This is a genomic window from Bradyrhizobium sp. ISRA442 (assembly GCF_038085055.1).
Lineage (GTDB): Bacteria > Pseudomonadota > Alphaproteobacteria > Rhizobiales > Xanthobacteraceae > Bradyrhizobium.
In genome coordinates, this window is sequence record NZ_JALGCN010000006.1 from 346030 (window position 1) to 403700 (window position 57671).

Below are 57671 nucleotides of genomic sequence, written 5' to 3' on the forward strand. Positions count from 1 at the left end.
TCCTGAAGGACGCCGGCGCCGACGCCAGACAGGCCGGTCCCCCGATCCAGTCGCGGAGGCTTTCGGAGATCGACCAGCACGTGCTGCGGGTCTCCTGCAGTCGATGCGGCCGCATCGTCGAAATCCAGAAAGCCGATGCCTGCCGGCTATACGGTCCGGATGCGGGCTGGAAGGACGTCGGGCAACGGCTGCTCGACGCCACCTGCCGCCAGCGGACCGGACGCTACGAAGAGGATGGCTGCTGGCCGCAGTTCGTGTAGGTCGCCGGCGAGTGGCGCCAAAGCACCATCCCACGCCCCTCAGTGGCGGCGACCGCAAGGCCCTCACGAAAGAGCTCGGCAAGGCGCGCGCGATGACAACGATTCTAGCCGCGCAATCCGTCGAGGCCCGCGTCAAGGGCGAAGCTCTTCTCCGGACGGCGGACAAGCTGTCGTGCGAATCCTGGAACGAACGAATGTGGGCCGACGGCGAGCCGATAGATCCGTCCCCTACCATCGACTAGGCCGTGAACGGCGGTTACCGCAAGCAGGCGCAGATCACGGAGTTGAACGCGCTGAACGCCGTCATGGCCGTCGTCCGGTTCAAGCAGCATTTCAAGCTGCTCGACCGTCTCGATGAGAAGACGTCCTATATCTTCGATACCGCGACGATGGAGATCGACTAGGATTATGGTGAGGTTCTCATATCGGGCCGTCGAACGCCTGCCCAAGCAGCTCGAACAGGGCGTCCTCTACCACTCCCCGGAATTCGAGGTTGCGGCGCTTTCCTGCGTCTGCGGCTGCGGACATCGCGTGATGCTCCTGGTGCCCGACAGTCACCAGGTGTCGCAGCAGAACGGGTTCGCGACCGTGCGGCCGTCGATCTCGGTCTGCGATGCGGTTTGCAAGTCTCACTACATCAGTACGTCCGGCCAGGTGCAGTGGCTCGCCGCGTTCTCGGACGCCGTGGCCTCGTCGACGATGCGCAGGCAGATCGCCCGGCACGTCGACCGCGAAGCCGAGCTGCAGACGTGGACAGGTCCGGCAGATCGGCGGCGAGCACGGTTTGCAGCTCGCTCGCGCTGCTGCATTCGCTGGTAACGAAGCGTGGTGCGCTGCTCACCTGCGATCAGCGAGCTTCCGAGGGTACCACAACCTTCAACATGTCATACCTGCCTTATCTGATAGTCCGCGATCGCAAGGCAGTGACATCCGTCAGGCCCCCCTCTAGGAACAATGTGAAGCTCGCCACCGATCTGGTTGCAGTTGAAGGCCCGGCCATTTGCTCGCGCATAACCGAGGCGTCTGACCGCCTGCAGGTCGACCCGAGAGAGCGGTTTGCCCTTCTTACCTTCCTGAGCGTTCTTCTCGATGTCAGCCAGCTCGAAGATACCCCCGCCGCGCATGGGCAATGCAAAATGCCGGCGTAATCGGCCGCAACTTCGTCTGCGGGTCGAACAGCGGTTCGCATCGGCTGTAGCAATCGACGTACAGGACGCCGGCGAAGGCGGCAAGAAGCTTCTGGAGATGATCGCCTCGTCGGTCGCTCGAGGCGTACTAGACTGCCCCCGGCGCCGCAGGCCCGGTGGCCGGCCATGCCGCACACAAGTGCAGAACCGGCCGGTTGTACACTTGCCTTTCGCCAGGATACGGATGGTGTGGTGAATAGGCCAGCCGGATTTCACCTCCAGCCTCTCGCAGAACGGGCGTATTGGACGGAATGCGCGACGTCTCTAATCCGCGAACAGAGGTTGCTGAGCACGGTTCTGACCGAGCTTTTGTAAATGGCGCCCCCTTGCACTGCTGGGCTGGTTACCGACAATGAGATCTCATCCCGCTCTACTGAGCGCTTGTTAGGTTCGAGACCAATGTCGGCAAGTTGACGATACGCAAGGTCAGACAAAGCGCAAAAGCAGCACTTTCAGTTTGGCATGCCGATTGCCTTGTTACGGCATTATCACCGATCGCTTCCAAAGCGACGGATAGGTAGCAACATATAGCAGAGGCCCGGCTATGTCGCAGGCTGAGGTAGAACGGTTTGTCAAGAATCTAGCGAAAGAAGGTAGTCTGCTGGAAAGCCTTAAGCAGAGTGCTACAGGTCTTGCACTGATTGTAGCGGTCGGAAAGAGCCACGGCTACGATTTCACGCTTGACGAGGTTAGGAGCAGCATCCGAGTGCCAGGCCGACACGAGTTGATGCAGCTCGACGCGATTGTCGGCGGCAAGCAGGACTTGAGCGGTGCGGGCTTAAGCAGGATTGTGCATACCACTGCGTTGGCTAGTTCCACGTCGGAGGCACCTACGAGCGCCGTGCAAGCCGCGGAAGCCGGCCGTGACCTCGTCGCTATCGTTTTACTTATTGTGGTTGTTGTCGCTGTCGCGGCCTAAAATATTTTAACTCTGATCGCATTGGCTCGTCCTCAAGAAAACGATCCGGTGCGAAGAGAACTGAAAGCACGCCTCGTCAGGAGTGAGATCATTGCTTTCAGGCTTAGAGATGCGGCTTCAGGGCTCACCCGTAACGTATGACGCACACTGCCACCGAACACTGCCGACAGATTTTTGACCGGCGTACCCCCGAGCAACTGCGCACGTTGTCGCACGTCAAGCGCTTCATGGAGCGGCTGGCTGGTGACTTGCAGTTCCGCAGGGCGCTTTCGGAGAACGTTGATTCTCCTCGAGCGGTAACAGAGCGCTACGGCATCGAAGTCGACCCAATGAAGATGCTGCCGCTCTGGCGCGACCGCTACCTGAAACACCGCTTCAAGCCGGAGTCTACGCCCTGGCCCCTGGCTATGATGTGGGACGAGTTTATCTGCGAGATGTTGCGCCATCGCGACCTCCTGCGCGAAGAGGGCGAAATGTCGACGATCAACCCTCGCTTTCATGCTTGGCGCGAGCGCCAAATCCGGCGCTGCAACGACGAATTGGGCAGAACGGCGGCGTCGGTCACGTACCCCATCATCGCTTTCGAGCTGAGCGACGGCTGCTCCGTCGGTTGCTGGTTCTGCGGCCTCTCGGCCGACCGCTTCAAAGGCTATTACGAATATAGTGAAGAGCATGCAGCGCTTTGGCGCGGCGTGGTTGGTATCGCGAGCGAGATGTTTGGATCGGCAGCCCGTACTGGTTTCTGCTACTGGGCCACAGAGCCTATGGACAACCCACACTACGACCGCTTTCTATTCGACTACTATCAGATCACGGGCGCATTGCCACAAACAACGACGGCGGCCCCGCTCAAGGATCGCGCACTCACCACGCGCGTGCTCGAACTGTTCAAGCGCTATCGCGCCGTGACGAATCGTTTCTCCGTGCTAAGCACAACACATCTCAACCAGATTCACATGGCGTTTTCGCCTGAGGAGCTGATCGGTGTCGAACTCGTCCTGCAGGGCAAGGAGGCGCTGACTGCAAAGGCTTTTGCCGGGCGCGCGCGCGAGCGGAGCGAGAAACTTAGGGCCGCTAACAAAGATGATGCAATCGCCTTGCTGGAGGGCGATCACACGACGATCGCCTGTGTTTCCGGCTTTCTCGTAAATATGCTGCAGGGACGTTTACAGTTGGTGACGCCGGTGCGGGGTAGCAAACGCTGGCCTCTCGGCTACCGCGTCTTGAGTGAACGCTTCTTCAGGACGCCTGACGAGTTCCGGGAGGGGCTGCAGAACATGATTGACCAGCATATGCTCGAGAGTCCGGCTCCCGAACTGCCGATCCGCTTCCGCAGGGACCTGCAATACAAGGCCAGCAACCGATCCTTTCATCTCCGCTCACGCAACATGGAACACCGCGTACTCGACGACATCGCTCCCATTTCCGTTGGCCATCTAATCGCGTACGGCAACTGCACAGCGTCGGAGCTGGTTAGGCAGGTCACGACTGACGGAACGAGCGTGCTCGCAGTAGCCGACCTGCTCGATCAGTTATACGCGGCCGGGGTGATTGAAGAGGACTTAGACGACAGCTTCGCCTGGCAGAGCAGCTGACCTGTCACAGCGCTTTCATGCGGTTAGAGTCTCGGATTTTCTACGCCAGTGGGTCCGCCCGAAGAATTTCATTGTCGAGTTGCCCAGGCGAACGGTGCGTGATGCCCCTGCAGTTCCACCGCGCTGTCGAAGACATGGAAATTTGGAGTGCACGCAGCGGCGGCTACTCGTTCGTTATAAGCTTGCAGAGCCCGACGGGTCCTGGCTTTCGCGGAAGGTTCGGCTACGTCGCTTCGTGGCGTCCGCTTGACCAGAGCCGTGGCTCGATCAGGGTGCTCGGCTCCCCGCTGCAGAGCTTCGCTGAGGCCAAGGACGCCTGCAACAGTGTGCTCAATTACCTGAGAGACTGAACTGATTCCTGGTCGCTGGAAATGGGAGCATCTTAAAGATGCTGCAGTCGCGCCGGGTGCTACCCAGGATGTTCACCGGGTCGGGACGTACTTTGTAGCGATTGAGATTATCGCGGTCGATTTGAGCGGGCGCTACACGTTCTATCCGTCGGACCGGCTTGCTTCCAAATCGACCTCATGTGGATGATCTTGAAGCTCATCTGCCGTCCCTCACGCCCGTCGGGGCAAACATGTTCGTCGAAGGCTCGACAGATTTGTTCGCGTTTCCCAATCCGGTAACTAAGCCGTACCTCAGGATCGTGATCCACAAGACGGCCCTAGCGAACGGCTAGGCCACCTACCGGACTATCCACGAAATGATCAGCACTATCCGTACACGGTTGCGAGCCAGAACAGCTTGATGACAAGGGCGGGACAGGTCGTGACACTGTAGTCTCAATAACTTCATGCCGCTGATCTTTGCCGTCCTGCCAGACCTGTTCCGATGGCGATTGCAGGCACTGTACCCATGAGTCCGCTAGTCTTTGCGGGCGTCGCGGTACTCTTCTTCCGGGTAGGCGTGGCGACGCTCTGCAAAGAGTGCGTTCCAGCCAAAGACAAAAGCGACTGATCTGCCCGGGACCGGAAAAAAGCGATGACGCCACAGCAACTCCTAGCCGAGCTGCAGAAAACGACCGAGTTGCTGGACTGGATACTGAAGCTCGTGCCGCCCGGCGGCGGTGGGTCGAACCTATTGTGGGCGCCTCCGGATCTGGAAGCACAATTCAAGGTCCTTGGCATTGCGGGTGGGACGTTTATCGATCGCTACCCCTCGTTTCTGAAGCGGACAGACTGGGTGCACAACGCCTTCGAGAATTGATTTCGAAGTCTCCGGCTCTCCGCCAAACCTGCCGAGCGGGCGCGGGGATCGCGTCCGGACCGTCAACGATGCGGAGTTCAACGGACACGTCTACTCCTCCAGGTCATCACAAGGACTCGGCTACGTGATCGCGTTGCCGATGGGGGCCATGCCGTTAATCTCGAGCGATGCCGAAATGCTCATGCTGCCCGCCGACACAAGTCTATGCGACACGCTCGGAAACGCATTGACCAAAAAGGGGGTTGGAAAGGATTCAGAGCCGTGGCTGCTGCGGCTAAGGCGTCGGCTGGTCCGCTTCTCCAGCCGGCCCGATCTCGCCAGGAGGTTCTCTAAACAGATCGGCTGGCAGTTCGGAATGATGATCCACCGGTACGTTCACCTCGGGACAGCTGACACGCCGGATGTGATCAGGGAACTTGGCGCAATTCCACTCGTCACCGACGTTCGGCGTTGGGGGCACCCACTTGAGGCTGGGAGCAACGTAGATTCTTCGCGATCCAGTTCCTTCTCCTGCATGAGTGCGGGCATGTGGCGGCTGGAGCCCTGTCGATCGAGAAGACAACAGATGCAAGTCACTTCGAGATGGAATTTGCTGCTGATGGTTTCGCGTTTCGGGAACTGATCGGCTCTGCCGATGGAGATGATGTGGCTATATCGGGCACTCTGGGGGCGTGGCTGATCCTGACCAAGAGACCGCGCCTCGGTCACATCCACCGGCAAGGGAACGCCCCGAACGTCTCCGCGCCTACTTGCGGTCTCGAGAGCAGGAACAGCCGTCAATGACGCGCGCCCTGGAAGTTTTCGACGCCATGGCGAGTATGCAGAAACGGCTTTTTGAGGAAGCGAAGTCGGCTGGCGTCCTCACCATGGAGTCTCCGCTGTCGCGGTTTCTAAGCATGTGCGCAGAGACCGGCCGGCATGAGATGTTCTACGACCAGCTGCCGCGATGGCTACTATTTGGCGCGCCTTCGCGCCTCTGCCGGGAATTGGCTCGCCTGCCCGTCTGCATGGAGCGAAGGATTAAGAACGATCAGCAGGATGGCCGCGCAAAAAGAGCAGTTGGGGCTAATAAACTGGATGTTCGATGCGGCTCTGGCCGCGCCGAGCAACTCCTTGTCCAGAAAACTTCAGGCCTTTTATGCGAGAGCGCGAGCGGCGACCAATAGTTGACTGTCTGCTTTTCGGCGCTCGTCGACGGATGCTCGACACTTAATACCGGAGGACGCCCTGCGTTCAACGCTCGGCTGGCGCTCTACTTCCAGCCTTCTCGATCACGTCGCAGTGGCGGTGCTGTTTGGATGATACCGCCTCCTGACTTCGCAATCGCGGTTGAGGTCGACGACGTCAAAAGCAATGCGGTCAGTGCGGGCCGCGGAAACAGCCGCGAACGACCCCACGTCTTAAAGAACTCACGCTCTGTCCAGCCTTTGACGGTGCAGCACCGAAGCAGTCGGGCAACAGTCTCACAGCACTTTGCACCAGCGCACGATTGTTAATTTGCGTCGCCTGCACGATTCAGGCCTGCTCTCTCTCCAAGCCAAACAGAATATAGAGGGAGGGCGAGGATGATCGTACGGGCCGGTCACTGTTGCGTTGCTGCTGATTGCCCTAGTTTAGGATCCGAAGCCTTCGCTTCTGGGCCGTGTTCGAGCACAAGGCATGGGGTTGCTCGGCGACCGAGGTGGAATGGCGCCACCATGGATTCGCGGGAGCCCAATACCTGTTGAACGGTGCCGGCTTCTTTCACCATGCGCACAGGCCGTCGACGACTGTCACGCCCTCATCGAGATCCTGACTACCATCCGCAGGCGCGCCGGCGCTGCTAGAGCAAGCCCGAAAGAGAACGGTAAGGATGTCGGCCGAGCAGTCGCCGTTCGATCTGAAGGATGTCCTGAAACGTCGCGGCTACAGATGGAGCGACGGCAGGCCCAGATCCTGGTACATCGACGTCACCGCGTCTCGAATGGCGATCAGGTCAGCCGGATTGCTGGGCTGGCGTTGAAGCGCGGCAAGTCAGTGGACTTCACCGGCTATTGGCAGCGGGATATTCCATAGAATTCCCTTTTCAAGGGTCTGGCATGCTGGCAATATGTTTGTACAATTTCAGGTAGTTAGAACATTGGCATGCGACGATTCCAAAGCACGCTGCTTTTTGTAATTTTCCCTCTAGTCGGGAACGTGATTCTCGCAGTTGCGGCTTTCATATTCAATCCCACTGATTTCCGCGCCAACTTGCAGATGTGTTATTTGACGATTGCCGCCGTGCTGATGGCAACGGTGGTCTCGTTCATCGGCTTTAGAATTCATGATCTAGGACCAAAGCGAACAGTGCTCGCTCTGCTAATCCAGAGTGGCACTCTGATTTTTGTTTTTGCAGGGATCTACCGAGGCTTCGGACTGCTTTACGGAGGCACCCCCATTTCCCTCATCGATGACGGGCAGAGCGCACTTTATTTTTCAGTCATCACTTGGACGACATTGGGCTATGGGGATTTCACGCCGCCACCTGAATTGCGATTGATCGCCGCAATTCAGGCACTGCTTGGGTATGCGTTTTTTGGAATCTCTGTTGGACTTGGAACCGCTATACTTTGCGAGAAGCGATCGTCTATTTCAAAATCACAATCGCCATCACCAGCGGCACCAAGGACAGCACAATAGCCGCAATGCGCGCCACCGTCTTAGACGGGTGATCCCTATCGACAATCCAATGTGTTCGTTCATACCGCCATGCGGTCATTGGTGCTCTCCGACCTGAAATTAAGCCGCACTGGAAGTTGCAATACAGATACCCTCGCCCAACCGAACGGCGAAAGCAATCAGTTTGTTCCGCGTGGAGATTGGCGGGTTCATCCTAAAGTGAGGTAAATTGAGCGATTTTCAACGAAGTAACCAAGAATTAACCATTGGAAAGCGCCTATCAAAAGCGCCTATCAGATGACCTGTCAGCGGCCAAATGTGGGCTCGTTTAGAGGATGATCGACCAGTCTCCAGCGATATGGCCTAGCCTCGCCAACCCGCTCTACGCCCTTACCGTCATGGTTGGACAGGCTGTGCTGGATACCTAGCGTCATGGGCTCCGTGGCCGTCCTGAGCAACGTCCAGCGCCCTCCTATAGCGCCCTCCTATAAAGAGTGCCCCGCTTGACCCAGCGGTTTGGTTTGCGCCGCTTCACGTTGATGCCAGCCAGGTTGTAGGCCGGGTCGAGCATCTTGATGACGGCCTTCACGTGCCGCATCTGCTCACTTAGTTCTTCGTGCTTCTGCCGGTTCTCAAGGATGGCCCCGCCTAGCTCGGCGTGAAGCCGTTCAAGCGTAAAGATGGCCGGGCGGGTGTACGGGTTAGTCGTGAGTCTGTGTCGCGCCATAGTGATCTCCTTGCCGGGGAGATGTGCGCGACATTCAAATTGCTTGTGGCGTTTGCGCCATAATACCGCGCTTTTCAGCGCGGGCATAGAAACGACCGCCACGGTGCTCACCCGGGCTGCGGCACGGTCGTCGTGCGGCGAGACCCGCAACCAGGAGCGGCGAAGTCGTTCAGATCACTACGGTCAGGCTGGTCGCCGCGGCGCGGGGCGAGACGAGCGCCGACCGCACCAATATGAGGTTTAGCTCATTATACCCAGAGTATTAGGTAAAACCAATATCGGCCGATATTGCGTAAAAATCATATCCGTCCTATATATCTTAAATCTCATACGGGATGGACCGGCATGATTTTGAAGACAATCAGCGACTTAGGACTTGCCGTCCGGGAAGCCCGCCATCGGCGGAAGCTGACCCAGAAGCAACTCGCCCAGACGCTGGGGACCACCCAGGAGTGGATCTCGCAGTTCGAGACCGGCCGCCTGGAGAATCCGAGCCTCGGAACGGTGCTAAAGGCCTTCGCCACGCTGGGGATCAACCTGAACATCGACAGTGTGCCGGGATCTCTACGGAACGACGACTTGGATACCGGTGATCTGGCGCTCGACGAGCCGAGCTTCCTCAAGGGACGGCGGCGATGAGCAAATTCATGAACGTCCTGATGGGCGGGGTCCCGATCGGCCGTCTCGAGCAGATGGATACCGGCGTCCTCGCCATCGAGTACGCCGATCGTTGGCGCGCGGCCGACAGGGTTCAAATTCCGCTTTCGATGTCCCTGCCTTTTGCCGCCAAGAAGCACACCGGCGCGAAGGTAGCCAACTATCTCTGGAATCTGCTTCCGGACAGCGACCAGACCCTGCAGAAATGGGGACAGATCTACGGCGTGCCGCCGAACAGCGCGTTCGCTCTCAGGACGGCGCGTCGCCCGCGAACTGAAGGCGATCGTCGAACGACGTGGCAAGCCAGGAATGATCGTGTCCGACCATGGCACCGAGTTCATCTGCAACGCCATGCTGGCCTGGAGCAAGGACGCGGCCATCGACTGGCACTTCAGTGCGCCGGGAAAGCCGATGCAGAATGGCTTCATCGAGAGTTTCAACGGCCGGATGCGCGATGAGCTGCTCAACGAGACCCTGTTCTTCGATCTGGATGACGCCCGTGCCAAGCTTGCCACCTGGGTTGCCGATTACAATATTCGGCGGCCTCACTCGTCGCTGAAATACCTCACCCTGCGGCCTACGCCGCCCACCTCACCGCAACGGACGACCGGCTACGCAACCCCGACCAGCTCCGCCGATCGTCCGTTGCTCCACCCACGCCAATTGGCGTACAAAACCCCGAGACTCTAACCGCGGCCGGATGAAAGCTCGGCGGCAGGTCAGCACCTCCCGATGAAATTCCCTGGCCGCTCTAACTGGTAGGGTTTCATTGTGTTGTTTCGGATCGCTGTTTTCGCGGCGTGCCTTTGCACGCCCATAGCTCGGGCCGTTGCAGGTGAACAGCAAGCTGTTGCGTGTACGATCAACGGAAAGTCTGTAAGCGCGGCGGACTGCTTGGCAGCGCTCACTAAGCAGGTGGGTAGCGCCCCTCCTCCGACAACTGCTGGAGCAAAGCCGACCACAGTATGGGCGCATGCCGCTCCGCTGAAAAGCAGCCCATCTTCCCCTCTCCCCAGCCTAAAAACTAGGCCCCCCGAGAAGGCCTACAATACGTGGCGCTGGGACAATACCCTGCTGGTCCGCAATTCCATGGACAACCTGGGTTCGTTCAAGGGCCCGTCCTCCTTGAAGAAGGCGACGGGCGCAGAGTTCTCTTGGGCTCGCGATGGAATAGCGCATAACGATGTTTGGACCGCGCGTGGGTTGGTGCCAGAGCGCCTGTTCAGTTGGGAAGAGCCCAGCCTCCTGCCCTATATCACTCATGCCCTCATTGTCCGCTACGCAGTGTTCGACCGACTCGCGAACACCAACCCCGCGAAAGCGACAAATAGCGTCGACGATTTGACGGGCGGCCTCTCCGCAGAGCTCGCTTTGGCGAACTTTCTCCAGGCAATGCACTATTTCCGCTTTCTCGCCGAAGAAGACGGCGACTTTGCAGGTCGTGCTAAGAATTGGAAGGTCGGTCTCGAATACCAGCCCTTCGGCAATCCCACTCCAGAGCAGGAAACAGCATCTTCGCATATCTCGGCACGCCGCGGCCGCTCGGCCCATACTGGTTTTTGACCATCTCTCCAAAGTTACGCGTTGAGTATCGGGAGAGCCAGGACGGCGCTGTCGATCCGATCTTTTTCCTGCACAATCAGGTGCTGACTCACGTATGATCTCGATCCTCACGGGTATCTGGGGCTCACTCTCAGCTATCGTAAAGGAAAGCTCGAAACCACCGGCGCGAATGTAGATCCGGTCAAGGTTTCTCTTTCTGCGAAGTTCGGTGAATAGAAGTTGCCGACGACGAGCGCAACATCAGATGCGGAGTTGCAGAATGTCCGCAGAGCCAGACGGCTACACCAAGTGGGTCTTTCCTAAAGAAGGGCCGGGTCATGAGGTCTACACTACCGGGCAAGGCCCCAATGTAGTCGTGCTGCACGAACTGTTCGGGCTCACCGACCCATGCTTGAAGCTCGGGCTTCATCTTGCGCGAAACATTCCTGCAAAGGTGCACCTTCCGTTGCTATTTGGCCCGGTGAAGCCAAATTCGATCGAACGGCTAAAGAATGGTGCCAGGGCCTGTATCAGCAAAGAAATCCATATGCTTGCCCGCAACGAGACGAGTCCAATCGTTGGCTGGTGCCGCGCTCTGTGCGACCAGCTAAAGGCAGACGATCCATCTTACCCGGGCGTAGCGGTCGTTGGCATGTGCCTAACGGGAGGGTTCGCCCTGGCGCTCATCGCGAACGCGTCCGTTCGGGGGGGCGTAGTCGCTCAGCCGAGCCTTCCCTTGTTTATTCACCGGGCTTCCCTTGGCCTCACAGATGACGACGTTTCTGACTTGGTCAAAGGAGCGGACCAGCACGAGGGCCAATGCGTGCTCGGCTTACGTCATGAACGCGATTTCATTTGCCCGTCTCAACGGATGGCTACGATCAGAACGCTACTCGGTCCGAGATTTAAAGAATGGACGGTCCCCGGGTGCGGCCACTCAACGCTGACGGCCGGCAAGTCTGAGGGGGCCCTCCAAGAGACCATCGCCTTCCTGTCAGAGCGACTTGGAGTAGCGGGTAAAGTATAGTTGGGGTTTTGGAGGGGTGGCGATCATTGCTTCGTTCCAAGCCCGTTACCTTCACAAAATCTCTGTCTTTTAGGTCGTGAGCTTGACGAGGCGTCAAATGGCAGCACACTCAACGGAACCTGCACACAAAAAAGAGAGCAAGGCGGACTACGTCTATTCTCTTCATGGGATCAGGACCAACGCGTTCTGGCAAACTCAACTCGAGCAGCAGATTGAGAAGAGTACGGGTTTCGAGGCCGGCGCTCGCAATTACATGCGGTTCAGCACGGTCATGTTCGTGCTCAAGAATATTTTCGCAGCCAAGCCGCTCCGACTGGTGGAGGGAGATCTTCTCGATCTTCAGGAGCGCTACCGCGTGAACGTCATCGCGCATAGCTTTGGTACGTGGCTGCTTTTTAACGCGCTGCGCGAGAACAATAAGTTGCGGGTGCACAATATCATAATGTGCGGCTCGATCTTCCCAAGGGCATCCTCAGCATGGCGGCAGCTCAAGTACGGTACCGGACAAATATCCGGCAATATCGTAAACTTCTGCGGCGCGCGTGATCCATTTCCGGCGCTCGCGGAACTTTTATCACGCGACTACGGCGCTTCAGGTGTCGTGGGCGCCGGCGATCCCACGGTCGAAGACTCATTTCACGACGTAGGGCACAGCGGATTTCTAACGCCAGAGTTCTGCTCAGAGTACTGGATCAACATTCTCGCGTCTAAGAAATATACATTGCAGCCAGCTCCGGTTAGACGGCAATGGTACATCCCGGCAATACTCTGGAGCGCCACTCACCGCGGAGCGTTGCTGGTCGCACTTAGTGCAATCGCTGTTCTGGGATATTGGCTAAATCAATCGGAGTATGCGTGCTGGTGGCGCGATTGCTACGTCGATGTTGTGCGAATTCATAACTTTGGGAGTTCGACGCGACAACCCGGGTCTCCGCGCCGCTACGTTGATCAGGTGTCGTTCGAATACTCGTACAACTTCAATCGATCTGAACTGGTGTTCCGTGCTCCACGCGACCGCAATCCTGTCGTGACCAGCCTGATCGGCGACAACTTGGAACGTATCAAGCCGCAGGAAAGTGTCGAGAGGCTCTTCACGGGTGATGATACCGCTTCCAGGGAATATCTAAAATTCAGATTGCCCGTTCGTGATCGTCGGGCAAATTTCTCGGTTGAGTTTGCCAACGACTCCAGCGAAGCACCGGACGGGATAGAGGTCTTTGCGGATAGGACCATACGCAATCTCAAGCTCCAGATCTTTCTCCCGGATCAGGTATCACTCAGTCCTCCAAAAGGCTCCTTTAGAAAAGGCGTCCTCATTAAACGTCAATCGCGTGAAGACGTCGGCGCGAGGAACTGTCAGTTCGACGTGGATGGTCGATCGGTTAGCTGCACGGATCTGAACATCCCAAGCACGTCCGGCTTCTACTATTGCTTCGACGTGAAGGGCTGGAGCGGTCCGCAAGACGTGCAGGAGGTCAAATTAAGCGAGTGCAGACCAAGCGGAGCGGCGAAAAAATAAGCCGGCGCGGTGAATGCTCGCGCCGGCTTGAAACTCGTGCATGCGCCCTGGGGCATCTATGCTTAGCCGCAGGGATCGACCTGGATCATGGTAGCCTCCTCTCGACTATCGATAAATATAAGTTCGCGCCCCTGAATGTTCAATGAATGGATAAAACTGCAATAACAATAATAACTTACGGAGCGACGGCCACATCTAAATACCAGGGTGGGGTTGATAGCGCGCAGCCCATTTGAAAGCGGAAGCGGCTACACCGCCTGGATCAATACAGGTCCTTTGGGGATGAAGTTTTTTAGGTACAGATGGGGCTTCTCGAACCCACGAAGTAAGCTGATCTTCACACCGCGGGTCATCCTTTCGAGTTTCGTGACTTCCCAAAACACGACCCAATGCCCTTGGTTATCCATCGGATACTTCAGTGTGCTCCTGGGTCGGTATTTCATTCCATCGCGGTGCGCACCATTCACCGCTCGGTTGAAACCTATAAACCGGCCGGACCAAGTCGGAGGGCTGATCGGGCTTGTTGCATCGGACGCATAGAAGAGCACGTCGCATTCAGCGCCTTTCAGTAGCTCCTCAAGCTTATAGAACAGCTCCCAATTCTTGCTTCCAAACGCAACCTTACGAGCTTCTTCCACCGTAGCCTGTCCCGATCTCGGCGACGGGGGCCAATAGTGCAACACTCATGTTCATCCCTGCATATGATGGTTCTTTTTGCCGCCTTACTAACAGTAGCAGCTACGACGGAAGCCCGAAGCAATTAAAATTGGCGAGCGGATCGGAGGCCGTTCAGTCACACCGAGTAGCGCGCCAGATGCCGAATCTCACCGTCGAATTTTTCGACATCCGACCAATTGATGCGGGGTGCTTGTTTCTCAACTTCTCGACCGCTGTCGCATAGTGCTCAAGCGCGTCCGCCGGCATTCACCCGTGCCCGAAATCCAATTCGGGTCCGTTTCCCACTTAGGCTCGAACTCACGCAAGGTAATGACATTACCCTTTGGTGGACAAATGGCTCGGACCAGTTCGTCAATAAGCTGTTCTGCGGTCATCATTCGCATGACACGCTCTGCTTCTGGTATGAAACTCCTCCGAATTGATGGACACCTGTAATAAGCTCGAGGAGCCAGGAGGTGTCGAATGGAAGGACGTCAACGTCGGTCGTTTACGGACGACTACAAGCGGCAGGCGGTTGATCTCGTAGCGTCGAGCGGGCGCTCGATCGGATCTGTGGCCAAGGAGCTTGGCCTGCGCGATTCCGTGCTGCGGCGGTGGGTGTAGCAGCGCGGGGCCCGGCTGGAGCCGACGGGCGACGCGGCGCCCCACAACGCAGGCGACGCTGCCGTCGGCGGACCACGCGGCAGAGATCGCGCGTTTGCAGCGAGAGAACGAGCGGCTGCGCATGGAGCGCGACATTTTAAAAAACGGTCCAGCACCGTGGCGCGCCTGTGCGGCGTAGAAACAGCCTTGTGTTATCCTCGATGGCTGGGAGGGTAGCGGCCGGTCGATTATTGGAGGCACAATTCCCGTTAAAAAACGTGGTCCATGGGTGCATGCGAACTTGAGAGTGGTGACGTCGCCCTGGCGACGATCCCGATTAGGAAGATGACGATTGGCATTGCCCAGACCCTCCTGCTCATCATTGAAGGGAGGATTGCCGTGCTCAAGAAGAGGACGGCCGGCGACTGCCCGGAACTTAGGCCGGTCAACGTCGGGGCCGCCGCTATCGACATCGGATCAAAGATGCACATGGCTGCGGTGAACCCCTCGGCGTCGATCTGACCGAGATCCATGGGTTGGGTCCATCACTGGCATTGAAGCTTGTCGGTGAATGTGGCACCGATCTGAGGGCATGGCCGAGCGCCAAGCACTTCACCTCCTGGCTGTGCCTTGCACCGGGCAGCAAAATCTCTGGCGGCAAGGTGTTGTCCTCGCGCACACGGAGATCGTCCAGTCGGGCGGCCGCACTGTTGCGGTTGGCAGCAACAACCGTCGGACGAAGCGATACGGCGCTCGGTGCATTCTATCGCCGACTGTCCGCACGTGCGGGTAAGTCAAGGCGGTGACAGCGACCGCCCGCAAGATCGCAGTCTTATTCTACAACACCCTCCGGCACGGCATGCACTACAGAGACCCCGGCGCGGATCATTATGAGCAGCAATATCGCGACCGTGTCCTCGCCAACCTTCAGCGCCGAGCCAAATCTCTGGGCTTCGTGTTACACGCAACTCCAGGCGAGCCCGATCCGGCTGTTTCTTAGGAAGTCGATCGCGATCTTTGCTGGAACACGGACATGAGATTCCGCTTCATCGAAGATCGCCGCGCCGATTATCCGGTGACGCTCCTGTGCGACGTGCTGGGGTCTCGCCGGCCGGCTATTATGCCTGGCGCTCGCACCCGGAGAGCCGACGATCTGCCGCCAATCGTGACCTCGTCGACGACATCAGACGGGTCCACCGCGACACCCGCGGGCGTTATGGCAGCCCGCGCATCCATGTCGAGTTGAAGGCGCAGGGCCGCGGGGCGAGCCGTGGTCGCATCGAGCGGTTGATGCGGCGTCACGGTATCAGGGCGATCATGGCGCGGCCACGCCGCGTGCGGACCACCGACAGCCGCCACGACCTGCCGATCGCCCCGAATCTGCTCGACCGCAACTTCATCGCCACTGCTCGGAACCAGATCTGGCTGGCCGATATCACCTACATCGAGACCGAAATGCCCCGATGGAGAGCTTCTTCCACACCCTCAAGACCGAGCTCGTCCATCATCGCCCGTACCAACCCCGTGCCGAGGCTCAGCGCGATATCTTTGCCTTTCGAGGGCTTCTACAATCGAACCAGGCTCCATCCCGCCATCGAATATATCTCTCCGATCCAGATGGAGCTAAAAGCTGCTTAAACCCGTCCACTTTTTCGGGGGAAGATCAGACCTTGGCTGCGTCTAGCGACTCGCGTTTACTTGCGATCATGATCCTCAACCGCACGCTGACCCGCCCCATCCCAGTAACATCCCACACAGGAACCACAACAGCCGGCCCACTAGTCTAGCTGGCGCCCACACTTCACGAAGAAGATCGCGCTGGGCAACTCCACTTCAACCGCGATGCAGAAGAACAGCAGTCATGGCAGATCCTCAGCAGAAATCAGAGAGAAACTGATGTCATTCCCCGTTGTTCGCACCGCAGCGGCAGCAGAGTGTGTGTGCGTTAAGGTTTTGCTCCAGAATCGCCAAGCGCTGCCATCGTCCTCACTGTCCGCAGTGACGAGACACCGGCGCGTCCCATCAAAACCAGAAAACGAGATATTGCGAACGGGATAAGATATCCCCAGTCCCCGCCCCTTGAGGTAAGCTTCCTTCAGAGTCCATATCTCAAAAAACCGATGCCGCCGACACTCCTCCGTCAGCCTCATTAGCGCCGATAACTCCTCGGTAGCGAGAACACTCGGGACCAAACGACGATAATCGACCCGATCGATCCGTTCGACATCCACGCCACAATCGGCCCGGCTAGTGACGATGCACGCGACCAGTCCCTTGGTATGCGACAAGTTAAAACGGATCGGTGTCGATGACGGCCAAGCCAGCTCAGGTCGTCCTCCCTTAGCAAGGGCAAAGCAGAGCTCTCGGGGATCCACTCCTAGGTAACGAGCAAGCACGAGCCTCAGTAGGCCGTGACTGAAGATGTACAAGTCGCGATCGCGATCGAAGACGAAGCGCAGAGCGCGCTGGCGCTCCTCTTCATCAAGGACCTCACCTACCGCGTTCCGCAGCCTTGTGCTCGCCTGCTCGGGTCGGCTCAGAAGGATGTCGATGTGTTGCTCCCGAATCCCTCGCCCCGTACCCTGCTCCGCCACCCAGCGCATGGCTAATGCTCCACAACTGACCAATCAACCAGGTCGGCGATCGTTGAAGCTTCCGAACGCGTCCCAATCGCGACCGCATAGATCGCAGACTCCATCACCGGATCGATATCGAGCGCGTCCTCAATGACGGCGTCATCCAATGCGCAGGTGGGCGCGGCGGCAAGGTCGTTTGCGGTAGCCGCCAGGAGCATGTTTTGCGCGATGTGTCCGGCCTCGATCAGCACCACGCGAAATCCCGTCGGGTGCCGGTATTTCCATGCTGTTCTCGCAAAATTTGCAACCAGTAGGATCAGCGCTGCCGCGCCGGAAAACCACACTTGCCCGCCAAGAACCGCCTCGACCAAAGGAAGCTTGTCGAGCGGCGTCGGCGCCAGCGAATTCTCGAGCGCTGAATAGTGATAAACGCCGCGCGGAAGATTTCGGACATTGTATGCGAAGACGTAGGCCTCGTAGGGATTTCTGGCGCCGCCCGACGGCGTCATTTTAAGCGGAAGCTCTCCGATATCCGTCATCGCCAATCCCACGATGCCGAGGCCCGAAAATAGGCAGTCGCGCAACTGCTCCTTTGTGATCGCCGCTTCGGGGCGCCCGTCAAAGCCACGATAGCTGCGGCGACGTTTCATTACTGCAAAACATCCATCGTCCCGCGGTGGCGGCAGAGAGACGACCCGAGCGTCACCTGCGTTAGTCTTGAAGAGAGATATCTGCGGCAATGTTCGAACCCGCTCGGCCATCACTGCGATGCTGCTGCTTGCATCAAGGTATTGGGTGTACTTGATCGAGAAGTGGTAGAGGCCAGCTATTGGTCCCCACGCCCACTCCCGATCGTACTTCTCGTTCCGGTCTCCGAGTGAAGTGCCAGCGACAATCAGGAAGCCGTAGTCCAGCAGCCGTATTACCTCCCTCGCGACAACCGAATAACTTCCCACCTTGTGACTCAATTCGCTGACGCAGCTTGATAGCGGTCTCCAGTCGGAGAATGCGCTCAGTATAGCGATGCTGGTAGGATGCAAATGTCCGCTCATGCGTGACAGGAAGTCGTATCCGGCAATGCCGTCCGCCTCGAAATTAAGTAGCAAAGCCCTCGATCGTCGCACAGGGACCTCTCGAAACATGCGGTTCTCCCAACGCCTTCCTTTGCAGCCTGAAACGGCGGACTGTGTCCCCTGTCGGTCCCATGAGGTTAAGGATCCGGATATGCCCGAATGACATTCAGCATCCGCTCGACAACCGACGTTTGATCAAACGTGAGAAAAAGATTGGTGCGATTACGCGCGAGATCACCGCGATGCCAGCGTTCGTAGAGGTCCTGCCGCGCCGCTGATCCGTCGCCGACGAGGTCCCAGGCAAGGCGAAACAGCCGGGACTTCTCGGTGACATTGATCGATTTGCCGCGCATGTAACGCTCCAGAAACGGTCGCAGCGCGGGTTGCCTCAAGTCGGCTTCGCTAGGCTGCATGACCAAGCCTGACGCTCCGATGCCGCGGACGATCTCCTGCAACCGAGGCGCGATCTGCGCAGCAAAGCAGCTGAGGGGCAGATCACTTCCCGGCGCCCACAAGCCGCCTTCGGTGCGCCGCGCATCCGCTTCCATGCCGCGCAGGCCGAGACGGACCATTTCCGTATACATGACGAGTTCCCCCAGACTCTCGCGAATGCCGCGAAACTCGTCCACGCCGATCGACCTTGCCATCAGTGTCGCCGCGGCAACAAAGGTCACAAGCTTCTGATGGAAGCGCACCTGGCTCGCATAGAGCGACCAGGCATTGATGCTTGCCAGTCCACGGGTCGCGACGTCGCTGTCGTAGAGCAGAAAGACTCTGTTCCAGGGCACCAGCACGTTATCGAAGATGACCAGCGCGTCCTGCTCGTCGAATCGACGCGCGAACGGGTGGCCGTGCCCGCTCTGATGCAGGGAAAACGGCTCGCGACAGAGCACCCTGAGTCCTGGCGTGGGTAGCGGAACCGCAAACCACGAGACGAACTCGCGCTGCCCGCGCTGGGCGTATGAAGCCGATAGATAGACGAGGAGTTCGTGCGCAAATGGGGCGAGGGTCGCCAGTTGCTTGGCACCGCGAACCACGATGCCGGTGCTCGTTTCCTTGACCACGCGCAGCGCAAGATCGGGATCGATGGTGGGGTGGCTTGATCGATCTATCTGTGGGTCCACGATGCTGTGCGTGATGGCGAGATCGGCATCGCGACAATATTCGTAGTACTCCACCGCGTTTTGGCCAAATTGGGGATTGACCGACGCGAGGCTGTCGCGGAAATCGTACAGTCCCACGACAACGCTCGCCATGAAGTCCGGTATGCGGGCCATTTGTCCCCAGGTCTCCCTGGACCAGTGCTCCGTATTGCGGCGCCGCTTCAGGAGGTCGTTCGGTGTTCGCGGTAAGAGGTAGGAGTAGCTAACGCGCCTTCCGCTTTCGGGCGACACGAAGGTCATGATCTCCTGGGTCCCGCTCTGATGCTGCTGATCATAGAGGCGGGCCAGTTCGTCGCGCATGCCGCCGAACGCGGCATGGCTGGTGACATCCACCCGCTCTCCGTCGAGCCAGACCTCTCGCTCATCTTTGAGACTGGCAATGTAGCGCGCACCGGAGAGGACACCCTTCAATTCCATGCTTCCGTACATCTGAGGCCCGCTTCCTCAATTCATGACTAATGTCTTAGCGCTACACCTGTCGCAGACGTGCTTCCTGCCGATCGGCCGCGCCGGTGCTGCAGACCGCTTCATGCAAGAGCCGCAGCGCCCTGCTCTTGTCGGCATGTTGAAACACGTTCCGCCCGACACACATGCCCGCAGCCCCCAGCGCGACCGCGTGCGATGCGACGGCCAGCAATTGATCGAGATCGCCTAGCGGACCGCCCGAGAAGAATACGGCGATATCGTCGACAAGCCCGTCAAGCAGCAACGGCATATCCCGAATCGAGGTCGGCGCCTCGATCTTGACCGCGTCCACGCCGAGCTCGCAGGCGATGCGAATGAGATGGCGCATCCGGGGCGACCGCTGCTCAGGAGCGGTCTGGTCCTTGTCGTAGATCATGGCCAGAACTGGCAGCCCCCAGGCCGAGGCCTCATCGACGATCCGGCCGAGGAGCTTGAGGTTGTGCGCGGCGTTGTCGCGTCGGAAGTTGAGCTGCAGGGACACACCGTCGCAGCCCAAACGCAATGCGGCTTCAATGGTCGTCAGGATTTCCTTGGTGTCGGGCTGCTCGGCGAAATCCGGCATGCCATTCACGTGCAGCATCAGCCCGGCCGCACCAAGCGCGCGCGCTTCGACAAGCCTCGCCAGCGTCCCCTTATGCGCAATGATTCCGTTTATCGAGGGGTGGCTGATCCACGTGCCGAGCGCATGGATGCTTTCGAGTCCCGCAAGGGGCCCCCGGGTCAAACCGTGGTCGATGGGTAAGAGCAACGATCGACCCGAAGCACGATCGGTGAATCGAGACCAGCGAGTCTGCTTTCCAATGCTCTGGCTGCACAGGGTTGCTGTCTGCATTTTTCCCTCACTGAACCGCATCGATCTGTCTACGCCTTCCCAAGCTCCCAGCGCTGTTGTCGACCCGTCTGGGAAGCGTTGTACGGCGCGAGGATCAGCGCTCTAAGATCGTTTCGTCGACGCGTATCCCGACATGCCGCCCGGGCCTTCCCAAATGGCCGAGTACCCTGTCGCCGGGCTTCATATCCGACAGGCAGATCGGTTGGCCACGATCGGAGTAGATCCTCACGTGCCAGTCGTCTTGCAGAAACAAATTCAATATGGCGTCTTCGGCGAACCCGACCTCGATCAGCCGCAACGGGCGAACCTCGGTCTTGACCCGGCCAACCCGAGAATTTCGGGTGCTGCCGTCAAGGCCGACTACCATTGCCGGGCTTCCGGCGCGCAGCTCGCTGAGATAGTTGGTCCGGCCGCCCGGACCGTAGACGTAACTATGAATGGCTCCCGCATTAACGCGGAACGGACGCAAATCCATGTAGGGCATGGGGAAGACCTCCGGGCAACACAGAAGGCCGCCATGAGAGGTCGACCCCACCAGCATCCCCTCGGTCTTTGTGAACATGGTGACGAGATCGACGCAGCTCCGATGGCCCATCCCGGCCGGAGAGGTACGCAACACTGTGCCGGTGCTCAGGATGAGCTTGCCCGACCGGCAGCTCTTAAGACGTTCAAGAAAGTCGTCGAGTGCGCCGGCCGTGCGCGGTGAGAACATAACGCAATCCGGCCCGGATTCCATGACGCCTAGACTGAGGATGGCACCGTCCACATCCTGCGGATCGCTAACGATCCTGACCAGGCTGGTCGAACCGCCCTGCAGCGTTGCGATCGCAAGTTCGAGGGGAATATTGGTGACGTCCTTCAGCTGCAACAGCAACCACCGATACCGGCGTCCCAACTCGATTGCGTCGCGGAGTTCGCCGGCGCTTGCGACCTCGGCACGCAGGCAGCGCTCGAACTGATGCGCAGGCGCCTCCTCGAGAACCTCGACGGATCGACTGGCCACAATCCAGGATGGCTCGTCGGGCGCCCGCAGCCAGCCCGCCTCCACAGCGCTTCTCAATTCCGCTACGCTGTCGATCTGCAGGACGCGACGCAACCGCCCTGGAGCGGCCTGGTGAATCTTGTGCGCCTTCTCGGGATAGAGAAGGATCGCGCTAAACGGCGGATCCGCGATCCGCTCAAGAAGCGGACTCAATGTCTCAGCGTCATACCCGGCGGTATCAAACCACACACCAGGCTCGCGTGTTGCGGACAATCCTGCGCAGACAGCCTGTATTGTCACGGCGCACTCATCCTCCGCTCATTGCCTTGCCGACTGCGGCGGGAGCCAGCTCTGGGATGTCCTGCTGCGGCAGGTGCCGCCAGGTCGGATAGTGATTGCCCATCTCGAGGACGAACAGCCGGCACTCGTCCCAGTACTCCTTCTGGGTTCGCCGCGCCATTCGATACATCTGGCCGCACTCGTGATCGATCGCGATCACGGTGCGCTCCATGACCGGAGCCGTCCGCTTTCCTTCCCGCAGCAACGCGGCTTCGCGAGGAATGTCATACGGACACTCGATCACCCATCCCCGCTGCCGTTTCTCCAGCACCTTCAGCCGACGCAGGTGGCCCGTCGAACTCAGGAGCGTGTTACGATAGACGTAGGGACGCGCCAGCATGTCAAACTCGACCGCCGCCGCGATGGTCTCTGCAAACGGCCCACCGAAGAGATCCGGATTCCCGGCAACAAATTTGAGCAGGAACTCGTCGAACTCCGTCCGGAAATGCAAAACCTGTTCGATCAGGTGGCCGGGCCAGGACAGCGTCGAATAGATCTCGTCGATCTTCTGGCGGCCGAGATGCCACAGACGCGACAGCTCGGTGCCCGACGACTGGTCCATCCATGCCTGGAAGCGCGCAAAGATATCCCCGCGCGTCGCGACGCCCAATCCTTCTGCCAGCGTGCAGGTGTGGTAGAGCGCACGGCAGCCGTGCAGAATGTGCACCGCATTCGTGTACAACAGCCCTTCGACCCAATCGGAGAAGGAAACATCCCGCGTCTGAATGACCGTTCTGGCGCTGCTGTTTTGATCGCCACTCGCGATCGTGACGATTCCGTACTCGTCTTCCTTGCCGTTGTAGCCAACATTGTTGAGCCAGACGAGTGGATATACCGATAAGGCCCGCGCATCCATGCGGGAGAGATCCTGAAGTCCTTTCTTGAAGGTGGCCAGCGTTTCTCCCGGCAGTGGCCAGATCAGCTCAATGAACGAGGCGATACCCAACTCGTTGGTCCGCGCCTGCAGCCGGTAATAGCTTTCATGGCGAATGGCATCCCTGCCCGCAAGCTTCAAGGCATGCTCGTTCAGGCTCTGCAGCGAGAGCGGCTGCACGGATAGCACCCCGCCATGAGCCAGCGTCTTGGCGACCTCGAGGGCACGCTCCGGATTGTTCTTGGCGGAGCTGTAGCGCACGTAGCGCGGATATCCCATCTCCTCCTTGGTCTTGACGAATTTGCGCGCCAACTCCACATCCTCCTCGAAGATCCCGAAATTGGCGTCGCAGATGTAGACGGAGCGCGCCTTGTGCTGCCCCAGTAATTCGATTTCGGCGTGCAGGCGATCGTAGCTCGCGCGTGTGATCTTCTGGCCCGTCGCTCCACCCCAGAAACAGAACTCGCATTGATAGGGACATCCGCGGTTCGTCTCCAGCAGCGCCACCGAGTAGTCCCGCCTGTCAAAGTATCCTTTCAGGAAGGGAGAGGGAATCTCGTCGAGCGACCTGATGCGCGCATATGGCTTTGTCGTCTTCAGTTCGCCACGCTGGAAATAGGAGACACCTCCGATCTGGTCGAATGCCGGCGGGTCGCTGAGCAGGACGCGCAGCAGGTCGCGAAATGTCTTCTCGCCCTCCCCGTTGCAGACCAGCACATTCTCCCAGCCGGGATCGATGAAGTCGGCGGCCCGGTTCAGGACCTCTGTGCCGCCCAGAACAAAGGATGCGCGCGGCATCAGGTGGCGAAGTGCCGGGAGGACGCGTCGGACCAGGCCCGCATTCCAGACATAGATACTGAAGCCGACGAGGTCCGGCTGCGCTTCGTAGATGTCGGTAATCAGCTCGGAGGCGGATATCGCATCGGCATACATGGTATACAGCTGGATGTCCCAGCGTGCCTCCAGATCCGGTTCGGCCATCGCGTAGGCCTTCAAGTATCCTCCCGCCAACGGAATGACGCGCTCCATGCCGTTGAGATGCACAAGCATCGCACGCCGTTTGTCTCCAAAAGCCAAGGCGTCCATGCCGTCCTCCCTGCGCTGCAAAATCTCCAATTCAAACAGTCTCGACTACCGCGCTGCCTTCTACCCTGAAGCTGACGCTCCCCATGGCCTTGGTCGCAACGCAGCCGGCCTTCGCCAGATCGAAGCAGCGATGGACGGCCGCGAGCCGCGTCGCCTGCGAGTTCGGAACAATGACGGACGGCCTGTGGATGATGGCATGCAGCTCAGGCGGCATAGAGCCGCGAAAGATCGCTTCGGTCTCGAGCTTGATGCTTGCTACACCGATGCGGTGTGCGCGCAGCGTCGCCGCGAGGGTCACTAGGAAACATCCGCTTGCGGCTCCGACCAGCATCATCGAGGGCGACACGCCATCGCCGCTTCCCCCGGCCGCTGCGGGCGCACCGATCGGGCAGGACATGTTGCCCATGTCAATGACGCCCGAACCCGAATAATCACCCCGCCACTCGCCGCGAACGGCGGCGGAATACTGCTCCGCGCCCGCCCCTGTCGCTTGCGCCGGCGCATCTGTTGCGCCCGCGTTGGAGGTCGCGCTTGCAGTCTGAGTGCCCTTGAGCTCGGAATGCAGCAGCTGCCTCAACTGCCCCTTGAGGACCTTGCCGGTGACGCCGACCGGCATCTCCTGCTGAGTGACGATGCGCAACCTGTCCAAGGATCTCAGCCCCCTTGCAGCGAGCGCGCCGTCAATATCCGACCGCAGGGCCTCGGCGCGGCTACCCTTCGCCAACACGGCGAGACAAATGACTGCGACCTCACCCGGCTCGGTCTCGATTGCGACCACGCTGCAGTCCACGACTGCATCGACCGCATCCATGATCGTCTCTTCATAGAGCAGCGTGTAGATCGGCCCGTCCTTGGCCATGACGGCATCCGGCACGCGATCGAGATGATGGAAGCGGCCGAGCTCGTCCCGGTACGCGATGTCGCCCGTCAGAAAATAGCCATCGCGATGCGATCTGCCAGTCAATAGCGTGTTGTTCCAGTACCCCGCAAAGAGCCCGGGCGACTTCACGGCTAACATCCCCGGCTCGCCATCTGCGAGTGCCTTGCCGTGGGCATCGAGGATCACCGCATCGACCCAGGGACGCGGCTCTCCGACGCAGCGGGCGACGCTCTCGTCCGAAGAATGGATCATGCTGAAAAGCATCGATCCCATCTCCGAAGACCCGAGACCATCGATAAAGCGCGAGCCTTTCGTCCAGGCCTCGCCTGTCCAGCGCGTGCCGAACGATGTCAAGCGACGAATATGCCTGCCGTGCGCCGCGTCACCGAGATTGATCCACATGGCCATCGAGCTCAGATCATATCGCTCTGGCTCGCTGGCGAGCAGATCGACATAGGTTTGCGGGAAGGCAACAATGGCAGTCTGGCGATGCCGCTCAATGGTCTCAAGCACCGAGCGGCCGTCGAGATCCGACATCAACATCAATTCCTCGCCGTTCATCATTGCGATGGCAACGGCGGAGATCGCCGAATTGTGGGACGCAGGAAGCGCGCAGATCGCACGCTGGGTCGCCGGATCGCGCTGCGTCTCCAGTGATCGCGCGATCGGATAGAAGAAGTCGCTGTGACGGAGCTGGACGGCCTTCGGAATTCCGGTCGTTCCCGACGAATGAGTGATCAGGCACGTATCCGTCGCATGATGCAGGTAAGGCCTGGCATCGCCCAGTGTTGCGTCGCGCAGATCGCTCTCCACGACGATCAAGCCGAGCTGGACATCCTTTTCGGCCTGCAGTGCGGCTCGCCTGGCCTCGTCGGTAAATACGCCGGCCACGCCGACGAAATGCATGTAGCGGGCGGCCGCGCTCTGATCCATGCGCCCGTTGACAAGCGCGGGAATGGCGCCGAGCCGCGTGAGTGCCAGGAAGTGCAGCAGACATTTCGGACCCTGGTCGCAGTAAACGGCGATCGGATCTTGCGGCTTGACTCCGATGCTTGCGTAGCGGCGGGCGTAGCTATCCGCCAGGCGTCCCCAGTCACCCAGGGTCAGGTCCCGGCACACCTCTCCCCAAGCCGTCTCGAAGGGGCGGGCGCAGATGATGGATCGCATATTGTCCGGATAGACCTCGAGAGCCTTCCAAAGGAAGTTGCCGATGCCGAGATCGCTCTCGCCTCGCAGCCGCGCCCTTGCCGAGCGAATATCCCTGCTCATCAGGTTCACGGCTGGCCTCCGGCTTTCTTTCGAGACCGCACATATTTCTGGTTGCCGGCAGTGGTCTTGACGGCATTCCATGCCGCGGCCGCTTCCTTCATCGATTTGCCCTTGTTTTTCGGATCAGCGAAGAACGCGCGTATGAAGCGATTGTACTTTCCGTGAGCGGCGATCGGCGGCACATAATCCGGATTCCGCCGCTTATCGCGCTCAGCGATCCACTGATCGACCAGATCGCCGTAGGTCAGGTTCTTGTGGGCAAATCGATACTGGTTCAACTGGTAGGTGAAATGAAACTCCGGGCCGATCTGCGATTCGAAGAAGGCGCGGGTTTTCTCGTCGCTCTTGTAGTTTACAACAGGCGTATCGCGCGTCAGCTTCCTGTCCGAATCACGTTCCTTGGTCGAGGACTGCTTCGGCTCCGCCACCGCACGCTTTCCGAGCAATCGGCGCTCAATTCGTGACGCCAATTCCGGCTTGTATCCACCGGTCGACACACCAAGCTCGCGCGCGAACTTCTGCAGATCGGCTTTCATCCAGTAATACTGTCTGAAATCCTCGATCGACATTTCCGGGTGAAGCCTCGGTTTCCTTGCCATTTGACGGATACTCAGTGCTCTACACTCTTGAGAAAGTTGGTAAGTTCCGAGTTGAACTCGCTGGCATGGGTGAGGAAAGGATAGTGGCCGGCATTAGCTATCCTTAGAACTCTGGCGTTTGGCATCTTGCCCGCGATGCTGACGGATACTGCCGGAGCAACCACCGTGTCGCAGGTTCCTGTAATGAACAGCGTCGGAGCGGCGATCTTCGGTGCCCATTCCGATGGGCGCAGCGACAGAATTTCGTTCAGGTAACGCATTCCAACGGCTGGACTTGCCCGCTGGCTATTCAGCAGTAGCCTCCGGGCACTCTCGATGACCTCGCGCCGCGGCGCGTTCTCGGGTACGCCTAGCAGGCGCTCGAAGTCAGCGGACAGCGAGTCCGCCGCCGCCTTGGTGAGCGCGGCCGCTTCTTTGACGGACAGTCCCTCGAGGGGAATTGCCGGCACGGCAAGATCCTCCGCCACGGCACCGCACAGGGTCAAGGAGGCAACGAGGTCGGCGTGGTGCGCTCCCAGATATTGGGCCGGCACGGTGCCGAAACAGGAGGCCACGATGTGGACCGGCCTGTTTAGTCCAAGCTGATGCAAGGTGTCCGCAATCGTATCCGCCAAGGCCGATATTGCCGTGCTCTTCGGCGCCTTGCTCCGGCCGTGACCGGGCGGATGGAGCGCAAACAGCGACCAATCGGACGAGAGGCGCTTGAACTGCTCGTGAAACACGGGCGCCGTCAGGCCGATACCCGGCAGGAACAGCACCGGCGGACCGCTGCCACGGCTTGCAACCTCGATCAGGGCGTCGGCATTTTTGCCGACGGTCCAGAAATGAAGCGCGCCAACACCGTTGCGCTTCGAGGTGTTGCGTGGCTCGGGCGGCGGCTCTTCCAGCCGCTGCGGATATTCCTTTAGCGCGACGTCGGCATCTTCGGCCACCGCCGCATCGACCAGGGTGATGCCCGGAGGAAGCGCGCCGTCACCCTCGATCGCCGATTCAAGTGTGGACTTGCCGTTGATCGGCACCGTCGTTGCGCGCTGACCCACCGCGGTACCGATATAGCTCGCGATCTCGCGCAATGTCGGCAACTCGATTAGGTCGTCGACGGGCAGCCGACCGAACGCCTCCTCGACCAGGGTGAAGAAATCAATGATCAGGATCGAATCGACGCCGTAATCGACGATGTCCCGCTCCGGATCGATCTCGTCGGCGGCGATCCTCAGCACCTGCCCCAGCAGATCCTTGAGCAACGCCTCGATCACGGCGGGCTCGCGCCCCAGGCCATCCAGCCGTGCCCCGACCGCTCCCGCCGGAGAGGCGGGTGCGGCCACAGTTTCAACCCTCGGCAGTTCGTCGATCTCGGGCGCGGATGCGCGCGGTTGCGCCTGCTGCGCCGGACTCGCCTCCGGCTCGATGACAAAGCCCATGCGCTGCAGCGCAGCTTGCCCGATATCGAACACGACGAGCTGGGGAAGTCCGCTCTCCAAGGCGTGCTCCAGCGCGCCGAGCGCCTCGTCCGCATTCAGCATGCGCACGCCCTTGACATGAAGCGTCGCGGGATTGCCGCGGGTCGAACCTTCCCAATAACCCCAATTGACGCTCAGGATTCGGCCATTTTGCGCCTGAGCGAGCCCGTCTTGAAACGCACAGGCGGCGCTGTAGGTTGCCCAACCAACGTTCCCGGCAAAGGCCTCGGCGGACGACATCAGCACGACCTGCTGCACCGGATATTCCTCGAGTACCTCGAGCAGATTGAGGCTGCCAATCATCTTGACACCGACGGAGGCCTCGAATGCCGCTTCCTCCATTGTGGACAGGCGCCCGATGCTGAAGTCGAGGCCGCAGTGAAACACCGCCTCGACCGGTCCGACCTGGGACCAGACCTTGACGAAGGCGTTGCGCAATCCGTCGGTATCGGTCGCATCGGCGCGAACATAGGTGAGCTTGCCGCCAAGATCCTCGATCTGGGCCATGGCCGCCGCGATGTCGGAATCGGAATCCCGGCGCCCGACCCAGGTAATGTGAGCGCCGTATTTTCGCGCCAGCGCCTCAGACAACCGGCGCCCGACCACGCCGCTGCCACCGATAACGAGGCAACGATGTTCCTTGTGGAACACTTGTGCCGCACCGGGCCGCCGCGGCGGCGTCGCGCGAAGCGCGCGGCGAAATACCTGCCCGCCCCTGATGACGGCGGTGGAACGGACGCCGCGGTCTTCCCGCAGAACCCGCAGCGCTTGCCGCACATCGGCATCCTGCATGGCTCCATCCGCCGATAGCGCGACGTCGACACATGTCGCCCTCGCACGTGGCAACTCTCTGCCGAGCGCCACGGTGAGCGCCGCTGCGGCCGTCGCTATCGGATTGACTTCCTCGTCCCCTATGCGATGGGCGTTGACCGTGATGACGCGCAACGCCGGGCACGGCTCCTTGCTGTTGACGGCCGCAAGAGCCTTCGCAAGCCAGCGCAGGGGCTGCAGCGCCGATCGGTCGGCTTCCGCGAGCCGGTCGGGCGTCAGGACCGGACGGCCTCCTCCAATGAGCAGGAGGATTTCCGAGACATGCGGCGTGTTAGCGATGGCACTCGCCATGTCCTCGGGCTGACCCAGTTCCTCGAGACTGACAAATTGCACCCTGTGCGCGACCAGCTGACGCATCAGCGCCAGGCGCGCCTCTTCCAGATGTCTTGCGCACAGGACGATGCTTGTCCCATCCGGGTCGGTGCCGGGCGTCGCATCCATGGATTCGGGCGCCTCAGGCGTCCTGACCCAGACCACCTCGCGCGGGAGCCAAGCGGATCGTATCGAGCGGTCACCGAATTGCAGCGCTGAGATACTCAGGCGCGGCGTGTCATCGTCGCCAAGAACCAGCAAGCGCTGTGCGCCCTTCCACGGTCCGACCACGATCCGTCCCTTGCGCGGCAGCTTTCCATGCAGGGTCAGCCGCTCGAATCGCGCGCCGGAGAAAGGCCCGGTTTCTTGCCTGGCCGATGCAGCAGCCCGCAAGCCCTGCTGCAGCAGGTCCATCAGCTGCAGGCCCTCGTTCTCCTCCGCCGAATTGCCGCCGGCCGGCTCAATAGGCGATATAGACGAATCTTGCCCGGTCGGCCGCCAGTCCGCTTCGGCCTCATCATTGGCTTGCGGCCGCATGACCGCGGTAAAGCAGGGCTCAGCCTGATTCCCGTCGAGGTGGGCCCTGATGTCATAGATTCCGGCCGCGCCCGGAATCAGTTCGACGAGCATGTCACGGACATCGGCACTCAGCGGAGGGGCGCCCGTCCAGCTCGCATCACTCAGACTATGGGTCTTGGAAATGCCGCTCAGCCGTGCCGCCGCCATCGCGGTTGCGAGCATGCAAGCAGGACTGAGCGACGGCTTCCCGTCCGCGATGCAGTCCTTTACGCCAGGCACGCTGCCGGAGAGCGATTTGCGGAAGGTGAGACCGCTATTGATGCTCTTCGCCGGGTCGATGGCGTCGATCAACGGGTCCAGGGCGCCGGCCTTGCCGCGAACCAGCGTGGTCGGCTCCGCAACGCGGCAGATGAGCTTGGCGAAGGGATAGCCAGGCAACGACAGGCGCCGACGCGTGCCCCGTTCGTAAAGCGCCGTCCAGTCGATGTCCGCTCCCTCGCACCATAGCCGCGCCAGCTTCTCCAGGCGGCGATTGCGGATCAGATTGTGCAGGAAGACCTGCTCGGTGCCGCCCTCCGTCCGCTCCCGCGCCCTGGCCACCGTTCCTTGCCATATCCGCGGGTCTTCGGCGCGCTCGAGAAGCGCCTTGCGGAGCAGCTCGACGAGCTCTTTCCGCGAGCGCGCGACGAAGGCAAGACGCGAGCGCATCGCGTCACGCCCCGTCTGCAGGGTGTAGGCTATATCGGCAATATCCGGAAGCTGCTCGCGCGCGGGGGACTTTGCGCGGTCGAGTTGCCGTGCAAGCTCTGCCGGATCGGCGCAGTCGGCCAGGCGAACCTCATCGAGCGCGACACCAAGCGCGTCGGCGATATTTGCTTCGAGGGTCGCGGCGGCGGGCTCCGACAGGCCGAATTCATCGAAGCGGTCATCGGCGTTCAGGAAGCGGCGATCGAGCGACAATGTCTTCGATATGACGTCGAGAATGACGGTTTCACGATTTGCGGCGGACACGGCCACCCGCGGAGAGGGATCCTCCTTTGCCGGGTCGAGCGGTGCCTGCTCCAGCGCCCCGAGCAGCATGCGAACACATTCCAGCAGCCGCTCCTCGCTGGCAGCCGACAGTGGCACAAGATGGGCTTCGTCGCCGGACGCATCGACGATCCCTCGCGTCCCTATCCACTCCTCAAGGATGACATGGGCGTTTGCGCCTCCCGCGCCGAAGCTGCTGACTCCGGCCCGGCGCGGCACCGCATGTCGTGCGGGCCAGGGCGCAAGCTCGCGCTGCACCCGAAACGGCGTGCTCTCGAAGGCGATGTTGGGGTTCGGAGGATTCGAGTGAATCGACGGCACCAGCGACTTGTGGTGCATCTGCAGCAGAACCTTGATGACGCCGGCGATCCCGGCCGCCGATTCCGCGTGACCGATGTTCGACTTCACCGAACCGATGGCGCATTGCCTGTCCGCTTCGTCCCATGGCTGCAGCGCCGCCGCAAGCGCCGACACCTCAATCGGATCGCCGAGCGAGGTCCCGGTGCCATGGGCCTCGACATAGCTGAGGCTGACCGGTTCTATTCCGGCCCTGCTCAATGCGGTGCGCACCACGCTTGTCTGCGCCTGCGGGTTCGGCACGGTGTAGCCGCTGGTGCGGCCGTCGTGATTGATCGCGGTGGCACGGATCAGCCCCAGGATACGATCGCCGTCGCGTTCGGCCGCCGACCGGAGCTTCAGCATGATTACGCCGACACCCTCGCCCGCGACATAGCCATCGCCGCCGGCACCGAACGCGTGACAGCGGCCGTCGGTCGCGGCAAAATGGCGCTTGCACAGGAACAAGTGCTTGCTCGGATGCGCATTGACGTTGACGCCGCCGGCGAGTGCCGCCGTGGACTCGCCGCTGCGCAGGCTTGCGCAAGCGAGGTGGATCGCCGTAAGCGACGACGAACACATGCTGTCGACCGCGAGGCTCGGGCCCTTGAGGTCAAAGGAATACGACACGCGATTGGCGATCGAGCCATAGGAGGAGGCGGCGTCCCCCTTCTCGAGTCCCCACATCTCGTATTGTCCCCACATCACGCCGGCGAAGACGCCGATCTCGGAGCCGGCGACCGAAGACGACGGATATCCCGCGTCCTCCAGACAGTGGTAGGCGCTCATGAGGAACAGACGTTCCTGCGGATCGATCATGTCGGCTTCGCGCTTGGACATCCGGAAGAACATCGGATCGAACGCGAAGGCATCCTGGATGAAGGCGCCCCATCGGAAGCCGGAAGCGGGGCCGACGCTGGCGTCGCCCGGCGACACGACAAGCCGGTGGTCCCATCGGTCAGCCGGCACTTCCGAAACGGAATCCCGTCCTTCCCGAAGATTTCGCCAGAACCCGTCCAAATCATCGGCGTCCGGAAAGCGTCCGCTCATGCCGATAATGGCAATATCGTCGTTATCGACCGGTGCTGGACGGGCGAGCTTCGCCTTCGCCTGATCCTCGGTCAGGCGGGCGGACTGCGAGGAATTTCGATGGCTTCGGGAAGACGCCCCGTCCGCTTCGTTACGCGGCGGAGCAAGCTTGTCCGGGTAATTCTCCGCCAAATGCTCGGACAGCGACTGCACGGTCTGGTGTTCGAAGAACAAGGTCTTTGGCAGAAGCCCGAAGGTGCGCTCCAGCCGTTCGGTGACGGCCATGATGATGACGGAGTCGATGCCGTATTGCTCAAAGCGGGTGTCGGCGTTGATCTCGTCGGGACGCAGTTTGGACTCAGCGGCAATCGCGTCGACGATTGCGGTCTTGGCGTTGCTATAAAGCTCTTCGTTGCGCATCGTTTCAGCCCCGCCTTTGGCAAGTTCTGCAGTGGACTCCGGCATCGCCGACCGGAAGCGCTGCGGAACCCACTTGCCGAGCGCTTCGGCATCACCGCCGACGACGAGCAAATTTTCTCTATCGGCCATGAGCGCCCATTCGAGAGCGGCGAGGCCTGTCGCGGTCTGGAGTTCACCGAGCCCCTCGCGCTCCCTGAGGCGATCAAGCATGCGCGGCGGGATTTTCATGCCTCCGTCACGCCACGGCCCCCAGCCGACGGCGAGGGTGCGTCCGCTGCGCTGGCCTTTGCGCACCATCGCCGCGCGGAGGCCCGCGAAGCCTTCGAGCCAAGCGTTGGCGAAGGCATAGCCACTTTGACCGGCGTTACCGATGCTCGCCGCCAGTGACGAAAACAACACAAAGAAGTCCAGCGCATCGTCCCGTGTTTCGAGGTCGAGATATCGGGCGCCGAGCAGCTTCGGGCGCACGACATTGGCAAGATCGTCCGCAGCCAGCCGCAAGACCAGTCCGTCCCGCAGAACGCCGGCGGCGTGGAAGACGCCGTCGATGCGGCCAAAGCGGGAACGCGTGCGATCGATCAGCGTCCGCACCTCGTCGCGAACCGTCACATCCGCCTGCAGGTATTCGATCTCTGCGCCGGGACGACGCAGCGACGCGAGCCGCGGCTCAGCCTGCTCGCGCGATGAGCGGCCGCATAGCATCAGCCGGGCGCCAAAGCGGCCGGCGAGGTCGCGCGCGATCAGGCGACCCAGGCCCCCGAGACCGCCGGTCACGACATAGACGGCGCCGGGGCGGAACGGAGACTGCGACAATGCCGCCGGCTCGATCCGCTCAACATAAGGGATGAGGAGCTGGCCGTCCCGGCAATCGACCACGACTTCCGGCGGTAGCGATGGGCTCGAAACGACACGCAGAACAGCGTTGGCAACATCCGGATCCGACCAATCGCCGCCCCGCGGGGTGCGAAGCCCCACGACGGAAACCATCAGCGTCGGCTCTTCTATCCGAAGGCAGCGAGCGAATGCCCCGATGGCGGCTTCGATCGACCTGTCCTGGTCGCCGTCGGACGCCACCAATCGTGCTGCGAGCAGCTGCACTGGGCTACGCTCTCGCCTTCGCGCGATCGCCCTGGCAAGCGCGGCGAGCCTCGCAAGGTCAATGTTCCAGCTGGCCAGACCGGTCTCGAGGATGATGGTCAGCGCCGCGTGATCGCGATCGCCCTCCAGGCCGCCCAGCAGGCGCGCCCAATCGCCTTCCTCTGTCGTGGCGTCGTCCAATGGTTGGTAGCGCGTCGCCACGCCACGCGCCTTCAGGCGGTCGGCCAATCCGCCGCAGCCACACACAAGCAAGGGCACGTCCGACCGGACTTCCCGTTCCAATGGGGAAAGCACCAGCGACACATTGCCGAGTGTTTTGGCAAACACGACGGGCTTCGGGGCCGCAGAGCGGAGCACCGCGGCAAAGCCTTCGACCCGGACACAACAGCGTCCATCCCTGTCAAGCAGCGTGAGATTGGTGATGCGGGGTGCAGCCTCGCCGCCGTCAGCAGCGGAAACGATCGCCGTCGCGCTCTGCGGAAGTGGCCCATGGATCGTGAGCGTGTCGATTGACAAGGGAATGGGCAGGGCCTCCGGCTGACCGGATTCGAGCTGCCAGTACAGCGCCGCCTGAAAGGCGCCATCCAGGATTGCTGGAGCGGCCGACGCCGCCGGGAGCGATAGAGTTGCCACGCAATGCTCCCGGTCGCATGACGCTTTCAGGACGGCGCGCAGCGTCGGGCCGAGCTCGACCTGATGGGCGCGCAGGCTCGCGTAGACGGTTTCGGCCCGGCAAAGGATCGGCGGCAGAGTCGGAAGCGCATATTCGACAGAGTTCGGTTTGGCCTCTGCGCCAACGGCTTGGCACAGCGGTGGGCCGTCGGCTTTGGCGCGCACCGCTAATGTGTAGCCGCTCTCGCTCTCTTCCCATCTCAGGTTCAAGGCTGCCGGAACGTCATCGGAGGCGATGTTGCCAAGGAACTTGATACGCTCGAGCCTGATCGCGTCCGCTCCGGTCAACCAGCGGGTCAGGTCCGCCAGCAAATGGATGAAAACGGCGCCGGGAATCAGGACGCGCCCTTCGATCCTGTGGTCGGCTATCAGCGCCGCGAACGGCGCCAGCGCGGCCTCGGATTGTCCCTTTCCCTTGGCTCGCTCTGGTGCGCGCGGCGCCCACGCCGGCCAGTGTACCGTGCGTAAGAACGGATAGGTCGGGATTGCCGTGCGACTGGCGCCACCCCACCCCATGCGGCTCTCCAGGACACGCAAATCCGCCGCCTTGCCTGCCACCCAGGCCCGCGCTGTCTCCGCCAGCCACTCCGCGCCCTCGGCGGCATTCCAGACACGCTCGAGATCTGCAGCGCCGATCATGCTGCGGAACGTCTCGCATGCCTGTTCGAGGGTATCGACGATGCATACCAGCCGATGCTTGAAAGTCGGACGGCCTTTCAGCGACGTGAAACCGATGTCGATCAGCCGACCGCTTCCTGTGCCCGTCTTGATCAGCTCTGCAAAATAACTCGCATGGATCTCGGCGTAGACACGAAGCGTTCCGGCATCTTGTGCGGAAACGAAGATTGCTTGTGGCGGAATCGCATCGACCGGCGCGGGAGACGAAGGCGGCGGACACTCCAGCACGACGTGCACATTGGTCCCGCCGAAGCCGAAAGAGCTGACGCCCGCTCGCCGGGGCGTGTCGGGATCGGCCGCCTTGACCGGCCAGGTGCCGCCGTCACCTGCGATATAGAACGGCGAGCCTGCAAGATCGATGTAGCCGTTCAACCGCTTGAAATGCGCAATAGGCGGCACCACGGAGAAACGCGCGGCAAGAACAGCCTTCACAAGACCGACCAATCCGGCAGCGGCTTCGAGATGGCCGACATTCGCCTTGACGGCGCTCAGCGCGCAGTGCCGTTCGCCGCCTTCGAGCCCATGCTCCCGATAGAGCTCGGCAAACGCGTCGACCAGCGCGCGCGTCTCGATTGGATCACCAAGAACGGTGCCCGTGCCGTGCGCTTCGATGAGCCCGACGGTTCGCGGATCGATGGCGGCCTGACGGTACGCCTGAACGATGACGTCCTTCTGGGCTTCCGGCGTGGGAGCCGTCAGCGACGCGCTGCGGCCATTATGGTTGACGGCCGAGCCGAGAACGATCCCGTAGATGCAGTTGGCCCGCGCCTGAGCAGCATCGACCCGCTTTAGGTAGATGACCGCAACGCCCTCGCCGCGCGCGTATCCGTTGGCGTTCGCATCGAATGTCTTGCAGGCCCCGTCCGGGGAGAGCATGCCGAGGCGCTGGAGCGAAAGATCGGTCGCGTCGTCCAGCATCAGGCTGACACCGCCGACAATCGCCGCCTCGCAATCGCCGCTCGCGATCGCGCGGATCGCCCGATGAAGAGCGACGAGGGAGCTCGAACAGGCGGTGTCCACCACCTCGCTCGGCCCCCGAAGGTCGAATGCAAAGGAGATCCGGTTAGCCAATAACGAGGGGGCGATGCCGGTCAGAGTGTGCCCGGTCAAATTGTCGCTGTCCCGGTGGGCGAGCCTCGAGAAGTCATCGCCGGTTGCGCCCACGAACACGCCGGTGCGTGAGCCCGCCAGCGCGCTCGGATCCTCGCCCGCATGTTCGATTGCCGTCCACGCGGACTCGAGCAGCAACCGCTGGCGCGGATCCATCACTTCTGCCTCGCGCGGGGTGATGCCAAAGAACTTGGCGTCGAATGCGGCGATATGCTTCAGGAAGCCGCCCCTTCCGGCGCGACCGCGCTGCTGCGGCCGTCCACCATCCTCGGACGAGGCCGTCAGGCAGTCGCGGCCGGACCGAACGGCTTCCCAGAACTCGTGAAGATTCTCCAGGCCGGCGACGCGGCAGCTCATGCCGACGATCGCAGCAGCGCCTGCTTTTCGATCCGTGCCGACCGCTTCTGCCTTGATCGGATCGGATGCAGTCGGAGGCGCTACGACCGGCTCGGGCGCCAGCGCGCTCGCAATCGCTGCCACCGCGGACAGCGTTCCACCCCGGTAGAATTCGACCGGACTCATCCGGATTCCGAACACCGTGAACAGGCGCCCCGAGAGCAGCGCAAATTCGAGAGACCCCAGCCCGATTTCGCCGAGCGGACGATCGCCTGCAACGTGGTCCGGAAGGTCCGGTCGCAGCGTCTTGATCTCGCCGCGGAGAAACGCGTCAAGCGTCGCGGCCGTGAGGGTGCTGCGCGCCGCAGCGGCGCTACGATCATGATCCGGTAGAGACGGTTCGGAATCGGCAAACAGCCGCGCGACTGCCCGGCGATCGAGCTTGCCGTTGGCCGTCAACGGAATCGATTCGATCAGCCGGATGTTGTCGGGAATCATGTAGGTCGGCAGCAGACGCGTCAGTGCGGCGCGCAACTCGGTCGGATTTGCAGAAGTCTGCTGTCGTGGCACTCCGGCCGCGACGATACGACTGGTGCCAGCCGTTCCCTGAACTGCGACGGCCACGGCCTGCGACAGGCCGCATCGCCGCAGCGCAGCCTCGACCTCGCCAAGGTCGACGCGATAGCCACGGACATTGATCTGGTTGTCGAGCCGCCCTAACAATTCGATCATGCCATCAGGCCACCAGCGCGCGGCATCGCCGGTGCGATACATGCGCTCGGCACCGCCGGCGAACGGGTCCGGAACGAAACGGGACGCGGTCAGTTCGGCATCGCCGAGATAGCCCTCTGCCAGGCAATCGCCGGCTATATAGAGCTCGCCGGCGACATTGACGTCGCACACCGCGAGATCCTCTCCGAGAATGTAATAGCGGGCATTCTGGATCGGCCGCCCGTACGGAATGCTCGTCCATGTCGGGTCGATGTCGCGAACCGGAAAGTAGTTCGACCATATCGTCGCCTCGGTCGCGCCCCCGAGCGAGACGACCTGTGCCTTGGGGAGGGCCGAGCGCAACTGCTCGGGCAGGCTCAAGGGTATCCAGTCGCCGCTGAGGAACACCAGCCTCAGTTTGCAGACGCTGCTCGCACCATCTTGCTGGGGAAGAAATGGAACGAGTGTTTGCAGCAAGGCCGGCGTCGAGTTCCAGAAACTGATCGGCTCGCGCTGCAGCATCTCGGCGCAGGCGATGGGATCCTTCCGTTTGTCACGCGGCACGATTCGAACGCTCGCGCCGAGCGCAGGCAAGCCCAACAGATCGAAAATCGAAAGGTCAAAGGAGGCGGGGCTGACCCATAGGCCAGTGTCCCCAGGACCTATTCCGAAGGTCAGGGCGGTCCATTCAATGAGATTAACCAGGGGTCTATGCGCAACGACCACGGTCTTGGGCACGCCGCTGCTGCCCGATGTCGGGATTCCATAAGCGGGATCGTCGGACGTCAGGCTTGCGCGCGGTCGCGCTTCCGAAAGCTGCGATTGCTCAAGCTGCTGTAGGTCCAGCACGATCGTGTAGAGTCCCAGCGCCTCGAAAGAGCCGGCAACGCCCTGCTCAATTACTGCAAAGGCCACCCCATCGGCGGTGGCAATTTCGGCAATCCGGGACGGCGGCTCTTCGATCTCGATCGGAATGAACGCTGCGCCCGTCTTCAGCACGGCCAGAACGCTAATCAGGAAAGCGTTGGTTCGCTCGAGGCAAATGATGACATAGTCGCCCCTGCCGACACCTGCCGCAAGCAGGTGATTTGCGAGCTTGTTTGCAAGCCGGTCCAGGCTGGCGAATGTAAGCTCGCCATCTTCGGACACGGCGGCGATGTCGTGGGGGTGGGACGCTGCCCGGGCTTCTATCAGACTCTCCAGGCGCACGTCACCGGCATAGGGGCGGGCCGTGTCATTCCATTTCATCAGCATCCGCTTGACCGGCGCTTCGTCGGTGCTGACAACTTCCGCCTCTGTCATCGCCGCATCCACCCTTGCCGAACCCTGCCAACCACTTCCACAAAGGGGGGCTTGAAGGAGGACTGGATGGCGCCCCATGCGAGATCGTCGGTGGCAAGCCGTTCAAGCAGCGTGACGTAAGCATCGAACATTGCGGCTATCGCCGCTTCCGCGATTGCGGCGCGCCGATAGTCCCAATGAACGGTCAAGCGTCCGTCCAGATTGTGCACGAAGCAATCGAGATCAACGCCCGGCGTCAGCGCTGTACCATATCCGAGCTTGATATTTTGAGGCCAGCGAAGCGGCGGCTCGCTGAGAGCGCCCGTATAGACCACGCAGTGCTGCGACCTGTCCTGGGCGAGCGCGCCTTGACCCAACCTGCTCATTGCCTCCATCGGAAATGATCCGCGATGCTGCAAATCGGCGGCAATCAGCTCCTGCACCTCCGCCGCGCGCTGGGCAAAGCTGCGCTCGCCCACCGGTTCGGAGACCCACGACAGAGCGGTGAAGTCGGCAATGGCCAAAGGAGCAGCGGGAGCAACAAGATGCCTCGAGGTCAGCGCCAAGATCGTCTTGAAGGCACGATCAGCCTCATTCCACCCGGCCAATACCAGATTCAGGGCAGCGATCAGAACGCTGTCGGGCAGCAGCGAGCGCTGCGCTGCGCGCTCACGCAGGCCCTCCCATATATCCAGATCCGTCGCCAGACGCGCCACCGGAAGCTCCGCATCAAGGCCGCCGGCTGCATGGGGCTTCGGACGCGGCAGCTTCGGTCCAGGCGGGACATCTAGGAGGCGCTGTTCCCAATGGACGGGGTCCGATGGCGCGCGACCTGCCGCTGGCGCCGGCGCGCTTTGCACGAGAGACCCATCGACATGGGCCTGTCGATAGAGTTGAAACAGCTTGACATAGAGAAGCAGGGTGCTGAAGCCATCGGCGATGATCATGTCGACCGCCAGATGAACGCGTGCCCTGGCCCCGCCCAGAAGCGAGACCTGCGCACGGATGCGGGTGTTCGCAGCCTGGGTAGCCAGCATCCGAGTTCGGATGTTGGCGAGCCGTGTCGAAGAGTCCCTGGCAAGCACCAGATCGTTGACAGTCAGCGTAACGCATCTGTCCCGATTGAGCCGCAACGCGCCTTTTTCGGAGAGCTCCGCCGTCAGCGTGGGCTCCAGGTCCGTGAGGCGCCGCAGCGCCTGACGAAAACGGCCAAGGTCAAAATGCCCGACTTCGAATTCCTGATAGACAGTCCCCTCGGCCCATGGCCGCTTATCGACACGAACCGCCTCGGCCAGATAGGCGCGCTGCAGTGCGGTCAAGTGAGCCGTCTCGGGAACAGCGCCAGCGGTCCTGCGCGGCGAAGCCGCGGCAGCCTTCAGCCGCAAGCGAAAATCTTCCAACAGCGTCGCCGCTCGATCGACCGGCAAGCTGCTCTCGGCAATGTCCCAGCAGATCTGAAGGCGCTCGGCAGCCTCGCTCACCCTGCATTCGAGCGCGATGCCGGGCGTCTGCGCCCTTGCGTAGGATACATGGTCCAGCCAGCTCGGGGCCGACGGCTCGGCGCGCCGGCCAATACCCAGGCGCGGCGTAAACACCACCGCTAGCCTTGGACGATGGCCCGTCTCCCGCGCGATGTCGCCCAGAACGCTTGCTGCACACACGTCCCGGTTCTGAAGGTCCGCGGTCGCCTGCGCATTCATACGCGCGGCAACGTCCTCGAGCGGGCGGCCCGTGATCTGCTCAGCGATGACGACGCTCGTGCTTGTGAACGGCCCGACGATCGATCCAATCTGCTCGCTGAACGAACGCCGGTGAGCGTGTGTCTGAACGATCGCGAAAGGCACATCGCCCTGCTGCGGCGCAAGCGTCTGCGCAAGGCAAGCCAACACGAGATTGGTCGGAAACACGCCGATAGCCGCAGCGCGCTGCTTCAGCGAGGCCCATTCATCCGCCTCGACGACGGCCGAGCTGCGCTGGAAGCGCGTCGGCCCGGTTCCCGTCGGCGCCGCCGCCGCGCCCAAGTCGGGACTATTCGGACAGGCCTCGAGCTTGTCGCGCCAGTATTTGGCTTGACGACGGCCGTCTTGCGACGCGCGAAATACCGCCAGTTGCGAACAGTAGTCGCGGAACGTCATTTCGAGCGGCGACAGTTCGATTTCGGGCCGTTGATAGAGCGCATGCCACTCGCGGTAGATGATGTCGGCGCTAGCCCAGTCCGCAATCGAGGAGTCCATGCTCACATGGACAATGGCTGAACGGTACGCACAGATCGTCGCTTCGATCGCAAACAAGGGCCAGCGCCCTAGATCATAGAGGCGATTCGCAAGCCTGGCTCGCATCTTCCGAAGATGCGGACCGAGTTCGCGCTCGTCGCGGAGATGGTGCGCAGCCATTTCGTAGACCGGCACCCGCGGAAGTACACGCTGCCGTCCGGAGGGCGTGATTTCCGCCCGCAGCATTGGATGGCGCTCGACCAGCCGGTTCCACGCACGCGAGAGCCGCGCGACATCGAGCGTTTCCATCTCGAATTCGAGATAGGTATGGGCACCGACGCCATCCGCCATGCGGCCAAACAAGTATCCGGCCTGAACCGGGGTAAGCGCGAATTCTTCAGACTGTTCGTCAGCAGCCGTCGCGGCTCTGTCTTGTTCGGCTAGCGCCGCCGGACGGCTGCCCGCTTCACCCGGCGCGCTCCACGCGAGCCGATCGGCCAGCTCATTGAGCGACGGCGCGTCGACCAGCAGCGCAATCGGGATCTCGCGGCCGAGCCTTGCCTCAAGCCTCGCCTTCAGGTCGACGGCCGCCATCGAGTCATAGCCGTACGCGTCGAGACCGGCCGCCGCATCAATCGATGATGCCGGAATATCGAGGAGACTCCCGACCTCGTGCCGGATGTGGTCCAACAGCTCGCCGTCGTCCTGGACCTCGCCCAGCGGAAGCGAGTGCGTCGAGGCGGCGCCTTGCCGATCCGATGCAGCGGACAATGCAGGCTGCGGGTTCAGCAGAAGTTCGCGGGCCGGCCAGCAGGGCTGCCGTTCGAAACAATAAGTCGGCAGCGAAATCCGCCGCGCCGTCTCCGGCGGATACAGATCGATCCGATCGGGGCGCAGGCCGCGCTGAATGAGCGTCGCCAGTTCGACAAGGCATTCACGATACCGTTCCGCCGACGGCCTGCCGGAGCGGAGCTCCGAAACGATGCGCTCACTCCGCGTAACCAGCGTCGCCTCATCGACACTGACTGGAGGCACGCTGCAACCGTCGTCCGGACCGGAATTGCTATCGGGGAGCAGAAGTCGTTCAAGCTCACGGCAGTCGGCGGCAATGATGGTCCGCAGGCAGGGCAGCCGTTCGCGACCGACTAGCAGGGTGTAAGCCACATCGCGGAGTTCGAGGCTGGGTCCGTGCGCGCCGACAAACTCCCGCAACGCAGATGCCTGCCGCGCCAGGGAGTCCGGCGTCTGCGCACTGAGCAGGATCAGATGCGCCGGAGCATCGCTTCGATCGCGATCGGGCGGCTCCGGTGCTTCTTCCACCACGCAATGGACGTTCGTGCCGCTCAGCCCGAAGGAATTGATGGCCGCGCGGCGCGGCACACCCGCGGGCGGCAACCAGTCGTGAAGCCGGTCCGAGACATAGAACGGGGTATCAGAGAAGGGGATGGACGGATTGGGCTGCAAAAAATTCAGGCTCGGCGGAATCTGACGGTGTCTCAGGCAAAGGATCGTCTTGATCAGGCCCACAACACCGGCGGCGGCGGTCAAGTGGCCGATATTCGTCTTGATTGATCCGACTGCGCACGGAGCGCGCGTTCCCGTCTCGTCGCCGATCGATCGCGCCAGGGCCTCGATCTCGATCTGATCTCCGATGGGCGTTCCGGTACCGTGCGCCTCGACGAGCGTGATCGTGCGGGGATCGATATCGTAGCGATTATAAACCTGACGCTGCACGTCGGCTTGGGCCCGCGCGCTGGGCACGCCCAACCCGTTCGTACGACCGTCATGGCCAAGGGCGGAGCCCTTGATGACGGCGTGGATATTGTCTCCGTCGCGGCGGGCGTGCTCCAGCTGCTTGAGGACTACGAACGCAGCTCCCTCGCCCTGCACGAACCCGTCGGCGGCCGCGTCGAAGGCACGGCATTTGCCCGTCGGGGAGAATATGCCGAGCTTGCTGGTCGCAATGTAATGATCGACGGACATGATGATGCATGCACCGCCCGCGATCGCAAGCTCGCATTCTCCCTCGAGCAGGTTACGGCAGGCAAGGTGCACCGCTGATAGCGACGACGAACAGGCGGAGTCGATCGTGAGGCTCGGCCCCTTCAGGTTCATGCGAAGCGCCAGGCGAGCCGCGAACATGGAGGGATCATTGCCTAGGATCGTAGCCTTGTCGGGAGCCAGCTTGGTGCGATCGAGAAGGGTTTCGAAGTCCCCTTTGCGCAAGCCCGCAAAGATACCGACCGACATGTCCTCCAGGGCAGCAGGTGAGTATCCCGCATCCTCAAATGCGCGCCACGCTTCCTGCAGGCCGATCCGGAGTTGTGGATCCATCAATGCTGCATCGGCCGGCGATATCCGAAACAGCAGCGGATCGAACTCCTCAACGCCTAATAACAAGGCGCCCCACTTGCTGAGCGACCTGTTGGGAACGGCTGCATCGGCATCGTAGTGATCGGCAATCCGCCAGCGTTCGGCGGGTATCTCAGTCACGCTATCGCGGCCCTCGGCGAGATTTGACCACAGCTCATCCACCGTCTCGGCGCCGGGAAACCGGCCTGCCATGCCAATCACGGCGATGTCGCTGTCTCGGCCAGTCACGAGAGGCGCTCTCGGCATATCCTCGAGCCGCGAGGCCCGCCCCACTTGCACCTTGTGCACCTTGCCCGGTAGGGGCTGGTAGTTTCGAAGATGCCGCACCAGCGCGCTCATGCAGCAATGGTCAAATAGCGTGGCTGCGCTGACCGGCAGGCCAAGGCCACACAGCCGCTCCGCGAATGTGAGGAGGCGCAACGAGTCCAGGCCGAGCATCTGGAATTGCACGTTGTCCTCGATGTCGGCCGGATCCTGTCCCAGGACTTCAGCCAACAGCGAGCGGATCAGTGCAGGGTCCGCCGAATCGTCGGATTCCACCAATGCGGTGGTCGCGGCGACGGTCAAGGCTCTTCGGTCGCGCTTGCCGCTCAGTGTGGTCGGCAGACGGTCCCTGATCAGGACCCGTGTCGGAATCATAAAGGACGGCAGGCGTTCTGCCAGATATGAGCGGCACTCCGTGGCCGACACGCGCGCACTGCCACGAGGCACAAGGAAGAGCACAAGTTCGCCACCCTCGCGGTCGTCGCTGCGGGAGACGGCGCAGCACTCCGCCACAGCCTCGTGCTGAAGCATCACGGTCTCGAGCTCGGAAGGCTCGACACGCATCCCGCGGACCTTCAATTGATGATCGGCCCGGCCCGCCAACTTGATCGACCCGGCCGGCTCGACGAAACCGAGATCGCCGGGCTGATAGAGAAGCGGTCCGGCGGACTGATCAATGTGATTGACGATGAAGCGCTTCGCGTATTCATCGGGCGCGTCGACATAGTCGACCGCAAGAGAGCCTCCGGCGACAGCCAGCTCGCCGATTGCACCGCGGGGCGCCAGTTGCCCAAATCGATCAACGATGTAGACGCTGAGATTTGAGATCGGCCGCCCGCCGGGCAGGGCGCTGACCTGCTTCTCTTGCGATCCCAACGCATAGTGCCAGATCGTATTGACCTCGGTGCAGCCGTAGTCCTCGACAAAAAGGCATGAGGGAAGCCGCTCGCGAAATGCACAATAGAGCTCGGGCGAGAACATCTCGCCGCCGATCGTAACGAGGCGCAGCGATGCCAGCTCGCAACTGACGCTGTCTCGCTCCAACAGCCGCATGAGCAGGGACGGCAAAATGGTAAAACGGGTCGGCCGATGCCTGGCGATGAATCCCGCCAGAAGGGCGGGATTCCGCGTGACCGACGCGGGCGCAAGAACGGTCGGCACGCCCCAGAGCAGCCCGCCCAGAAATTCCCACACTGACGGCATGACGCTTACAGGGCTGCGCTGACAGAACAACTCGTCAGCTGCGATCGGGTAGGTCTCCCACATCCAGTACAGCCGATTGAGGACCTGACGCTGGCAGTGCACCACCCCTTTCGGCCTTCCTGTCGATCCGGAGGTATACATGATCAGGAAGCGCGAGTTGGCCTCATCATACCCGCTGGAAGTGGGGACGCTGCAGTCGGAAGACCCGCTTGACTCCTCCTGGTGCAGCGCCGCGTCACCCGAACTCGCTTCTCGCATTTGGCTGGGCGCGGAGATTGGCTCAGACGCCTCGCGTGCCAACCGCTTGCCTTGCCAATCGACCGGAACCGTCTTCACGCTGGGTGAGAATGCGACGGCGCGTTCTGCATCCTTCGGCGATACACATATCGCGACGGTCGCGGTCTCCTGAACCATGCGTCGGACGTAGTCGTCCGGATAGCTTTCGTCGATAGGCAGAACGACGGCGCTCACTTTTATGGCCGCAATGAGTGCGCCGACGTAGTTGATCGAGCGGCTCATTTTTATTGCAACGACATCCCCTGGCGCCACGCCCGCGCTCAGCATTTTTCTGCTAATATCGTTGGCTAAGCTGTTCAGCTCACGATAGGTTATGGATCTCGTTTCACTCTCGACCTCCTCATCCATGAGCGCGACTGTTTCAGGTCGATCGCGCACGCGCGCTTCGAACAGTGCCTTCAGCCCTCCTTCAAGCGGATATTGCCGCTCGGGACCGCGTGCCCAGTGTAGCAGCCGTCGTCGTTCGTTCGCCGACAGTATCTGACAACGTTCAACCGGCAGATCGAGATTGCGCTCCATGTCGAGCATCGCCCGCAAGAGATGGTTCGCAACTTGCCGCGCCAACCGCCTGCTTAGCAGGTCGGCTCGATATTCGAGCCGAAGCGAAAGCCCAGCGGGCCCTTCGCCCAGCGCGAATATGATCGTCGCCCATCCATCCGCGATCGCGCGACGGATATCCCGTTCTTTTTCCTCGACAGCATTGCTCCCAAGCCAGAAAACAAGGCATCGGTGGCAGTCCGGGTCTAAGACATCGATGTTGTGGCAAAGGCCGCCTCCTGCGAAAGGCGGCATGCGCTGCCCGGCAGCCCCCGCGTCGACCATCTGCTCGGCGATCGACTTGATCAACTGCCTGACAGTTTTCCCCGGAGAAAGCACTGGCCTCACATGGATGAGAGAGCCGCTCGCGCATCCGCCGGCCTGCGTCAGAACGGCCCCCTCCTCGCCCATGCCATACCGGCACATCATCAAAGCGGCCGCTGCTAGGACAGCGGCGTCATGCGGCTGACCGCTATGATCCGATAGAGAGGAGACCAGTCTAGACTTGAGTCTAATCTCAACCCGTCCGCTTGTCTCCCTTCGTGGTCGGAAGACAGTGTCGTCCAACCACGCTGCTGGCGATTGGGCTGTCATGTCTGCTCACGCGACGTTATCTCACGCTACCTGGATGCGATAAGGCTGGCGGATGCGACAACGCGCCTGGGTGGGATAGCGCACCCGGATGCGACAATGCAGCCGGGTGTGACAACGCTCCAGGATGAGACAGTGCCGCCGGATGCGAGAATGCAGCCGTGTGCGATAGCGCTCCAGGATGCGACAGTGCAGCAGGGTGCGATATGGCAGCCGGATGCGATAGTGCGGCGGGATGCGACATTGCCGCTTGGCTTGCCCCACCAAGGCTTGCTTGCGGTACAAAAGCTGAAGCAGCCGTGTCATGTATCGATGGGCCGCGGGGCCCGGCACGGGTGTAATGGTTCTCCATTACGACAGTCTCTTTCCCGTTCACGTTGGCTGAAAACGTCAGTATCCACTCATCGTTCGAAATGCGGTTCTCCTTCAAACTGAGAGGAATGCCGGCTGCTTGCTGCTCGCTTGTGGATTTCGCTGCAGCGAGCGAGCTCCCTGCGGGCCCCAAGAAGCTGACGTCGGCGGGCTGCGACTGCCAAACACGCTCGGTTATGGAAGGTCGGCCGGCTGCATCCACAATGGCCGCATTGACTGAGCGCGTGGGTTGGCCATGCATGCTCATGAGACCATCGTGACTGAGATTATCAATCCAGGCGGATTCGTAACGACGCTTGCTCAGATTCCATGTAAACAGACCAGCGCCTTGAAAATCCCCTGTGGGCCCGTGCAGCTCAAGCGTAAGGATGACCGCAAGTCCATCCATTAAGACACGAGATACGCAAGTCCCAGAGTTCACGATCGGCGTATCACCCTTCGCCCCGATCCACTGCTTCTGCGTGACGTTCCAGTCGCCCTGGAACTCCGTTATGGCCCGATGTTCAGCAGACACCGTTGCGCGCGGCATCGCAGCCGGCGCTCCTTCGCTCCCGGTCATTCTACTTCTCCCTGATGACGATGCAGTTTTAGGTCTTGAACCGCGAACCCTTTTGTCAAACCGCTCCCGCTTCCTCGGCGCACAGCGGAAAATAGCGCTTTAGCTCAGGATAGTAGGCGCTCTAGAAAACAATCAGTAATACGTGCATCAACAGGTTGTATCTTACACCATCGGCCACCCGAATCAACGAGACAATAAAAAATTCATCGTCCAGGACAAAAAGACAGGCGAGCGAGCACAGAATGCTGCTGCAGCGCGGCAAGCCTTGTGTGCTCTTCAGTCGTTTGCTGAGAGTACGCTTGCCATTTGCGGGCATGGATTGGCACAGCCGATTGGGGAATGGACAACACTCCACGCTTGGGCACGCTCATCGTGACGCGCGAAACACTCGATCGAACCCGCAAAGTTCATCTTCCGTGGAAGGCGGATTACTTTCGTCATAGCATCGCGAAAATCAGACAGCTCGCGGGCATCGACGAGAACGTGAAGTTTATTGGGCATCCGGCACGGCGGTAACGTCGAGCGCGCCAATGCTGGTCTGACGGAAGCCCAACTGCGCTCTCTGAGCGGCCACAAGAAGGCGGGCACCATGATCCGGTAGGGGACACACGTTCCGCCGCATCATTGCTAATCGGAGCGTCCAGAACGTCCACAAAGATATTATACCGGTACAGGTGATCTTCGGCCTCAGAGAATGGACGAGACTAAGGCAGCTGAAACGCGCGTTCCCGCTGATGCAGGGCTGAAAACCCCTCTAACGTTTCCCGAACGGCTGTCGCTGCGATCTCAAAGTTTGGGCCGGTTCGTTCATCGGGGCTGCAACTCGATTTTGTTGAACAGGACCATCGTCTCCTTCTCAGTCGGCGGCTTTGCTCGCCTCGAGGTTCTTCGCCCAATTGGGCAGCGGAACGGCTGAGCTCCGGCCAGCGCCCGGAAAACATGCCCCGCCGCAAATTGATAGACATTCGGTATACCCGCGCTTGTGGGGCCCGCCCAGTAGCGTCGGGGAATGACTCGGTGACACGCATCGAACAGTTCGATCGAGAACTTCCGATTTTGTGACGCTTTTATGTCGGTTATAGCCAGTGTTTTGATGACCATCGAAATGGCTGCTTCCGCGCATGAGAGCTCGTGCGCTTGTGGCTTACAATGTGCGCCGGATCCGCGTCGAGCGCGGTATTCCGCAAGAGAAATTGGCCTACGATGCAGGTGTTGACCGCTCCTACATGAGCGGACTTGAGCGCCAACAGGCAAACCCGACAATCGATCTTCTCGATCGCCAGGCCGAGACGCTCGGCGTTCCTGTCTCGGAGCTGTTTGTTCGGCCGTCCAAGGGTGCGCCGCCGCCCGCGACCTTACCTAAAGGTCGCAAGCCGAGGTCGGCACGCCGCAAAAGGACATAGCCCCCGTTACAGCACCGAGCTGTTGACGCAGATCTTCTGCGGTACTGGACCAGCATCAATCGCTCCATGTGGATTTTATGCACAGCCAACCCTTTATACGCGGGAATCCCCCTATGGACATCGAGTAATGTGATGGATGTTCACTCTGGCGCCGGAGCAGACAATGGCGGCTCAAGACGACGAAGTTCCTTTAAACGCCATCCGCGCTTTTGTGACCGTCGCCCGCGAAGGCAGCGTCACGCGCGCCGCCACCACTTTGGGAACAACACAGAGCTCAGTCAGCCGCTATTTGTCCGTACTGCGGGACTATCTGGGTGCTGACCTCATCGAGCGGCGTGGGCGGCGCAGTGATTTGACCGAGTTCGGGAGGTTATTCGCAAACGCGGTGTCTGAACCGCTCGAGACGGTCGGCTTCACCGCGAAGAGAATGCGACGTCGTGCGGGCGCAGGAGGCAATCGGATTGTCGTCCGCACATCATTATCGACCTTTGCTTCTCTCTTCTGATTCCAAATCTGCAGGCGTTTTCTTCTGAAGCGGGCGGCGTCATCGTGGACGTCGTCAGCTCGCTATCGCCGCCGACATCTTCGGATGACTTCGACATATTGATTACACGCGATCTTTCGGTCATCGAACCTGCCGATAGCTGGGAAATCTACAATGAGGAGCTGGTATGCGTGGGGCCACCAAGTCTGGTCGTCGGCAGAGAGCTCTCAATCGTCCGATCGATGCCGATACTTAACATCACATCTCGTCCGGACATTCTGCCGACGTGGCTGAGGGCCATGAATCTGTCCTCAAACGACATACAAGCGGGCGCGCGTTACGATCACAACTATCTTGCTCTGCCGGCAGTTATGACAGGAACATGCCTTCTGGTCGCACCAGAAATCATCGTCAGTGATCTGGTGCGAGGGGGCGCTTTGCAAATCGTCCCCGGCTCCCGCGCTCAAAGTGGCATGCAATATCGCGCCTATGCCGTGGATCGCAGCGCGAATCCCGAGATCGCTCGTTCTTTTTGCCGATGGCTGGCTCGTCTTTGCAAGAAGGCAGCACCTGCGCAGGCTGCATAATGCCTAGCAGACGCCCCTCAATCCGGTACCGCGGAATTCGATGCACTGCCCGCTATTCAAGTCGAGAACTCAATTTGAGAAAACCATCCAAGAAGAGCCGTCAAGCTCTTACGCAGATAGCGCCTCTTCCGTTGCAGCAGTCCCGAGGCCAAAGAGTGAATTCGGAACGCAAAGATTTTATCCTGTCCGCAATCGCACCAGTAGAAGAATAGGCGGCTCACAACGGGGGTATGCCAATGGTCCTCCGCTCATGAACTGTCATTCTTGCGTCTACCCTTGTGGAGCAATGCGCGGCAGCCAAGGCGCATGAGGCGCCGCCCCAGCTTAACAAGCCGAATGGTTCGGCTGCGCAAATCGTCTGTTTTCCAGGCGCGCTCGGCAATACGATGACTTCCAAACAGGCCTTGCGCGATTTGGCGATAGCTATTTCCCGCCTGCCATCCATCCAGTGCGCGCAGCGCAAGGATCAGCCGGCGCTGCTTCAAAGCCGGTAAAGCAAGAGGAGGCATTCCAAGCGGCCGTCGCTCAAGGGCGAGCCATAGTTGGCGTGCGGCCGCCAAGCGAAGCTCGAAATTCGCATCAAGCGGCAGATCGACGATGACAGCAGATCCGCTCTCCGGAAGCTCGCTTAGCCAAAGGCGATGCTGCTTGCCGCCAAGCGGCACGATCGCATGCCATCCGTCGGGCGCGCGACGAAGATCGCTGCCCGGCAGATTGGCGAAATCGAGCTGGCAGCTTTTGGGCGCCATACCGTCGGCCGCTCGCACAGAGAGTACGGTCGACAGCACCTCGGGTGCCCAGAAGACTGCTTGCTTGTCGAAAGTCTTTTGCGGATCAGCTGGAAAACGAGAGCCCCCACTTCCGTCGGAACTGGTCCGGCGCTGGGTTTGAACTTTCGCGGCGGGATAACCGCCCATAATCCTCTTGATACTTGCGATCCCGGCGCAGCCACTCCCAGGCAAGGTCAGCAGCTTCTGCCTTCTTGAGGCCGCTGTATGCTTCCTCAGATCTCCAGTCGGTATCCGGCATCGAACAATTTCCCCGCATGATCTTCACACGGGCGGGAGTGCAGCCGATGATTGTGGCCCTTTCCGGTTACGAGCCTAGCGCGTGCGCGCCTTACGGCGCACTTAATCGATGAAATGATCAAGTTTTTCGATTGCCCGGATATTTTGCGGACCCCGACATCCGCCGTATTCATTGCTTTGGCCAACCGGCGCGCAGCAGCTCACGATAGCCGTGGCCCGCTAGCCACTTGGCCCGAGCCAGATGGCTTTCGAACGTGCGTCGCGCACGATCCGGCTCAACGGTCGGGTCAAGTCCAAGCACAATGCGCGCGATTTCGCGCCAATCTGCCTTGTCAGCCTCGGCATCGAGAAGTCGCATGTAAGTGACGGCGTGCTCCTCGTCGTATGACGTAAGCTCGTGCACGCTGGGCGCCAATTCTGCGATCTTCGGCTCGGCCGGCACTAGCTGAAACTCCTACCAAGCTGAAAAATTTACTGAATCCGAGCAACGATAACCACATCGTGAGCAGTTTGGTACCACCCGAATCGCCGCAGCGCCAAGCTCCCTTTCGCGCCAACAGCGCGGTCGCAGATTGGCTCACAATGACCTGGTGGATCCATCCTGTGGCTTTCCTCTTTTGTGCCCGTCATAGGGAACTGATGGCGGATTTGCCCTGAAACTACGGTGTTCTTGCTCTTTCCGGACGGGTGCCCGTGGTGACCGGGCCCGCTCGCGCTAGTGGAAGGCCCTGGCTAGACCCAGCCAACTGAGAAGTTTCGTTTCTCTTTCGAGCTCCAGTTGAACGTTTGTCCTATCTGGTCGCGATGCCCGGAAAACGCTCGTAGTACCTCTGAGCGGCCACTACTGCTCTCACGCCAGTGCCAAGCCATCTCCTCGGGAGAACGCTTGTGATGGTCGACACATTCGAAGACGACAAACGTTACGTCGACATCTCACCGTGACGTGCTTCCTTGAAGCAATTAGCGAAGTACAGCCACTGCTTTTCGCGCGAGCTTATCGTAATAGTCCGGCTATAACCAGTGGTTTCATAATCATCGGAATGGCTGCGTTTTGCGCATGAACCCTCGTGCGCTTGTGGCCTGGAATGTGCGCCGGGTCCGCGTAGAGCGCGGCATTCCGCAAGAGCAATTGGTCTATGACGCCGGAATCGACCGCTCATATATGGGGCGCCTTGAGCGGACGAAAGAGAACCCGACCATTGATCTGCTGGACCGTATAGCCGCGATTTTGGGTATTCACTTGTCCGAATTGTTCGCTGAGCCGGCCAAGGGTGCGATGCCTCCCAAGCCAATGCCTAGAGGACGCAAGCCGGCACGCCCGTGTCGGAGCAGGACGTAGTCGCCTGCCGCTCTATCGGCAGGCGCAGATTTTCGGATGCCAGGCCATCGAGCTCGATCATTCGAGGTTGGCGCATTACGGGGGACAAGCAGCCTTCCATCCGTGTCGGTGCTTGAGCGCCTCCTCGGCAAGCGCAGTCAACGGTCAAAGCTGATCGGTGGCAAGACGATGCCGGTGCTCGATCCCTACGAGGATGCAGCAAGACTGTTCAGCTCTGGGGCGGACGACCGGCCGTGGAGCGCCCCTCCATATCTATGCCTTCGATCGCAAGGCCGATCGGCCGATCGCCTATCCGGCAGGCCATGTTATCTCGATCGGATTAAGGTCCAGGCTGAACACGTTCGCTCCTCAAGAACGGCCAACTACATCATTGCGGTCGTCCACAGTGCTGGCTTGGGCTTGCCGCAAAGTTTCTTTGAGCTTCGCCCGCTTTGAGCGCGACAGCCTCCAGCCAGCCGCGCAGCTCGCCTAATGGGTGCGTCGAGCGACCATGGCGACACGCGGCGACATGCAAGCGGACCTGGTTCACCGCTGGTACGAAGAGAACCGGCAGAGTTGGTGGACCGGAACAAGCCGGGGATAATCGGCGCCGGCCCCGATCGCGACGGCTCGCACGCCGACGAGTTCATGCTCAGATTCATCGGCGAGGTCGGCCGCGTCGGAGCCATGACAGACGAGGAATTGGCAGGAGCGGCCGGAATCGAGCCGACATAACCGGTGTTGGAAGCCGGGGTCTTACCACTAGACGACACTCCCGTGATTGGTCCCTGGGGCCAGATTTGAACTGACGATCACCGGTCCACAGCCGATTGCTTTAGGCCTCTAAGCTACCGCAGGGGGATGTCCTCCATTGAGGATTGCGTGGCCGACGACAAACTTGCCCGGCCGGCCAGTGGGTTTGAAGAGCGGCTCGGTTGAATGTGCATTCCAGCTCACGCCGGTAGAAGCTCAGGCGTCTGCCAGAAAAGCCGGAGAAAACAAACAAGATCCTTCCCCAATCGACGATGCAGCCTGCTATATGACCGTCATGGGCAGCACCAAATACCATTCTGGACTCCAGCCGAAGAGAGTGAGCCGCGTGATCGCCGGATTTGACTTGCATGGTTGGGAACAAATCATGGTGGTTACGCTCTTTGCGGCGGGCCTCGTTGCTATCGCTGTCGCAGTCGCGACAGCGTGCGTAGTCATCCTGACCAGACACGAGAACGCGCAGACGAAGACGGAGTACGAGGCTTACAAGCTGACGGTCGAGGGCAAAGTTGCGGATGCGAAGAAGGAAGGCATCGAAGCCGGGAAGTCGGCGGGAAGCGCACTGCTCAGAGCAGCGGAGCTCGAGAAGCAGGCCGCAGCGCTGAAGGCCGCAAATCTCGCATTGGAGGCCAAAGTTGCGCCGCGTCGCCTCACGGGCGAGAATCTGACCAAACTAGCAGATGCTCTTTCGAAGATGGTGCACCTGCCAATTGGGATCGTTTCCCGGCTCTTCGACCCCGAGAGCACCGACTTTGCTGATGACCTTGCGCAATCATTTTCACGCGCTAACTGGACTCCGGTCCGGCAGAACGATTGGACTATGTCGAACAAGGGACTTGCGCTCGCCACTTTCGAAGGCACTGCAATTCCCGCAGACCTATCTGCCGAATTGCTCGCCGCTCTCAGTTTGGTCGGACTGAAGGCGGAGATCATCACCATCAAACAGTCCCAGCAGAACACTACTTCTGCTGGTTTTCAGCCGAACACCCTGTACATCACGGTAGGCGCGAAGCCGTGACATGCTCGCTGCCGTTTCGGTTGGTCGCAGGCGCTGGGGTCGAACCAGCCTACCCGCCCTTATGAGGAGCAGCCCCTACCCTACCGAAGGCCTACGATAAAACTGGAGAGCGCGCCTGGATTCGAACCAGGGGAATGCCGGGATCAAAACCCGGTGCCTTGACTGGACTTGGCTAGCGCCCGTCTTGGCGCTCCCTACGGGAGACGAAGGGCGCCGCAGGAAGGCACTGAAAAACAAGAGCAAATCAGCTTGACTGCGGGGACATTGCTACCACGCACCGCTACCACCGCAACGACTTGCGCACGCCTCGATAGCTACGGAGGCTCCGAGTAACCGATTCGACGTGGTTATTTCAATCGACGCAAAGGCGACCACATTTGCAAACTATGCAACCGCCCGGAGGAACAGCAACGCCACACTTCTTTTGACCTTCACAGCCGGGCGCATAATAGCACTGACTTTGAGGATTGCAGGCGCACGAATTCGTTGGCTTACAGGTAGCCGGACGCAATTTTCTTTTGTCAGCCCACTGCTGCGCAAAAGCGCCGCGCGTCGCTGGTGCGAGCATCGCAAGTGCAAAAATGAAGACCCGTCGCTCCATCGGCAGCTAGCCTCAGATGCGCCAGTGTTATCGCGCCGCAGAGAAGGCGAATAGTACCCCCTTATTGGTACACGCCTTAGCGAATCGAAACGCAGCATGTGCTGCAATAGCAGTTTCCGGCGTAACAACTTGCGCAGGCAGGATTACATCCCTGAATGCCGATGCAGGTATACGGATGAACTTTTCTTGGCTGTTTAAATTTCGTTCCTACTGGGCACGACACGCCGGGCGCTAAGGGATTGCAATTTGAGACGATCTGAGCACTTGCTGATGTGCTAATCACTATAGCCAACGCCAGGAAGACAATCTTTTGCATCCGTCATCCTCCTAATCTATTTGAACATCATATCAGTTGTATTTGTTGCCGCGAACACCCAAACTAGAGTAATCCTTTTGAGTACGAGTGTTGCAGTGAGCACGCCTTTGCCTCCGTAAACTCCTCGAAGCTTTCCACTTGTGTGGTAACTTGGTAGCCACCGCGCTTTGGAAATTTCGCGGCAATGGCATTGTTAAAGGCAGCGAGCCTGCCGCCGTCTTGCACGACCGATCGGACTAAATGGTCGAAAGCAAGGTTCCAGGTCATCCACAATCGCAAGACCTGTAAGCAGCCGCCCGATAGCACGTGAGGGCTTGCGTCAGAAACTCCCGCTCCTCAGTGGTCCCAAGCTTGCCAGGCAAATCAGCAAGCATTTTGGTAATGGCAACCACGGTAGGAGCGGTCCCGAACTTAGCATCTAGTGCTCGCCGCATTTTGCCTTGCAGCCTGTAACCGGCCATTGAACACAAACGCGAGAGCATCCCGCGCGGCTTGTGGGATATTGAACTCGCGGGCCGTTTCAAAACCCAAAGGAAACAAATATGTTCGGAATTCCGAAGAGATTGGAGTGTAGACGCAACCGATGATCGTCAGCGGCGCTTGCTTTTCAGGACGAACTGAACCCGTGGTGGTGCCCACGAGCAGCTGGACGATGGTTCGGGCTTCAGACCCCACGAGCGGCTTTATCTGACGGCAGCTTGCCGAGCATTTGAACGATGTTGGCTCCACTTTCCGTTTGGTGCTTCGTGAATCCAGTTTCTTGCGGGGCGAACATGCAAGCGGCAGCGTGAGTAAGCACGATATCCTTTTTGTCTTCGCCCTTCGCGGCATCCACCAAGGCTTGAAAGGTTAGAAGCGCGTTTTGTCGGTGCCGGTTCACGATACCATTATGCGTGTGGGCAAGCGAATTTCGCGCGCAAAGCATCAAAAGATAGCCAGCGGTGGTGAATATGACGAGCTTTGCCGCGAGCAGCTGAATCGCTTCATACGCATCCTGCGGCTTCAGCAAATCGATCTTTGAAACGAATAAGGATGCCCCCGCGATCAAAGCCACTAAAGCCGCAGCCAACATGGTCCAGAAGCGCCACCTACCTGCTGCTATGTCGTGCTTGTCCGCTTCAGATTTGAAGTACGCCGCCTGAAAGCCAACCCCTTGCTCCGCAGCGACCCTGCGAACGTCCTCCAAAACGCGTTCGGCTTCAGCAGCCTCTCGACCTCCACTTCGCCGTAGTTCAAACGAGCCATGTAGGTCTTGAGGCTCTTCCAGAGGCGTCGGCACGGGCCAACAACTGCTCAATGATGTCCTTATCGGGATGGCGTTGCTCCCAATCAACCGCCAAGTCGATGTCGCCCACTTCGGGCGCGTCAGTAGCATACGAGCCGAATGCACGCACCCGGTTCCTGAGCAGCGCTTCCTTGGCGGCCACTAGTCTCTGAAAATCCTCGTGCGAACCACCGCTGTCAGGATGTGCGTTGCGAGCACTAATCCTAAAGGCCTGCTCTATCTGCGATTTCACCAACTCTCCGGCCTCTGGGAGCCTTAGCCGACGAGATGATCAACCTCACTGGTGTCGCTTTCCATCGCAAACGGGTTCCTGTGAGAGTACTGCTTCTTCGAGTACTGCTTCTTCGAGTACTGCTTCCTGTACTTCTCAATGTCTGCGGAGCCGTGGGAATGCCAGAAATCCTTTTTGTAGACTGTACACCCCTGATTTTCAGCGCGCCCCTTTTGAAGAAGGTCGTCGTAGCGGAAGACGCCCATCTTCGACCCAAAGGGCTCCGCTAGGTGCGCAGTCCGACCCCATTTGTCCGAGGCAATGTGTTCAATCTTTACGTCATAAAGCTTCTGATCATGGTGAGTCAAAACGAGGTCTTCTTCATCATCCTGCATGGTGATGCCCCTTTGTTCTGCGCGTCCTTGTTACTGTTTCGCTGGTCGTGAAGTAATCGCGTTGGCGTCGACGGCATCCCCTCTTGGAGCGATTTGGCCCTCGTAAAATCAAGTGTGGTTAACAGCGGCCAAGCTGGGCCAACGTGGTCATGCAGCAGGTTCGATTTTGAAGTTGTAGCCGTGCTTGGTCAAAAGAGCCAAAAGGTTTGGGCCGTCGATCAACGTTAACGGCTTCTTGGCTGCCCACTCGTGTGCATCTCTCCCGAAATGGCTTGTCGTCACGAGGATGCCTCTGTTCGCACCTTCGTTCAGAACTGTGCCGTAAAGTTCTCGAACGGCAGCCACATCGACAGTGTTGGAATAGCGCTGAGCTATCGCCGAAAGTTGGTGACGGAGGGAATCGGAAAGCGGCATATCGTGGGGGTTCTTGACGCCTCCACTTCTCCACCGAAGGAGCGATATGCCGTGTCCAAAGATAACATCATCAAGCTGATTCTGCCAGGAAACGTCGCCGATCAACTCACAGAAGTCTTGCGCAACGGCACGTGCCCTTCTGGCCCAGGCGGTCGAGGCCGAGGTCGAGGACTTTCTCGGCAAGCATGCCGATTTGAAGACCGCGGACGGCCACCAGCGCGTCGTCCGCCACGGTCACCTGCCGGAACGCGAGGTGATGACCGGTGTCGGTCCGGTCGCTGTCCGCCAGCCACGTGTGCGTGATCGCGAGGCGGACGCCACCGATCCCGACCGCATCCGGTTCTCTCCGTCGATACTGCCACCCTACATGCGCCGTTCGAAGTCGATCGAGACGCTGCTGCCGATCCTTTACCTGAAGGGTGTCTCGACTGGCGACTTCTCGGAGGCGCTGGCTGCGCTGCTCGGCAAGGATGCTGCCGGGTTGTCGGCCTCCGCCATTGGTCGCCTGAGCACGGCCGAATGGCGCTTCCTAGTGGAGTCTTTTTTCCGGTTATTTCAGTCGTTTGCAGTAGGGCGGGTAGCGAGACGGCGCCAAGCGCCTTGAAGAGGCTTTTCAGCACGTGGTCCACTTTTTGGGGGTAAATGGATGATGTTCCTAGACTTTCGCTTGCCTGCCGGCTTGGTTGTGGTGTGCTATAACTGCACCAAGGGGTGGGTGAGAAATGTCGGGGCAAGTCGTTTTGATGAAGATGGCGATGGGCCGCTATCCAGCTGTGGATGCGGTCGTGCCGGGAACCGTATTGTTTGAAGCCTGCAAGAAATATTACGCAGACGATAGCGCAATTGCGTACGTAGTTGGATCGGCTCTCAGTGCGAACTCGATGGTCGATCCGACAAATGCGATCTATATCGCCGATTTAGAGGATACC

38 protein-coding genes, 4 tRNA genes and 10 pseudogenes (2 of these 52 only partly in view) are annotated in these 57671 nt (G+C 60.4%); 27 read left to right on the plus strand and 25 right to left on the minus strand.

Annotated elements, in window-relative coordinates; genetic code table 11:
• From MTR72_RS16090 to MTR72_RS16105, 4 genes and pseudogenes are all read left to right on the plus strand, one after another.
• A protein-coding gene (locus MTR72_RS16090) for a hypothetical protein (protein WP_341510586.1) crosses the window boundary here: on the plus strand, positions 1-260 show its 3' portion. The gene continues 85 nt to the left of window position 1, outside the view; the window shows 260 of its 345 coding nt (coding positions 86-345); its start codon lies off the left edge, out of view; the stop codon is at positions 258-260.
• 11 nt (positions 261-271) lie between these two features.
• Positions 272-499 (plus strand): annotated as a pseudogene (locus tag MTR72_RS16095) (hypothetical protein); the annotation flags it as partial.
• 6 nt (positions 500-505) lie between these two features.
• A complete protein-coding gene (locus MTR72_RS16100; RefSeq protein ID WP_280968860.1) occupies positions 506-664 on the plus strand; it encodes a hypothetical protein in 159 nt (52 codons plus the stop codon).
• Between the two features lie 4 nt (positions 665-668).
• A complete protein-coding gene (locus MTR72_RS16105) occupies positions 669-1079 on the plus strand; it encodes a DUF6527 family protein (RefSeq protein ID WP_341510587.1) in 411 nt (136 codons plus the stop codon).
• Between the two features lie 164 nt (positions 1080-1243).
• Here MTR72_RS16105 and MTR72_RS16110 read toward each other — a convergent pair.
• A pseudogene (locus MTR72_RS16110) lies at positions 1244-1636 on the minus strand (IS66 family transposase); the annotation flags it as partial.
• Positions 1637-1991: 355 nt separating this feature from the next.
• On the opposite strand from MTR72_RS16110, the gene MTR72_RS16115 reads away from it, so the two are divergent.
• The 6 genes and pseudogenes from MTR72_RS16115 to MTR72_RS16140 all read left to right on the plus strand — a co-directional run bounded on the left by MTR72_RS16115 (position 1992) and on the right by MTR72_RS16140 (position 7831).
• Positions 1992-2366, plus strand: a complete 375-nt coding sequence (locus MTR72_RS16115; protein WP_341510588.1) for a Nif11-like leader peptide family natural product precursor — start codon at positions 1992-1994, stop codon at positions 2364-2366.
• A gap of 137 nt (positions 2367-2503) precedes the next feature.
• A complete protein-coding gene (locus tag MTR72_RS16120) occupies positions 2504-3961 on the plus strand; it encodes a radical SAM family RiPP maturation amino acid epimerase (RefSeq protein ID WP_341510589.1) in 1458 nt (485 codons plus the stop codon).
• Positions 3962-4945: 984 nt separating this feature from the next.
• A complete protein-coding gene (locus MTR72_RS16125) occupies positions 4946-5170 on the plus strand; it encodes a hypothetical protein (protein WP_280968855.1) in 225 nt (74 codons plus the stop codon).
• Positions 5171-5949: 779 nt separating this feature from the next.
• Positions 5950-6336 (plus strand): hypothetical protein, encoded by a 387-nt coding sequence (locus MTR72_RS16130; protein ID WP_341510590.1) that lies wholly within the window; start codon positions 5950-5952, stop codon positions 6334-6336.
• Positions 6337-6800: 464 nt separating this feature from the next.
• Positions 6801-7130, plus strand: a pseudogene (locus tag MTR72_RS16135) (3'-5' exonuclease); the annotation flags it as partial.
• A 164-nt stretch (positions 7131-7294) separates the two neighbouring features.
• Positions 7295-7831 carry a potassium channel family protein gene (locus MTR72_RS16140; RefSeq protein ID WP_341510591.1) on the plus strand — a complete coding sequence of 179 codons (537 nt, stop codon included), beginning with the start codon at positions 7295-7297 and terminating at the stop codon, positions 7829-7831.
• Between the two features lie 451 nt (positions 7832-8282).
• Here the strand turns inward: MTR72_RS16140 and MTR72_RS16145 are convergent, their stop codons facing one another.
• Complete coding sequence (locus MTR72_RS16145) at positions 8283-8639, minus strand: hypothetical protein (RefSeq protein WP_341510592.1); 357 nt, start codon at positions 8637-8639, stop codon at positions 8283-8285.
• 243 nt (positions 8640-8882) lie between these two features.
• Here MTR72_RS16145 and MTR72_RS16150 point away from each other — a divergent pair, with 243 nt between their 5' ends.
• The 5 genes and pseudogenes from MTR72_RS16150 (at position 8883) to MTR72_RS16165 (ending at position 13282) form a co-directional block, all read left to right on the plus strand.
• On the plus strand, positions 8883-9176 hold the full coding sequence (locus MTR72_RS16150) for a helix-turn-helix domain-containing protein (protein WP_280968852.1): 294 nt from the start codon (positions 8883-8885) through the stop codon (positions 9174-9176).
• A 53-nt stretch (positions 9177-9229) separates the two neighbouring features.
• A pseudogene (locus MTR72_RS40445) lies at positions 9230-9385 on the plus strand (HipA N-terminal domain-containing protein); the annotation flags it as partial.
• Between the two features lie 52 nt (positions 9386-9437).
• Positions 9438-9898, plus strand: a pseudogene (locus MTR72_RS16155) (integrase core domain-containing protein); the annotation flags it as partial.
• Between the two features lie 385 nt (positions 9899-10283).
• Entirely contained in the window at positions 10284-10757 is a 474-nt protein-coding gene (locus tag MTR72_RS16160) for a hypothetical protein (protein WP_341510593.1), read from the plus strand.
• A gap of 1103 nt (positions 10758-11860) precedes the next feature.
• Positions 11861-13282 (plus strand): hypothetical protein, encoded by a 1422-nt coding sequence (locus tag MTR72_RS16165; RefSeq protein WP_341510594.1) that lies wholly within the window; start codon positions 11861-11863, stop codon positions 13280-13282.
• 248 nt (positions 13283-13530) lie between these two features.
• On the opposite strand, the gene MTR72_RS16170 is transcribed toward MTR72_RS16165, so the two are convergent.
• A complete protein-coding gene (locus tag MTR72_RS16170; RefSeq protein WP_280968849.1) occupies positions 13531-13920 on the minus strand; it encodes a hypothetical protein in 390 nt (129 codons plus the stop codon).
• Between the two features lie 502 nt (positions 13921-14422).
• Between MTR72_RS16170 and MTR72_RS16175 the strand changes: the two are divergent.
• The 4 genes and pseudogenes from MTR72_RS16175 to MTR72_RS40455 all read left to right on the plus strand — a co-directional run.
• A pseudogene (locus tag MTR72_RS16175) lies at positions 14423-14729 on the plus strand (transposase); the annotation flags it as partial.
• Positions 14730-14827: 98 nt separating this feature from the next.
• A complete protein-coding gene (locus MTR72_RS16180) occupies positions 14828-15064 on the plus strand; it encodes a hypothetical protein (protein ID WP_341510595.1) in 237 nt (78 codons plus the stop codon).
• A pseudogene (locus MTR72_RS40450) lies at positions 15049-15542 on the plus strand (transposase); the annotation flags it as partial. The gene MTR72_RS16180 and the pseudogene MTR72_RS40450, both read left to right, overlap by 16 nt.
• Before the next feature lie 89 nt (positions 15543-15631).
• Positions 15632-15994, plus strand: a pseudogene (locus MTR72_RS40455) (IS3 family transposase); the annotation flags it as partial.
• Between the two features lie 407 nt (positions 15995-16401).
• Here the strand turns inward: MTR72_RS40455 and MTR72_RS16195 are convergent.
• From MTR72_RS16195 to MTR72_RS16245, 11 genes are all read right to left on the minus strand, one after another.
• A complete protein-coding gene (locus MTR72_RS16195; protein WP_341510596.1) occupies positions 16402-17145 on the minus strand; it encodes a 4'-phosphopantetheinyl transferase family protein in 744 nt (247 codons plus the stop codon).
• A 2-nt stretch (positions 17146-17147) separates the two neighbouring features.
• Positions 17148-18260, minus strand: coding sequence for a SagB/ThcOx family dehydrogenase (locus MTR72_RS16200; RefSeq protein WP_280968845.1), 1113 nt, complete (start codon positions 18258-18260; stop codon positions 17148-17150).
• 68 nt (positions 18261-18328) lie between these two features.
• Positions 18329-19783 carry a 4-hydroxyphenylacetate 3-hydroxylase family protein gene (locus tag MTR72_RS16205; protein ID WP_341510597.1) on the minus strand — a complete coding sequence of 485 codons (1455 nt, stop codon included), beginning with the start codon at positions 19781-19783 and terminating at the stop codon, positions 18329-18331.
• A gap of 40 nt (positions 19784-19823) precedes the next feature.
• Positions 19824-20651, minus strand: coding sequence for a class I fructose-bisphosphate aldolase (locus MTR72_RS16210; protein WP_341510598.1), 828 nt, complete (start codon positions 20649-20651; stop codon positions 19824-19826).
• 94 nt (positions 20652-20745) lie between these two features.
• Positions 20746-21882 (minus strand): 3-dehydroquinate synthase II, encoded by a 1137-nt coding sequence (locus MTR72_RS16215; RefSeq protein ID WP_341510599.1) that lies wholly within the window; start codon positions 21880-21882, stop codon positions 20746-20748.
• 58 nt (positions 21883-21940) lie between these two features.
• The gene (locus tag MTR72_RS16220; protein WP_280968841.1) at positions 21941-23932 is read right to left on the minus strand and encodes a B12-binding domain-containing radical SAM protein; all 1992 of its coding nucleotides are present in this window, start codon (positions 23930-23932) and stop codon (positions 21941-21943) included.
• A gap of 31 nt (positions 23933-23963) precedes the next feature.
• On the minus strand, positions 23964-26081 hold the full coding sequence (locus MTR72_RS16225) for an AMP-binding protein (protein WP_341510646.1): 2118 nt from the start codon (positions 26079-26081) through the stop codon (positions 23964-23966).
• A gap of 5 nt (positions 26082-26086) precedes the next feature.
• The gene (locus tag MTR72_RS16230; protein ID WP_280968840.1) at positions 26087-26650 is read right to left on the minus strand and encodes a DUF6434 domain-containing protein; all 564 of its coding nucleotides are present in this window, start codon (positions 26648-26650) and stop codon (positions 26087-26089) included.
• A gap of 41 nt (positions 26651-26691) precedes the next feature.
• The gene (locus tag MTR72_RS16235; protein ID WP_341510600.1) at positions 26692-38523 is read right to left on the minus strand and encodes an amino acid adenylation domain-containing protein; all 11832 of its coding nucleotides are present in this window, start codon (positions 38521-38523) and stop codon (positions 26692-26694) included.
• Positions 38520-45698 carry a beta-ketoacyl synthase N-terminal-like domain-containing protein gene (locus MTR72_RS16240; RefSeq protein ID WP_341510601.1) on the minus strand — a complete coding sequence of 2393 codons (7179 nt, stop codon included), beginning with the start codon at positions 45696-45698 and terminating at the stop codon, positions 38520-38522. The genes MTR72_RS16235 and MTR72_RS16240 overlap by 4 nt, the downstream gene beginning before the upstream one ends.
• Before the next feature lie 301 nt (positions 45699-45999).
• Positions 46000-46911, minus strand: coding sequence for a DUF1579 family protein (locus MTR72_RS16245; RefSeq protein ID WP_280968837.1), 912 nt, complete (start codon positions 46909-46911; stop codon positions 46000-46002).
• A 339-nt stretch (positions 46912-47250) separates the two neighbouring features.
• Here MTR72_RS16245 and MTR72_RS16250 point away from each other — a divergent pair, with 339 nt between their 5' ends.
• The 3 genes and pseudogenes from MTR72_RS16250 to MTR72_RS16260 all read left to right on the plus strand — a co-directional run bounded on the left by MTR72_RS16250 (position 47251) and on the right by MTR72_RS16260 (position 49385).
• Positions 47251-47427 carry a hypothetical protein gene (locus MTR72_RS16250; protein ID WP_341510602.1) on the plus strand — a complete coding sequence of 59 codons (177 nt, stop codon included), beginning with the start codon at positions 47251-47253 and terminating at the stop codon, positions 47425-47427.
• A gap of 605 nt (positions 47428-48032) precedes the next feature.
• Positions 48033-48314, plus strand: a complete 282-nt coding sequence (locus MTR72_RS16255) for a helix-turn-helix domain-containing protein (protein WP_341510603.1) — start codon at positions 48033-48035, stop codon at positions 48312-48314.
• A gap of 163 nt (positions 48315-48477) precedes the next feature.
• Positions 48478-49385, plus strand: a pseudogene (locus tag MTR72_RS16260) (LysR family transcriptional regulator).
• Positions 49386-49633: 248 nt separating this feature from the next.
• Here MTR72_RS16260 and MTR72_RS16265 read toward each other — a convergent pair.
• From MTR72_RS16265 to MTR72_RS16270, 3 genes are all read right to left on the minus strand, one after another.
• Positions 49634-50302 carry a DUF2285 domain-containing protein gene (locus MTR72_RS16265; RefSeq protein WP_341510604.1) on the minus strand — a complete coding sequence of 223 codons (669 nt, stop codon included), beginning with the start codon at positions 50300-50302 and terminating at the stop codon, positions 49634-49636.
• Positions 50220-50432 (minus strand): transcriptional regulator domain-containing protein, encoded by a 213-nt coding sequence (locus tag MTR72_RS40460; protein WP_445819599.1) that lies wholly within the window; start codon positions 50430-50432, stop codon positions 50220-50222. Before MTR72_RS40460 ends, MTR72_RS16265 begins: the two co-directional genes overlap by 83 nt.
• A 150-nt stretch (positions 50433-50582) precedes the next feature.
• The gene (locus MTR72_RS16270; protein ID WP_341510605.1) at positions 50583-50855 is read right to left on the minus strand and encodes a DNA -binding domain-containing protein; all 273 of its coding nucleotides are present in this window, start codon (positions 50853-50855) and stop codon (positions 50583-50585) included.
• A 615-nt stretch (positions 50856-51470) separates the two neighbouring features.
• Between MTR72_RS16270 and MTR72_RS16275 the strand changes: the two genes are divergently transcribed.
• A complete protein-coding gene (locus MTR72_RS16275) occupies positions 51471-51752 on the plus strand; it encodes a helix-turn-helix domain-containing protein (RefSeq protein WP_341510606.1) in 282 nt (93 codons plus the stop codon).
• A gap of 558 nt (positions 51753-52310) precedes the next feature.
• Entirely contained in the window at positions 52311-52466 is a 156-nt protein-coding gene (locus MTR72_RS16280; protein WP_341510607.1) for a hypothetical protein, read from the plus strand.
• Here MTR72_RS16280 and MTR72_RS16285 read toward each other — a convergent pair.
• A tRNA-Trp gene (locus MTR72_RS16285) sits at positions 52435-52508 on the minus strand. The two genes, MTR72_RS16280 and MTR72_RS16285, sit on opposite strands and share 32 nt — an antisense overlap.
• 5 nt (positions 52509-52513) lie before the next feature.
• Positions 52514-52590, minus strand: a tRNA-His gene (locus tag MTR72_RS16290).
• A 60-nt stretch (positions 52591-52650) separates the two neighbouring features.
• On the opposite strand from MTR72_RS16290, the gene MTR72_RS16295 reads away from it, so the two are divergent.
• Positions 52651-53520, plus strand: coding sequence for a hypothetical protein (locus MTR72_RS16295; protein ID WP_341510608.1), 870 nt, complete (start codon positions 52651-52653; stop codon positions 53518-53520).
• A gap of 21 nt (positions 53521-53541) precedes the next feature.
• Here MTR72_RS16295 and MTR72_RS16300 read toward each other — a convergent pair.
• The 6 genes from MTR72_RS16300 to MTR72_RS16325 all read right to left on the minus strand — a co-directional run bounded on the left by MTR72_RS16300 (position 53542) and on the right by MTR72_RS16325 (position 56847).
• A tRNA-Met gene (locus MTR72_RS16300) sits at positions 53542-53616 on the minus strand.
• A gap of 7 nt (positions 53617-53623) precedes the next feature.
• Positions 53624-53701 (minus strand) — tRNA-Gln (locus tag MTR72_RS16305).
• A gap of 1400 nt (positions 53702-55101) precedes the next feature.
• The gene (locus MTR72_RS16310; protein ID WP_341510609.1) at positions 55102-55623 is read right to left on the minus strand and encodes a hypothetical protein; all 522 of its coding nucleotides are present in this window, start codon (positions 55621-55623) and stop codon (positions 55102-55104) included.
• A gap of 46 nt (positions 55624-55669) precedes the next feature.
• Entirely contained in the window at positions 55670-55954 is a 285-nt protein-coding gene (locus MTR72_RS16315) for a hypothetical protein (RefSeq protein ID WP_341510610.1), read from the minus strand.
• Between the two features lie 23 nt (positions 55955-55977).
• Positions 55978-56328, minus strand: a complete 351-nt coding sequence (locus tag MTR72_RS16320; protein ID WP_341510611.1) for a hypothetical protein — start codon at positions 56326-56328, stop codon at positions 55978-55980.
• 147 nt (positions 56329-56475) lie between these two features.
• A complete protein-coding gene (locus tag MTR72_RS16325) occupies positions 56476-56847 on the minus strand; it encodes a restriction endonuclease (RefSeq protein WP_341510612.1) in 372 nt (123 codons plus the stop codon).
• On the opposite strand from MTR72_RS16325, the pseudogene MTR72_RS16330 reads away from it, so the two are divergent.
• Both MTR72_RS16330 and MTR72_RS16335 read left to right on the plus strand, forming a co-directional pair.
• Positions 56794-57250: pseudogene (locus tag MTR72_RS16330) on the plus strand (transposase); the annotation flags it as partial. The gene MTR72_RS16325 and the pseudogene MTR72_RS16330 overlap by 54 nt on opposite strands.
• Before the next feature lie 214 nt (positions 57251-57464).
• On the plus strand, positions 57465-57671 hold the beginning of the coding sequence (locus tag MTR72_RS16335) for a hypothetical protein (protein WP_341510613.1). The gene runs 807 nt beyond the window's last position; only the first 207 of its 1014 coding nucleotides appear in the window; the start codon lies at positions 57465-57467; its stop codon lies beyond the right edge, outside the window.

Coding starts and splice junctions, on each gene's coding strand:
- MTR72_RS16205 (WP_341510597.1), bottom strand. CDS start 19,783: ATGTACGGAAGCATGGAATTGAAGGGTGTCCTCTCCGGTGCGCGCTAC.
- MTR72_RS16275 (WP_341510606.1), top strand. CDS start 51,471: ATGAACCCTCGTGCGCTTGTGGCCTGGAATGTGCGCCGGGTCCGCGTA.
- MTR72_RS16250 (WP_341510602.1), top strand. CDS start 47,251: ATGGACAACACTCCACGCTTGGGCACGCTCATCGTGACGCGCGAAACA.
- MTR72_RS16115 (WP_341510588.1), top strand. CDS start 1,992: ATGTCGCAGGCTGAGGTAGAACGGTTTGTCAAGAATCTAGCGAAAGAA.
- MTR72_RS16220 (WP_280968841.1), bottom strand. CDS start 23,932: ATGGACGCCTTGGCTTTTGGAGACAAACGGCGTGCGATGCTTGTGCAT.
- MTR72_RS16130 (WP_341510590.1), top strand. CDS start 5,950: ATGACGCGCGCCCTGGAAGTTTTCGACGCCATGGCGAGTATGCAGAAA.
- MTR72_RS16230 (WP_280968840.1), bottom strand. CDS start 26,650: ATGTCGATCGAGGATTTCAGACAGTATTACTGGATGAAAGCCGATCTG.
- MTR72_RS16105 (WP_341510587.1), top strand. CDS start 669: ATGGTGAGGTTCTCATATCGGGCCGTCGAACGCCTGCCCAAGCAGCTC.
- MTR72_RS16320 (WP_341510611.1), bottom strand. CDS start 56,328: ATGCAGGATGATGAAGAAGACCTCGTTTTGACTCACCATGATCAGAAG.
- MTR72_RS16195 (WP_341510596.1), bottom strand. CDS start 17,145: ATGCGCTGGGTGGCGGAGCAGGGTACGGGGCGAGGGATTCGGGAGCAA.
- MTR72_RS16245 (WP_280968837.1), bottom strand. CDS start 46,911: ATGACCGGGAGCGAAGGAGCGCCGGCTGCGATGCCGCGCGCAACGGTG.
- MTR72_RS16180 (WP_341510595.1), top strand. CDS start 14,828: ATGGGTGCATGCGAACTTGAGAGTGGTGACGTCGCCCTGGCGACGATC.
- MTR72_RS16160 (WP_341510593.1), top strand. CDS start 10,284: ATGGACAACCTGGGTTCGTTCAAGGGCCCGTCCTCCTTGAAGAAGGCG.
- MTR72_RS16255 (WP_341510603.1), top strand. CDS start 48,033: ATGAGAGCTCGTGCGCTTGTGGCTTACAATGTGCGCCGGATCCGCGTC.
- MTR72_RS16265 (WP_341510604.1), bottom strand. CDS start 50,302: ATGGGCGGTTATCCCGCCGCGAAAGTTCAAACCCAGCGCCGGACCAGT.
- MTR72_RS16225 (WP_341510646.1), bottom strand. CDS start 26,081: ATGAGCAGGGATATTCGCTCGGCAAGGGCGCGGCTGCGAGGCGAGAGC.
- MTR72_RS16200 (WP_280968845.1), bottom strand. CDS start 18,260: ATGTTTCGAGAGGTCCCTGTGCGACGATCGAGGGCTTTGCTACTTAAT.
- MTR72_RS16210 (WP_341510598.1), bottom strand. CDS start 20,651: ATGCAGACAGCAACCCTGTGCAGCCAGAGCATTGGAAAGCAGACTCGC.
- MTR72_RS16140 (WP_341510591.1), top strand. CDS start 7,295: ATGCGACGATTCCAAAGCACGCTGCTTTTTGTAATTTTCCCTCTAGTC.
- MTR72_RS40460 (WP_445819599.1), bottom strand. CDS start 50,432: ATGCGGGGAAATTGTTCGATGCCGGATACCGACTGGAGATCTGAGGAA.
- MTR72_RS16120 (WP_341510589.1), top strand. CDS start 2,504: ATGACGCACACTGCCACCGAACACTGCCGACAGATTTTTGACCGGCGT.
- MTR72_RS16235 (WP_341510600.1), bottom strand. CDS start 38,523: ATGACAGAGGCGGAAGTTGTCAGCACCGACGAAGCGCCGGTCAAGCGG.
- MTR72_RS16125 (WP_280968855.1), top strand. CDS start 4,946: ATGACGCCACAGCAACTCCTAGCCGAGCTGCAGAAAACGACCGAGTTG.
- MTR72_RS16165 (WP_341510594.1), top strand. CDS start 11,861: ATGGCAGCACACTCAACGGAACCTGCACACAAAAAAGAGAGCAAGGCG.
- MTR72_RS16150 (WP_280968852.1), top strand. CDS start 8,883: ATGATTTTGAAGACAATCAGCGACTTAGGACTTGCCGTCCGGGAAGCC.